General features: G+C 64.9%; 51 protein-coding genes (2 of these 51 cut by a window edge). 13 read left to right on the top strand and 38 right to left on the bottom strand.

Annotated elements, in window-relative coordinates:
- Positions 1 to 1,606: the 5' portion of an alpha-glucan family phosphorylase gene (gene glgP / locus IWX77_RS01365; RefSeq protein WP_196842702.1), read on the bottom strand. The gene continues 962 nt to the left of window position 1, outside the view; the window shows 1,606 of its 2,568 coding nt (coding positions 1-1,606); the start codon lies at positions 1,604 to 1,606; its stop codon lies beyond the left edge, outside the window.
- Positions 1,607 to 1,698: 92 nt separating this feature from the next.
- On the opposite strand from glgP, the gene IWX77_RS01360 reads away from it, so the two are divergent.
- A complete protein-coding gene (locus IWX77_RS01360) occupies positions 1,699 to 3,828 on the top strand; it encodes an alpha-1,4-glucan--maltose-1-phosphate maltosyltransferase (protein WP_196842701.1) in 2,130 nt (709 codons plus the stop codon).
- Complete coding sequence (gene glgB / locus IWX77_RS01355) at positions 3,825 to 6,185, top strand: 1,4-alpha-glucan branching protein GlgB (protein ID WP_196842700.1); 2,361 nt, start codon at positions 3,825 to 3,827, stop codon at positions 6,183 to 6,185. Before IWX77_RS01360 ends, glgB begins: the two co-directional genes overlap by 4 nt.
- Before the next feature lie 80 nt (positions 6,186 to 6,265).
- Here glgB and IWX77_RS01350 read toward each other — a convergent pair whose 3' ends face one another.
- Both IWX77_RS01350 and IWX77_RS01345 read right to left on the bottom strand, forming a co-directional pair.
- Positions 6,266 to 7,258: a tetratricopeptide repeat protein gene (locus IWX77_RS01350; RefSeq protein ID WP_196842699.1), complete on the bottom strand. Its 993-nt coding sequence runs from the start codon at positions 7,256 to 7,258 to the stop codon at positions 6,266 to 6,268.
- Entirely contained in the window at positions 7,255 to 9,105 is a 1,851-nt protein-coding gene (locus tag IWX77_RS01345; RefSeq protein WP_196842698.1) for a hypothetical protein, read from the bottom strand. Before IWX77_RS01345 ends, IWX77_RS01350 begins: the two co-directional genes overlap by 4 nt.
- Positions 9,106 to 9,348: 243 nt before the next feature.
- On the opposite strand from IWX77_RS01345, the gene IWX77_RS01340 reads away from it, so the two are divergent.
- Both IWX77_RS01340 and IWX77_RS01335 read left to right on the top strand, forming a co-directional pair.
- The gene (locus IWX77_RS01340) at positions 9,349 to 10,956 is read left to right on the top strand and encodes a hypothetical protein (protein ID WP_196842697.1); all 1,608 of its coding nucleotides are present in this window, start codon (positions 9,349 to 9,351) and stop codon (positions 10,954 to 10,956) included.
- Positions 10,957 to 10,979: 23 nt separating this feature from the next.
- Entirely contained in the window at positions 10,980 to 12,029 is a 1,050-nt protein-coding gene (locus tag IWX77_RS01335; protein ID WP_196842696.1) for an AI-2E family transporter, read from the top strand.
- A gap of 36 nt (positions 12,030 to 12,065) precedes the next feature.
- Here IWX77_RS01335 and IWX77_RS01330 read toward each other — a convergent pair whose 3' ends face one another.
- The 9 genes from IWX77_RS01330 to rpsB form a co-directional block, all read right to left on the bottom strand.
- Positions 12,066 to 12,794 carry an alpha/beta hydrolase gene (locus IWX77_RS01330; protein WP_196842771.1) on the bottom strand — a complete coding sequence of 243 codons (729 nt, stop codon included), beginning with the start codon at positions 12,792 to 12,794 and terminating at the stop codon, positions 12,066 to 12,068.
- A gap of 62 nt (positions 12,795 to 12,856) precedes the next feature.
- Entirely contained in the window at positions 12,857 to 13,162 is a 306-nt protein-coding gene (locus IWX77_RS01325; protein WP_196842695.1) for a hypothetical protein, read from the bottom strand.
- Between the two features lie 58 nt (positions 13,163 to 13,220).
- Positions 13,221 to 13,883: a lytic transglycosylase domain-containing protein gene (locus IWX77_RS01320; protein ID WP_196842694.1), complete on the bottom strand. Its 663-nt coding sequence runs from the start codon at positions 13,881 to 13,883 to the stop codon at positions 13,221 to 13,223.
- A 54-nt stretch (positions 13,884 to 13,937) separates the two neighbouring features.
- A complete protein-coding gene (locus IWX77_RS16895; RefSeq protein ID WP_297414321.1) occupies positions 13,938 to 14,666 on the bottom strand; it encodes a DivIVA domain-containing protein in 729 nt (242 codons plus the stop codon).
- A gap of 47 nt (positions 14,667 to 14,713) precedes the next feature.
- Positions 14,714 to 15,727: a phosphatidate cytidylyltransferase gene (locus tag IWX77_RS01310; RefSeq protein ID WP_196842693.1), complete on the bottom strand. Its 1,014-nt coding sequence runs from the start codon at positions 15,725 to 15,727 to the stop codon at positions 14,714 to 14,716.
- Between the two features lie 11 nt (positions 15,728 to 15,738).
- Positions 15,739 to 16,293, bottom strand: coding sequence for a ribosome recycling factor (gene frr, locus IWX77_RS01305; protein ID WP_092108831.1), 555 nt, complete (start codon positions 16,291 to 16,293; stop codon positions 15,739 to 15,741).
- A 30-nt stretch (positions 16,294 to 16,323) separates the two neighbouring features.
- Entirely contained in the window at positions 16,324 to 17,064 is a 741-nt protein-coding gene (gene pyrH / locus IWX77_RS01300) for a UMP kinase (protein WP_196842692.1), read from the bottom strand.
- Between the two features lie 148 nt (positions 17,065 to 17,212).
- Positions 17,213 to 18,040 carry a translation elongation factor Ts gene (tsf, locus tag IWX77_RS01295; RefSeq protein ID WP_196842691.1) on the bottom strand — a complete coding sequence of 276 codons (828 nt, stop codon included), beginning with the start codon at positions 18,038 to 18,040 and terminating at the stop codon, positions 17,213 to 17,215.
- 10 nt (positions 18,041 to 18,050) lie between these two features.
- Positions 18,051 to 19,001 carry a 30S ribosomal protein S2 gene (gene rpsB, locus IWX77_RS01290; RefSeq protein WP_196842690.1) on the bottom strand — a complete coding sequence of 317 codons (951 nt, stop codon included), beginning with the start codon at positions 18,999 to 19,001 and terminating at the stop codon, positions 18,051 to 18,053.
- Positions 19,002 to 19,419: 418 nt separating this feature from the next.
- Between rpsB and IWX77_RS01285 the strand changes: the two genes are divergently transcribed.
- A complete protein-coding gene (locus IWX77_RS01285; RefSeq protein ID WP_196842689.1) occupies positions 19,420 to 19,953 on the top strand; it encodes a M23 family metallopeptidase in 534 nt (177 codons plus the stop codon).
- Between the two features lie 109 nt (positions 19,954 to 20,062).
- Here IWX77_RS01285 and IWX77_RS01280 read toward each other — a convergent pair whose 3' ends face one another.
- The 3 genes from IWX77_RS01280 to IWX77_RS01270 all read right to left on the bottom strand — a co-directional run bounded on the left by IWX77_RS01280 (position 20,063) and on the right by IWX77_RS01270 (position 23,443).
- Positions 20,063 to 21,037 carry a tyrosine recombinase XerC gene (locus IWX77_RS01280; RefSeq protein WP_297414312.1) on the bottom strand — a complete coding sequence of 325 codons (975 nt, stop codon included), beginning with the start codon at positions 21,035 to 21,037 and terminating at the stop codon, positions 20,063 to 20,065.
- 24 nt (positions 21,038 to 21,061) lie between these two features.
- On the bottom strand, positions 21,062 to 21,970 hold the full coding sequence (locus IWX77_RS01275) for a phosphodiesterase (RefSeq protein WP_196842688.1): 909 nt from the start codon (positions 21,968 to 21,970) through the stop codon (positions 21,062 to 21,064).
- Between the two features lie 144 nt (positions 21,971 to 22,114).
- Positions 22,115 to 23,443 (bottom strand): YncE family protein, encoded by a 1,329-nt coding sequence (locus IWX77_RS01270; protein ID WP_196842687.1) that lies wholly within the window; start codon positions 23,441 to 23,443, stop codon positions 22,115 to 22,117.
- Between the two features lie 130 nt (positions 23,444 to 23,573).
- Here IWX77_RS01270 and IWX77_RS01265 point away from each other — a divergent pair, with 130 nt between their 5' ends.
- Positions 23,574 to 25,097, top strand: coding sequence for a pyridoxal phosphate-dependent decarboxylase family protein (locus IWX77_RS01265; RefSeq protein WP_196842686.1), 1,524 nt, complete (start codon positions 23,574 to 23,576; stop codon positions 25,095 to 25,097).
- A gap of 130 nt (positions 25,098 to 25,227) precedes the next feature.
- Here the strand turns inward: IWX77_RS01265 and dprA are convergent, their stop codons facing one another.
- The 4 genes from dprA to IWX77_RS01245 all read right to left on the bottom strand — a co-directional run bounded on the left by dprA (position 25,228) and on the right by IWX77_RS01245 (position 29,677).
- On the bottom strand, positions 25,228 to 26,550 hold the full coding sequence (dprA, locus tag IWX77_RS01260; protein ID WP_297414306.1) for a DNA-processing protein DprA: 1,323 nt from the start codon (positions 26,548 to 26,550) through the stop codon (positions 25,228 to 25,230).
- The gene (locus IWX77_RS01255) at positions 26,547 to 28,082 is read right to left on the bottom strand and encodes a YifB family Mg chelatase-like AAA ATPase (protein WP_196842685.1); all 1,536 of its coding nucleotides are present in this window, start codon (positions 28,080 to 28,082) and stop codon (positions 26,547 to 26,549) included. Before IWX77_RS01255 ends, dprA begins: the two co-directional genes overlap by 4 nt.
- The gene (locus IWX77_RS01250) at positions 28,082 to 28,438 is read right to left on the bottom strand and encodes a YraN family protein (protein WP_196842684.1); all 357 of its coding nucleotides are present in this window, start codon (positions 28,436 to 28,438) and stop codon (positions 28,082 to 28,084) included. Before IWX77_RS01250 ends, IWX77_RS01255 begins: the two co-directional genes overlap by 1 nt.
- Before the next feature lie 99 nt (positions 28,439 to 28,537).
- Entirely contained in the window at positions 28,538 to 29,677 is a 1,140-nt protein-coding gene (locus tag IWX77_RS01245) for an alcohol dehydrogenase catalytic domain-containing protein (RefSeq protein ID WP_196842683.1), read from the bottom strand.
- A 39-nt stretch (positions 29,678 to 29,716) separates the two neighbouring features.
- On the opposite strand from IWX77_RS01245, the gene IWX77_RS01240 reads away from it, so the two are divergent.
- The gene (locus tag IWX77_RS01240; protein ID WP_196842682.1) at positions 29,717 to 30,187 is read left to right on the top strand and encodes a nitroreductase family deazaflavin-dependent oxidoreductase; all 471 of its coding nucleotides are present in this window, start codon (positions 29,717 to 29,719) and stop codon (positions 30,185 to 30,187) included.
- 110 nt (positions 30,188 to 30,297) lie between these two features.
- Here IWX77_RS01240 and IWX77_RS01235 read toward each other — a convergent pair whose 3' ends face one another.
- From IWX77_RS01235 to IWX77_RS01175, 13 genes are all read right to left on the bottom strand, one after another.
- Positions 30,298 to 31,770 (bottom strand): glyceraldehyde-3-phosphate dehydrogenase, encoded by a 1,473-nt coding sequence (locus tag IWX77_RS01235; protein ID WP_196842681.1) that lies wholly within the window; start codon positions 31,768 to 31,770, stop codon positions 30,298 to 30,300.
- 61 nt (positions 31,771 to 31,831) lie between these two features.
- A complete protein-coding gene (locus IWX77_RS01230; protein ID WP_022886464.1) occupies positions 31,832 to 32,155 on the bottom strand; it encodes a DUF2469 family protein in 324 nt (107 codons plus the stop codon).
- Positions 32,156 to 32,167: 12 nt separating this feature from the next.
- A complete protein-coding gene (locus IWX77_RS01225; protein ID WP_196842680.1) occupies positions 32,168 to 32,812 on the bottom strand; it encodes a ribonuclease HII in 645 nt (214 codons plus the stop codon).
- Positions 32,812 to 33,594 carry a signal peptidase I gene (gene lepB, locus IWX77_RS01220; protein ID WP_196842679.1) on the bottom strand — a complete coding sequence of 261 codons (783 nt, stop codon included), beginning with the start codon at positions 33,592 to 33,594 and terminating at the stop codon, positions 32,812 to 32,814. The genes IWX77_RS01225 and lepB overlap by 1 nt, the downstream gene beginning before the upstream one ends.
- 81 nt (positions 33,595 to 33,675) lie before the next feature.
- Positions 33,676 to 34,017: a 50S ribosomal protein L19 gene (gene rplS, locus IWX77_RS01215; RefSeq protein ID WP_196842678.1), complete on the bottom strand. Its 342-nt coding sequence runs from the start codon at positions 34,015 to 34,017 to the stop codon at positions 33,676 to 33,678.
- Between the two features lie 522 nt (positions 34,018 to 34,539).
- A complete protein-coding gene (locus IWX77_RS16890) occupies positions 34,540 to 35,394 on the bottom strand; it encodes a cytochrome b/b6 domain-containing protein (protein ID WP_334353549.1) in 855 nt (284 codons plus the stop codon).
- A 695-nt stretch (positions 35,395 to 36,089) separates the two neighbouring features.
- Positions 36,090 to 37,076 (bottom strand): electron transfer flavoprotein subunit alpha/FixB family protein, encoded by a 987-nt coding sequence (locus IWX77_RS01205; RefSeq protein ID WP_196842676.1) that lies wholly within the window; start codon positions 37,074 to 37,076, stop codon positions 36,090 to 36,092.
- Between the two features lies 1 nt (position 37,077).
- The gene (locus IWX77_RS01200; protein WP_196842675.1) at positions 37,078 to 37,851 is read right to left on the bottom strand and encodes an electron transfer flavoprotein subunit beta/FixA family protein; all 774 of its coding nucleotides are present in this window, start codon (positions 37,849 to 37,851) and stop codon (positions 37,078 to 37,080) included.
- A gap of 95 nt (positions 37,852 to 37,946) precedes the next feature.
- Positions 37,947 to 38,378: a GlcG/HbpS family heme-binding protein gene (locus IWX77_RS01195; protein ID WP_196842674.1), complete on the bottom strand. Its 432-nt coding sequence runs from the start codon at positions 38,376 to 38,378 to the stop codon at positions 37,947 to 37,949.
- A complete protein-coding gene (locus tag IWX77_RS01190) occupies positions 38,378 to 39,772 on the bottom strand; it encodes an FAD-binding oxidoreductase (RefSeq protein ID WP_196842673.1) in 1,395 nt (464 codons plus the stop codon). Before IWX77_RS01190 ends, IWX77_RS01195 begins: the two co-directional genes overlap by 1 nt.
- Positions 39,773 to 40,091: 319 nt before the next feature.
- Positions 40,092 to 41,909: an L-lactate permease gene (locus tag IWX77_RS01185; protein WP_196842672.1), complete on the bottom strand. Its 1,818-nt coding sequence runs from the start codon at positions 41,907 to 41,909 to the stop codon at positions 40,092 to 40,094.
- Positions 41,910 to 42,535: 626 nt separating this feature from the next.
- Positions 42,536 to 44,734 (bottom strand): malate synthase G, encoded by a 2,199-nt coding sequence (locus tag IWX77_RS01180; RefSeq protein WP_297414283.1) that lies wholly within the window; start codon positions 44,732 to 44,734, stop codon positions 42,536 to 42,538.
- A 278-nt stretch (positions 44,735 to 45,012) separates the two neighbouring features.
- A complete protein-coding gene (locus tag IWX77_RS01175; protein ID WP_196842671.1) occupies positions 45,013 to 45,780 on the bottom strand; it encodes an IclR family transcriptional regulator in 768 nt (255 codons plus the stop codon).
- A gap of 172 nt (positions 45,781 to 45,952) precedes the next feature.
- Between IWX77_RS01175 and IWX77_RS01170 the strand changes: the two genes are divergently transcribed.
- The 5 genes from IWX77_RS01170 to IWX77_RS01150 all read left to right on the top strand — a co-directional run bounded on the left by IWX77_RS01170 (position 45,953) and on the right by IWX77_RS01150 (position 52,248).
- Positions 45,953 to 46,777 carry a hydroxypyruvate isomerase family protein gene (locus IWX77_RS01170; protein WP_196842670.1) on the top strand — a complete coding sequence of 275 codons (825 nt, stop codon included), beginning with the start codon at positions 45,953 to 45,955 and terminating at the stop codon, positions 46,775 to 46,777.
- Positions 46,774 to 47,652: a 2-hydroxy-3-oxopropionate reductase gene (locus tag IWX77_RS01165; protein ID WP_196842669.1), complete on the top strand. Its 879-nt coding sequence runs from the start codon at positions 46,774 to 46,776 to the stop codon at positions 47,650 to 47,652. The genes IWX77_RS01170 and IWX77_RS01165 overlap by 4 nt, the downstream gene beginning before the upstream one ends.
- A gap of 141 nt (positions 47,653 to 47,793) precedes the next feature.
- Complete coding sequence (gene gcl / locus IWX77_RS01160) at positions 47,794 to 49,575, top strand: glyoxylate carboligase (protein ID WP_196842668.1); 1,782 nt, start codon at positions 47,794 to 47,796, stop codon at positions 49,573 to 49,575.
- Positions 49,576 to 49,583: 8 nt separating this feature from the next.
- Entirely contained in the window at positions 49,584 to 50,783 is a 1,200-nt protein-coding gene (locus IWX77_RS01155) for a glycerate kinase (RefSeq protein WP_196842667.1), read from the top strand.
- A gap of 238 nt (positions 50,784 to 51,021) precedes the next feature.
- A complete protein-coding gene (locus IWX77_RS01150; protein WP_196842666.1) occupies positions 51,022 to 52,248 on the top strand; it encodes an IS110 family transposase in 1,227 nt (408 codons plus the stop codon).
- Positions 52,249 to 52,613: 365 nt separating this feature from the next.
- Here the strand turns inward: IWX77_RS01150 and IWX77_RS01145 are convergent, their stop codons facing one another.
- The 3 genes from IWX77_RS01145 to IWX77_RS01135 are packed head-to-tail and all read right to left on the bottom strand — an operon-like array spanning position 52,614 to position 54,893.
- Positions 52,614 to 53,174 carry an MFS transporter gene (locus IWX77_RS01145; protein ID WP_196842665.1) on the bottom strand — a complete coding sequence of 187 codons (561 nt, stop codon included), beginning with the start codon at positions 53,172 to 53,174 and terminating at the stop codon, positions 52,614 to 52,616.
- A gap of 9 nt (positions 53,175 to 53,183) precedes the next feature.
- Complete coding sequence (gene trmD / locus IWX77_RS01140; RefSeq protein ID WP_196842664.1) at positions 53,184 to 53,948, bottom strand: tRNA (guanosine(37)-N1)-methyltransferase TrmD; 765 nt, start codon at positions 53,946 to 53,948, stop codon at positions 53,184 to 53,186.
- A 9-nt stretch (positions 53,949 to 53,957) separates the two neighbouring features.
- On the bottom strand, positions 53,958 to 54,893 hold the full coding sequence (locus IWX77_RS01135) for a sirohydrochlorin chelatase (protein WP_327012043.1): 936 nt from the start codon (positions 54,891 to 54,893) through the stop codon (positions 53,958 to 53,960).
- A gap of 271 nt (positions 54,894 to 55,164) precedes the next feature.
- Between IWX77_RS01135 and cobA the strand changes: the two genes are divergently transcribed.
- Positions 55,165 to 56,064: a uroporphyrinogen-III C-methyltransferase gene (gene cobA / locus IWX77_RS01130; protein WP_196842663.1), complete on the top strand. Its 900-nt coding sequence runs from the start codon at positions 55,165 to 55,167 to the stop codon at positions 56,062 to 56,064.
- A 280-nt stretch (positions 56,065 to 56,344) separates the two neighbouring features.
- Here cobA and rimM read toward each other — a convergent pair whose 3' ends face one another.
- The 3 genes in view from rimM to rpsP are tightly spaced (at most 3 nt apart) and all read right to left on the bottom strand, a layout consistent with a single transcriptional unit that may run on beyond the window.
- The gene (gene rimM, locus IWX77_RS01125) at positions 56,345 to 56,974 is read right to left on the bottom strand and encodes a ribosome maturation factor RimM (protein WP_196842662.1); all 630 of its coding nucleotides are present in this window, start codon (positions 56,972 to 56,974) and stop codon (positions 56,345 to 56,347) included.
- Positions 56,931 to 57,167, bottom strand: a complete 237-nt coding sequence (locus IWX77_RS01120; protein ID WP_035879344.1) for an RNA-binding protein — start codon at positions 57,165 to 57,167, stop codon at positions 56,931 to 56,933. Before IWX77_RS01120 ends, rimM begins: the two co-directional genes overlap by 44 nt.
- Before the next feature lie 3 nt (positions 57,168 to 57,170).
- Positions 57,171 to 57,362: the 3' end of a 30S ribosomal protein S16 gene (gene rpsP, locus IWX77_RS01115; RefSeq protein ID WP_196842661.1), read on the bottom strand. The gene runs 213 nt beyond the window's last position; the window shows 192 of its 405 coding nt (coding positions 214-405); the start codon falls outside the window, past its right edge; the stop codon is at positions 57,171 to 57,173.

Below are 57,362 nucleotides of genomic sequence, written 5' to 3'. Positions count from 1 at the left end.
CGATCTGAATCGGATGCTCCGGGTGCAGCAGGAGAGCACGCAAACGTTCCGGGTCGTGCAGCATCAGGGTCAGGCGCTTGTAAGTGGGAACGCGGCGGGCGAACCCGATGGTCAGCACGTTCGGGTCGAACACCCGCCCGATCCAGGCGGGGGGCATGCCGCCCGGGTTTTGGTCGCGCCAGGCGTTGAGCAGACGGCGACGGGCATCCTCGACGAATTGCAGGCGCATCTGCCCGCGCACCGACCAGAGATCCTGGTCGGAGACATCGTTGGAGGCCCAGTTGGCCGTCGACGTGTCACTCGTGCCGAGCCTGCTGTGGGCGAGGCTCTTCAGCGCGGGGTCAGTCCAGCTCTGGGCGTGTACACCGTTCGTGATCGACGTGATCGGCACATCCGCTGAATCAAAACCCGGCCACAGGCCGTTGAACATGCGGCGACTGACCTCGCCGTGCAGGGTCGAGACGCCGTTGGCATGCTGGCCGAGGCGCAACCCCATGATGGCCATGTTGAACACGTCGGAGGAGCCGCCGGCGTAACTTTCCGCGCCGAGCGCGAGCAGGTCCTCCACGTCGACGCCGGGCAGCAGATCGGTGCCGAAGTACCGACGCACGAGCGACCGCTCGAAGCGATCGATGCCGGCGGCGACCGGGGTGTGCGTGGTGAAGACGGTTCCGGCGCGGGCCACCTGCAGGGCTTCCTGAAAACTCAGACCCTCGCCGATCAGGCTGGAGATGCGCTCGAGGCCGAGGAAGCCGGCGTGGCCCTCGTTGGTGTGGAACACCTCGGGTTCGGGCAGTCCGTGCAGCGAGCTCCACAGTCTCACGGCGCGGGCGCCGCCGATGCCCAGCAGCAGTTCCTGCAGCAGTCGGTGTTCGCCGCCGCCGCCGTAGAGGCGGTCGGTGACCAGCCGCAGGTCGTCGGCGTTTTCGGGAATGTCGGCGTCGAGCAGGAGCAGGCGCACCCGGCCCACCTTGGCCTGCCAAACCCGGGCATGCAGGGTGCGGTCATCGGGCAGCGCGAGGGAGACCTGAACTGCCGAACCGTCGGCCCGGCGCAGCACGGCGAGGGGCAGTCCGTCGGGGTCGAGCAGCGGGTAGCTTTCCATCTGCCAGCCGTCGGGCGAGATGGCCTGGCTGAAGTAGCCGGCGCGGTAGAACAACCCGACGCCGACGAGCGGCAGCCCGAGGTCGGAGGCGCTCTTGAGGTGGTCCCCGGCCAGAATGCCCAGGCCGCCGGAGTACTGCGGCAGGGCGGCGGCGATGCCGAATTCCGGTGAGAAGTACGCGATCGCGGCGGGTTTCTCGCCCTCCAGCCCCTGGTACCAGCGTGGCTGGTCAAGGTAGTCGCGCAGACCGTCGCGCGTGCTGTTCACCTCGGCAACATAGTCGTGGTCCTGCGCGAGCTCGTCGAGGCGACGCGAGTCAACGGCACCGAGCAGGGCGACCGGGTCGGTGCCGATCTCGCGCCACAGCTCGGGGGCGATGCGCTCGAATAGTTGTCTGGTCGGCTCATGCCACGACCAGCGGAGATTGCCAGCAAGCTCCTCGAGTGCCGCAAGCGGCTCGGGGAGAACGGCACGGACGGTAAATTTGCGGATGGCCTTCACGAAGTCCACCTTAGGGGTGTCACGTGTCCAACGCGTAACAACGGAATTTCACGTCGTGTGGGCGAGCCGCGCAGCAGACGGGCGCCATTGCCATGCTTTCACGCTACGGTCGTGGTGTGGCAAAGACAGCAGCTAAGAAGACGACCGTGCCGACAGCGCCGAGCAGCGCCGGGGCGGGCGTGTCCACGGGCGCCCCGGCGAGCAGAAGCGCCGCCGCATCCGTTGGTCGTATCCCCGTTTTCGATCTCTCTCCCCAACTGAGGGACAATCTTTGGCCGGCTCGAGCCTTCGTCGGCGAGGTCATCCCGTTCGGTGCGACCGCTTTTCGCGAGGGACACGATCTCATCGGCGTCGACCTGCAGCTCACCGCGCCGGACGGCAGCACATCGCGGCATCCGATGGTTCTGCAGGCCGACGGCACCGATCGGTACGGCACCGAGGCGCAGCTCGGCGCCCTGGGCACCTGGCAGTTTCGGGTACGCGCCTACGCCGACGATTTCGCCACCTGGGAACACAACGCCCTGATCAAGATTCCGGCCGGAATCGACGTGGAACTCATGTTCACCATCGGCGGTGCGCTTCTCGCCCACGCCGGAATTGACAAGGCGCGCCCACTCGCCGCTCGCCGCCTGTTTCAGGCCGCCGCGACGACGCTCGCCGACGCCGGCAAGCCAACAGCCGAGCGTTTACTGGCCGTTGGGGACGCCGCGCTGCGGCAGGCCATCGCGGCCCGCCCACTCGCCGGGCTGGAATCGCTCTCGGCCGAACGCACCATCATCGTCGAACGCACCCGGGCCGGGGTCGGCTCGTGGTACGAGTTCTTTCCGCGCTCGGAGGGCGCCGTGCGGCGCGCCGACGGCAGCTGGCAGAGCGGGACCTTCCGCACCGCGGCGAAACGTCTGCCCGCCGTGGCGGCCATGGGCTTCGACGTGCTCTATCTGCCGCCGATCCACCCGATCGGGCACGCCTTCCGCAAGGGCCCGAACAATTCGCTCGAGGTCGCCCCGGGTGACCCGGGTTCGCCGTGGGCGATTGGCTCGAAACACGGCGGTCACGACGCGATCCACCCCGACCTCGGCACGGTGACCGACTTCACGTTCTTTCTGAAAAAGGCCGCCTCTCTCGGCATTGAGATCGCCCTCGACTTCGCGCTGCAGGCTTCCCCCGACCATCCCTGGGTTCACGAGCACCCGGAATGGTTCACGACCCTGCCCGACGGCACCATCGCCTACGCCGAAAACCCGCCGAAAAAATACCAGGACATCTACCCGATCAACTTCGACAACGATCCTGTCGGCATTCGGCTGGAAGCGCTGCGTCTACTGCGCTACTGGATCAGCCTCGGCGTGCGCATCTTTCGGGTGGACAACCCGCACACCAAGCCACTCGACTTCTGGGAATGGCTCATCGCGGAGGTCAACCAGGCCGACCCCGACGTGGTCTTTCTCGCCGAAGCCTTCACCCGCCCGGCTGTGATGCAGGCGCTCGGCCAGGTCGGCTTTCAGCAGTCGTACACGTACTTCACCTGGCGTAACACGAAGACCGAGCTCGAGGAGTTCTTCGACGGTCTCGCCACCGACACGGCTGACTTTCTGCGCCCGAACCTGTTCGTGAACACCCCCGACATTCTCACCGAATACCTGCAATTCGGCGGCCCGGCGGCGTTCAAGATTCGGGCGGCGCTTGCTGCTACGGCGGCGCCGAGCTGGGGTGTCTACGCCGGTTTCGACCTGTTTGAGAACGTCGCCCGGCCGGGTGCCGAAGAGAGCATCGACAACGAGAAGTACGAGTACCGGCCGCGCGACTGGAGCAAGGCCGAAGAGCTGGGCAAGTCGCTCGCGCCGTACCTCACGCTGCTGAACCGCATTCGGGCCGAGCATCCGGCGCTGGGGCAACTGCGCAACCTCGACATCCACTCCAGTGACGACGATTCAATTCTCGTTTACAGCAAGTACCTCGACGCGGCGTTCACCGGCACGGGCCAAGCGGATGCCCTCATCATCGTTGCCAACGTCGACCCGCACTCGGTGCGCCAAACGGTTGTGCACCTCGATGTGACCCGGTTCGGCATTGTTGGCGGCGACAGCTTCGACGTGCACGACCTCGTGTCAGGCGCAACCTATACCTGGTCGGCCGATAACTTCGTGCGCCTTGACGCGTTCACCGAGCCGGTGCATATTCTGCACGTCACGCCCCACGATCCGGGCCAGGGCCGCGCATGAGTGGCGGCGAAGAGAAACACAAGAAAAAGAACTCGAGCAAGCCCACGAACAAGAAGGGTCAGGGAAAGAACATCGACGATCAGAAGGCTCAGTCCCCGAACAGACAGTCCCCCAAGACACAGTCCCCCAAGACACAGTCCGCCAAGACGAAGAAGCACGTGGCCGCCGCCGAGCCGGCCGCGATTGGCGACCACGTTCTGGCAGCCGTCGCCGCCGGCAGCCACTTCAACCCCCATGAGGTTCTCGGCCAGCACCTTGCCCACAAGGCCGGCGTTTCCGACCCGCTCGTCATCATCCGTGCGTTGCGACCGCTGGCCACCGAGGTGTTCGCTATTCTCGCCAGTGGCGCGCACGTCGAGCTCTCCCACCTCGCATACGGCATCTGGCAGGGCGAAAGCACCCTCGGCCTCTGCGATTACACGATCGAGGCGCGCTACCAGAACGCACCGGCCTGGATCTGTGATGACCCGTACCGGTTCGTCCCCACGCTCGGCGAACTGGACCTGCACCTGCTCGGCGAAGGACGCCACGAGCGGCTGTGGGACGTGCTGGGGGCGCACCACCGCCAGCACCAGGGTGTCACGGCGGCCTCGACCGGCACCTCCTTCGCGGTCTGGGCGCCGCACGCCCGTGCTGCCCGCGTGATCGGGGACTTCAACGGCTGGAACGGCGTCACCCACGCCATGCGAAACATGGGCAGCACCGGCGTCTGGGAGCTGTTCATTCCGGGCCTCGATCCCGGCACCAACTACAAGTTCCAGCTGCTCACGCAGTCCGGTGTCTGGGTGGAGAAGGCCGACCCACTCGCCCGGCTCGCTGAAGTACCGCCGCAGACCGCGTCGGTCGTCACCGAATCGCACTACGAGTGGGCGGATGCCGCGTGGCTGGCGAATCGCCGGGCCAACGATCCGCACAACCAGGCCATGAGCGTGTACGAGATGCACGTCGGGTCCTGGCGCCCCGGCCTCGGCTACCGTGACCTCGCCGAGGAGCTGGTCGGGTATCTGCAGGAGCTCAGCTTCACCCACGTGGAATTCATGCCCCTCGCAGAGCATCCGTTTGGCGGTTCCTGGGGCTACCAGGTGAGCGGATACTACGCCCCGACGAGCCGGTTCGGCTCCCCCGACGACCTGCGCTACCTAATTGACCGGCTGCACCAGGCCGGCATCGGCGTGATCATGGACTGGGTGCCCGGCCACTTTCCCAAGGACGACTTCGCTCTGGCCCGTTTCGACGGTCAGGCGCTCTACGAGCACCCCGACCCGCGTCGCGGCGAACAGATGGACTGGGGCACGTACATCTTCAACTTCGGTCAGATGCAGGTGCGCAACTTCCTCGTTGCGAATGCGCTGTACTGGCTCGAAGAATTTCACATCGATGCGCTGCGCGTCGACGCCGTCGCCTCCATGCTCTACCTCGACTACTCGCGCGAAGACGGCCAGTGGGAGCCAAACCAGTACGGCGGCAACGAGAACCTCGAGGCGATCAGCCTGCTGCAGGAGATCACCGCGACCGCGTACAAGCGCAATCCGGGCACGATCATGATCGCCGAGGAATCCACGAACTGGGGTGGGGTGACGGCGCCGACCAGCGGCGGCGGGCTCGGCTTCGGCTTCAAGTGGAACATGGGCTGGATGCACGACTCGCTCGAGTACATGCAGGTCGACCCCATGTACCGGTCATACCACCACAACGACATCACGTTCTCGTTCATCTACGCCTTCAGCGAGAACTTTCTTCTGCCGATCAGCCACGACGAGGTCGTGCACGGCAAGGGTGCGCTGGTGTCGAAAATGCCCGGCGATTCCTGGCAGCAGCTGGCCAACGTGCGCGCCTATCTCGCCTTCATGTGGGCCCACCCGGGCAAGCAACTTTTGTTCATGGGTAGCGAGTTCGGCCAGCGCTCGGAGTGGAGCGAGGAGCGCGGACTGGACTGGTGGATGCTCGACCAGCCGGCGCACCGCGGGCTGTTCAACCTGGTCGGCCAGCTGAACCGGGTCTATCGGGACAACGCGAGCCTGTGGAGCCGCGACAACGACCCGGGCGGCTTCGAACTGCTCGATGGCGGTGCCGTGAGCCAGAACGTCGTGTCCTTCTTGCGCTGGGATAACCACGGTGTTCCGGTCGCGTGCTTCTTCAACTTCGCCGGTCAGCCGCACACCGACTACCGGGTCGGCCTGCCGTTCGCCGGGCACTGGGACGAGATCCTCAACACGGATGCCACTGATTTCGGCGGGTCCGGCGTGGGAAACCTGGGCGCGGTCGAAGCATTCAACGAGCCGTGGGCCGGGCGACCAGCATCCGCCACCCTGACCCTGCCACCGCTGGCCGGACTCTGGTTGCGCCTGCGCGGCTAAAGACTGTTACCCCAACAGCGCACACGTGCCCGTTGACCTCAGTCATACGGGCGCGTGTGCGTTCTCGCGAGATCGGGAAACTAGTAGAGCAGGGCGGCCAGGCGCGAGCGAGTCGGGGCCACGCGGGGGTCGTCGGTGCCGATGACCTCGAACAGTTCAAGGATGCGCTCCCGGATCGTGTTGCGCCCTGCGGCGGGCTGTGCCGGAAAGAGACTCAATATGCGATCGAAGGCGTCTTCGATGTGGCCACCGGAGAGGTCCAGGTCGGCGACCAGGAGCTGCGCGTCGAGGTCGTCGGGAGCGGATGCCGCCCCGTTTCGAATCTGGTCGATGGTCTTGCCCTGCAACCGCGCGAGCAGGCTGACCTGGGCCAGACCGGCTACGGCCATCGTGTCGTTCGGGTTCTGGGCCAGCGCCGTGCGGTATTCACTCTGCGCGGTGTCGTAGTCGCCGGCTTCGATCGCCGTATAGGCCGCCAGGTGGTGAGGCGGCAGGGGTTCGTCGACCACGGCGGCCGGCTCGGCGTCGGCGTCGGAGTTGGATGCCTCGGCTGTACCGGTCACACCCTGCTGCGCGGCGAGCTCGAGCACGCGACCAAGCACCTCGATGATCTGCTCCTCGGCGAGCGGGCCGTTGAAGAGCTGCACCGGCTGACCGCTGATGACGGCGGCAACCGTGGGTACCGACTGGGCCTGGAACGCCTGCGCGAGCTGCGGGTTCGGGTCGATCTCGACGCGCGCCAGCACGAACCGACCGCCGAAGCCGGTGATTAGCTTCTCCAACGCTGCCATGAGTTGCGTGGAGGGATCGCTCCAGGATGCCCACAGTGCGACGATCACCGGAACCCGGGAGGACAGTTCGAGCAGCTCTCCGAAGTTGGCATCCGTGCCGTCCAGTACGACGCTCGGAACCGTGACGGCACCGGTCGGCGCAGCAGCTCCACCCACGGGGGCACCGGTCACGGGTGGACCGTTAGTGGCGACCGATGCTGCGCCGGACGGGGCCCGGTTCACGAGCGAGGAGAGATCGACTGCTCCGCGCAGGTTCGATCCGTAAGGGGGCATATTTGTCATGGAAGTTCCGCCGATGTGATGAGGCCCTGGGCGAAGCCCAGGAGCACGATTTTGTCGCTTGAACCGGCCGTGGGCACGTAGAACAGCAGCTGGTCCCGGTAGGTGTTTTGAAAGCCCTTGGCCGTGGTCGTGATGCCGGAGAGCGCCTTGGTCGCGAGGGCATCGGCCGCCGGCCCCACGGTGGCCCCGGCATCGACGGGCTTGACCGTTTCAGTCTCCGTCATGCTGACGGCCACGATGCTGCCGGAGTCGTTGGTAGCCAGGGCGACGGCCTCGTCACTGCCAGCGGCGGCGGCGAAGTCGATCGAGGCGGTCGACGGCAGCGCGGCGATCTTGGCGGCATTGAGGTCAGCGACCTGGATGCGGAAGTTGTCCCCGTCGCTCTCGAACAGGCCGTACGACGGGCTGGCTTCGCCCTTCACCAAAATATCGGCGTAGGCGGCAGCCAACTGGTTTGGCGGCATCAACAGCAGCTTGTTGTCCGGGGCGATGGCGGGAGCGCCGACAATGGCCGGGGCCACCTTCGGTACGTGCGCCGACTGCTCCAGGGCGAACAGGTAGTCCACCAGATAGTTGGCGCGAGGCGATTCCTGCTTCAGGATGACCGCCATCGTCGGAATGCTGGGATCGTTTTCGTCCTGAATGACGGTCATGACCACCCGCGGCCAGGAGTTGGTCTGCTGCGGCAGCGTGAACGTGAGCGGGGCGCCCGGCAGAGCAGAGAGCGGGGCAACGGCAGGGTCGACGGCGCGAATCTTGTAGTTGGCCAGGCGTTGTTCCAGGGCCGGCCCGGTAAATCGCGTCGCGATGGTCTCGGTATTGAGGTTGGTATCGGCATCCGCGCTGATCGCGGAGATTTCGCTCATGATCGTTTCCAACTGGGAGACGGTCACAGCGGGCGGCGGCAGCTCGGCGGCCGCTTCGACGGAACCGGTGGACTGGGGCGTCGGCGTCGCAGTGGCAGCGCCGGTGCCGGTGCTGGTGCTGGTGTTGGTCGGGCTGAAATCGGGCCAGAGATCGGCCGAACAGCCGCTCAGCGCAAGGCCGGAGACCAGGATCATGGGCACAATGGCCACCCGGCGGTTGATTCCCCGCCGCGAGGCGGTGATCTGACTGGCCTTGATGGCTTTCGGACGCGGGGCCCGCGGCAACCGGGGCATGCGTGGACCGCGCGGAAGATTGCGGCGCGGCCGACGAGAGCGACGCAGGTGAAGCAGCGCCAGCAGGTACAGCACAAGGCCGGCCAACAGCAGCAATGCCCCGCCGGCGAGCAGCGGTCCGGCCCAGGGGGTCGAATTATCCGAAGCCCAGGAAAGACGGATGCTGGCGGGCGCCGGTGCGACCCCGTCCGAAGCGACGAGCACCGAAATACCCTCGGGCAGGGTCAACGTGGTCGTCACAGAGTCCGTGCCGCTATATTCGTCGAGCCACAGGTCTGACCCGGCCGGATTCACGATCGTGGCGGAGGCAGCATCCGGTGTGGCTGTCTCGCCCGACGCTGCGTCGGCGGTGACGGGAACGGCGGCCTCGGTGACCGTGGAGGTGAGTTGACCGGTTTTCTTGCTGAGGGCAACGGTGGCGTACGCGTCGTCTCCGATCCAGGCGGCCACGTCATCGGACCGCCCGTACGTGAGAAAAATGAGTCCGTCTCCGCGCACGTTGATCGTCTGGCTTCCCGATGATGCCGACAGAGCGCTCGGATCGATCACGGTGTATTTCGTGTCTCCGGTGACGGTCGAGCTCAGGGACGTGAAAGCGGGCTCGAGCAGGATCGTGCGCTGTGCGATGCCAAGAACGATCATCACGGCAGCCAGAACGAAGGCCACGATGGCAAGAACAAAACGCACGTATCACCCTTCAGCATTTTTGCTGGTTGGTACTGTTCAGTCACTTTGGCTGACTCGCGTGCCTGAAGGTCCTCAGACACGGACCTCCTACTTTACTGCGTTCTCCTGAAAGCAGCCTAATAATGCCCGAGACGCCAGCAGCCTACTGGCGCGTAGGAGGCGGGGTGCCAGCACACTAAAATCGAGGTGTTCCCCGTCATGCATGATCCATCGAGGGCCGGGGCCCATCTGTAAGGAGTAAACGTGTCTGACGACGAAGCTGATTTCACCCAAGTATTTCGCGGCTATGACAAGGATGAGGTCACCAAGGCCATCCAGTCGCTGCGACGCGAACTTATTCAGGCCAACACCCAAAACGCTGAGTCCGGCCGCGAAGTCAAACGGCTGAACGGCCGCATCGACGATCTCAACGCGGAAATCGAAGAGGTCGGGAGCCCCACATTCTCCGGTCTCGGCACCAAATTGGAGAACACACTTCGCGTCGCCGAGGAGCAGTCCACCCGCGTCATCGCCCAGGCCGATATCGACGCTGAGAAGCTGCGCGCCGCGACCAACGACGAGGTACAGCTGCTGCGCCAGAGTGCGGTCGAGCAAGCCGAACGCACCCTGTCCGATTCCACCGTCAAGGCGCGTCGGGTGCTCGATGACGTGCGCGTCGAGGCGGACGACGTGCGCGCCCGCGCCCAGGACGAGCAGGCCCAGATCACCGAGGACGCGATTCGCGACGCGTCGCTGATTCGCGGCGCGGTCGCCACCGAGGCCGCAGAAGCGCGAGCCACGGTCAAGCGCGAGGTCGCTGCCATCCGCTCGGAGGCCGATCGCGAAGCCGCTGAAGTACGCGTTGTCGCCCAGCGGGAGGCCACCGAGGCCCGCGAAATCGCGGCTGGACTGACCCGCGAGACCGAGCTCACCCGTGCCGAAGTGGCCTTGGAACTCGATCAGCAGCGCGCCGACCTGCAGCGCGAGACCGAGCAGTCTCGCGTCGATCTCGCCGCCGAGACCGAGCAGGCCCGCGTCGATCTGGCCCGGGAGACCGAGCAAGCGCGGCTGACCGGCGCCCACGAGGCTGACCAGGCACGCACCGTGCTCGCCGCCGAGGTCGAACAGGGTCGAATCGATCTGGCCCGCGAGATCGAACAGGCTCACGCGGTGACTGAGATCGAACGCGAGCAGGCGCGGACTGACCTCGCTCGCGAGCTCGATCGCAAGCGCACCGGCCTGGCCCGTGAGGTCGAGCAGGCCCGTGCCGCCCTCGCCTTTGCGAACGAGCAGGCTGGCGCCGACCTGGCACGCGAAAACCAGCAGGCCCGAATCGACGCCGAGGCCGAGGCCGAGCAGGCTCGAATCGACCTGCAGAACCAGCTCACCGCCACACGCAAGAAGGGCGAGCACGAGGCGAGCCGCTTGGTCCGGGAGATCGACCAGGCCCGAGCCGACTTCGACGTCGAGCTGAAGGCGCGCCGCGACGAAGCCGAACAGGAACATCTTTCACGCCACCAGGAAGCCGTGGCCCAGACGCAGAAATTCCAGGTGGATGCCGCCAAGCAGCTCACCGAGACGACGGCGCGCACCGCAGAACTGCGTACCCTCAACGAGCAGCTTGATGCCGGAGCCCGTGACGAGGCCAAGGCCAACAAGGACCTCGCCGAAGAGACGTCCGCGCGCATTCTCCGCGACGCCCACACCAGCGCCACCGCCCTCGTCACCGACGCCACGACACGCTCCCGCGCCCTCGTGGCAGACGCCGAAGACCGGTTGTCGCAGATTAGGATTGAACGCGACGCCGTGGCCGGTTACTTCGAAAGCCTGCGCAGCGTTTTGACCCAGGCAGAACGGGTCGCAGCCGAGTAATTCCCTACTCCTGGAGTCGACACGTGAAAATTCTTAATGCCTTCCGGTTTGGACTCGTCGGAACCCTGGGCGTTGGGCTGGGCTTACTGATCATCACCTCGGTGATCACCCTGCAGACGATCATCATCTATGTCGGGGCCGCGCTGTTTATTGCGCTCGGCCTCGACCCGGCCGTGTCCTGGCTGGAGAAGAAGAAATTTCCGCGGTGGGCGGCGATTCTCACCGTGGTCACGGCCGTACTCGGAGTGCTCACGGCGGTCATTTTTGCGATCGTTCCGATCATTGTCGACCAGGTGTCCAAACTGTCCAAGCTCATTCCGGAACTCGTGCGGGCGGTGAACACCTCCACCTTTCTGAGCGACCTCCAGAAGCAGTTCCCCGGCCTCGATATCGCGGAGCTCACCAAGACGATCACCGACTTTCTCGGCGGAAACCTCACCAATATCACGGCGACTGTCGTTCAGTCGGGGCTGGCCTTTGTCAACGGCCTGTTCGGTGGCCTCATCATTCTCATTCTCACGCTCTACTTCACGGCCTCCCTGAACAACATGAAGCGCGCCACCTACCAGCTGGTTCCCGCGTCCAAGCGTGAGCGCTTTACCAGTATCAGCGAGCAGATCACCACGGCGGTCGGTCGGTACATTGTGGGTCAAGCCGCGCTGGCATCGTGCAACGGTGTGCTGAGCTTTATCTTTCTGTCGATCATCGGGGCGCCGTTTCCGGCGTTGCTCGCGTTCATCGCCTTCCTGCTGTCGTTGATTCCGCTCGTCGGTACGATTTCGGGCTCGGTCATCATCGTGCTGACCTGCCTGATCCCTGAGATCGGCAGTTCACCGCAAACAGCCCTCGCTGCGGCGATCTACTATCTCATCTACATGCAGGTCGAGGCCTACGTGCTCAGCCCGAACATCATGAACCGCGCCGTGTCCGTGCCGGGCGCGGTCGTCGTGATCGCCGCCCTGGCCGGCGGCAACCTGCTGGGTATTCTCGGCGCCCTGATCGCTATCCCGGTGGCCGCCTCGGTCATCATGATCGTCAAACAGGTCGTCATCCCCCGCCAGAACGAGCTCTAGCCGTCGATTGAGCGTTGCACGTGCCGCGACTCACGCTCAGGAAGCGACGGGCAGCGGCGTCGCCCACTCGGTCGGCAGCGGCAACGCGCCCGGGTTGACGGTGGCGACGATCTCGGTGAGCACCCGGCGGCTGAGGTTTTCGCCAACCCACAGGTGTTTGCCGCCCTCGACCGCGACGAGTCGCAGGTCGGGCACACTCGCGAACCGTAGACGGGCAGCATCCGGTCGCAGGTAGTCGTCGAACTCGGGGATCACGGCCACCAGGGCGCGTTCATTGCCCGCCCACGCCGCCAGTTCGTCGTTGGACGTGCTGTGCAGCGGTGGTGACAGCAGGATGGCCCCGCGGATTGGATGCTCCAGACCGTACTTGAGGGCGAGCTCGGTGCCGAACGACCAACCGACCAACCACGGGTTGGGCAGATGGCGCTCGGCGACAAAGGCCATCGCCGCGGCGACATCGGCGCGTTCGGTCAGCCCATGGCCGAAATCACCGTCGCTCGTGCCGCGCGGCGACGATGTGCCTCGAGTGTTGAATCGCAGCACGGCCAGATCGGCCAGGGCGGGCAGGCGGTTGGCCGCCTTGCGCAGTATGTGCGAGTCCATGAAGCCCCCGGCGGTGGGTAGCGGATGCAACGTCACGAGCGTCGCGATCGGCGCACGACCGACCGGGGTGGCCAGTTCGCCCACCAGAGTGAGTCCGTCGCTGGTCTGCAATTCGATGTGCTCGGTGATGGCGGGCAGTTCGATGCCGCCACGGATCTCGATCGGCGGGGTCACTGGTGCTCCTTCGGTTGCGGGGGTGTGCTCGCGGAGGCAGCTGTCCCGGGTCACTTGATCTTCCAACAGTGGGTATGCCAGTGCCGCCGGTTCGACAGGTCGGCGGCGTCGCCCAGCACCCCGTCGCCGCGCCAGGTGACGATATGCGCTGTTCCCGGCACGATGTCGAGGGTACAACCGGGGCACAGATAGGTTTTGACCGCCTGCTTGGCGGGAACCGGCTGCACGTGCCACAGGCCGTCACGCCGTACCTCGCTGCGCCGCCACCCCGCGAGCAGGTGATTCAGATCGACGGTCTCGTCGCCGCCGCCCTGCTGCTGGGCTCTGCGGCCTCGGGGTCGATTGCTGCGCGCCATGGTTCCAGTCTAAAGTGCCGGTCGGTGGACCAACACCCGGCTGAGAGCCAGCGCGTACCTAGTACCAACCGGAAGCCTGGGACTTCGCCCACGCGCCGCACGGTGTGCCGTAGCGGCCGGTGATATAGCCGAGGCCCCATTCAATCTGGGTTCCGGCGTTCGTCGCCCAGTCCTCGCCCGCGGTCGCCATTTTGGAGCCGGGGAGGGCCTGCGGAATTCCGTAGGCTCCGCTCGAACCGTTCTGGGCGTTGACGCGCCAACCCGACTCTTTCTGCCAGAGCGAGACCAGGCAGTTGTATTGGTCTTCGCCCCAACCGCGAGCAGCCACGGCGTCGTAGGCGTAGGCCTGTGCCGAGCCCGGATCGGGCACGGCAGCCGACGGTGCGATGAAGCTCTGGGTCTTCTTCGGGGCAGGGATGACAACGGGAACCGGTTTGGGCTTGTCGGTGACGGCATAGCCGTCTCGGGTGATGGTGTTGGTGTAGCTGCCGGCCACAAGCACAGCCTGAGCCGGGCCGCCATCGGTCGTGCTGCCGGCGATTTGAAAGTACGGTGACGCCGTGGCGCCCGAGTAGGGATCAACCACGGTGACAAGCACGAAAGCGAAAGCGGCAGAGAAGCCAAACAAAAAGTGCGCCGGCTTCACCCGACGTCGGGTGCGACGAACAAGCGGCCGGGCTGTGGCCGGGACGGTGTCGATTGCTTTCAAATGCCTACCCATTAGTAATCGACCCTAGCCCACAAATTTGATACCAGCCGCGTAACAGTGATCAAATCAACGGACCGCGAGCATGACATCGACGACGCTATCCAGAACGAGGTCGACCTGCGCTTCGCGGTATCCTCCCCGTTCCGGGCGAAAGACGGCCGTTCGCACGTCGTCGACGGTGAGCTCCCGACCGTCTTGAAAATACCTGACCAATTTGTTCGCGAGGCGGTCGACATCCACTCGCCTATAGCCGACCGCTAGCACGCTCGTGCGTGTGAAACGGTGCCCGGGCGCGCGGCTGAGTCGAGCGACGAGCACGGCGGCCGTGCCTTCGGCCTCAATCATCCACGCCTGCTCTCCCCCGGCCCGGGTCGCCTGATCGCGTTCCCGGGCCGCAAAGGCGTCTTCGAGTCGTTCCAACGCCGCATCGACGAGCTCGGGAGAGTAGCCGTCCTTGTGCATCGAAAAGGCGGTATGACGGATGCCTTCAGCCGTCAACGTTAAACCGGTGCGGGTCGCTTCCCCCTCGTCCTTGTGCGCGACTGAGGCGTGGATGGCCTCGGTGCCGTCGGCTGCACGTGGCGGCGCCCCGAGCGTTTCAGCGTCGATCTCGTCACCGGCGGCAATCCCATCGACCGACTCGACGGCACCGGTATCGCCGTCGATCTCGTCGTGGCGTGCATCGGGGTGGTCGGGCTGGTCGTACGCGCGGCGGGCCGCTGCCAGGAACGCTTCGACCTGGGTGACGTTATAGCCGAGCGACTTCTTGCCCACTCGGGGAAATATGGTGCTCATAGCCTCATTGTCTCGTACGGGTTTCGTGGGGAAAGAATCGAGCGGGCTCACGCAAACACCAAATACAGCGCGTAAGCGGCAGCGGCCGAGGGCAGAATCGAGTCGATTCGGTCGAGAAATCCGCCATGTCCGGGCAGCCACGAGCTCATATCTTTGATGCCGAGGTCACGTTTGATGAGAGATTCGGCCAGATCACCGAAGGTGGCCGTGAGCAGAATGACCGATCCGAAGACCAATCCGAACCACCACTCCTGATCGAGCATGAAAATCGACAGCAAAACGCCGGCGATAATGCAGATCAGTCCAGCTCCGATGAAGCCCTCCCACGTTTTCTTCGGGCTGATCGACGGGGCCATCGGGTGCTTGCCGAAGTTGAGTCCGCTGACGTATGCACCGGTATCAGCCGAGATCACCAGGATCAGAAAAGCGAGGGTCCACCACTGTCCGTGTGCCTGAGCCACGAGCAGCACGGCAAAGCTCGCGAGAAAGACGACGTAAACCTGAATCAGAATGCCGCCGCCCACGTCACCGACGATGGAACGAACCGAGGCGCGATGCGACGGAATCACGAGCAGGGCCAGGCGCCACAGGCCGACCAATACGATGCCGCCGAGCATGACCAGCCATTGGCCGGTCGCCCCGCCGTAGAAGGCGGCCGGAACGATCGCGACCGCGGAGATGATCACGGGGATGCGTGGCACGTTGCGCCCAGCATGCCGCAGGGCTTGGGCGAGCTCGAAGGCGCAGAATCCAACAATCACGACCGCAAAGATCATGAAGAGCTCTTTGATGATGATGAGGCTGACCAGCATGGAGCCGCCGAGCACGAGCCCGATCAGAATGGCCAGAATGAGGTTGCGCCCGGTGCGCGCTTCGATGCGCTCGTTTGTTGCATCGAGTTGGGCGCGCGTGGCCTGCACCTGGCGCTCGAAATCCGCCTTGGTGGTCTGCACCTGACGTTCAAAGTCAGCGCGCGTGGTTTTTACCTGCGCCCGGAACTCGGCACGACTGACACCGCGACCGCGTTTGGGCGGCTGGTCGTTCCCCGGTTTCTCGGTCATCTGATCGTTCCCTAGATCTCGAGGAGTTCGGCTTCCTTGCGCTTGAAGGCGTCGTCAATGCCGTCCACGTGGCTCTTGGTGATCAGCTCGAGCTCTTTCTCGGCACGACCGACCTCGTCGTCGCCGACCTCGCTCTTGAGCGCGTCGAGCTCATCCTTGGCCTTGCGGCGAATGTTGCGCACCGAGATGCGGGCATCCTCTGCCTTGGCCTTGACGATCTTCACGAATTCCTTACGGCGTTCCGTGGTGAGTTCAGGGAGGGTGGCCCGAATAGTAGTGCCGTCGTTGCCGACGTTGGCGCCCAGATTCGGGGTGTCGCGGATGGCGATCTCAATGTCGCGCAGCGCTGCCTTGTCGTAGGGACCGATGAGCATCGTGCGCGCTTCTTGGTTTTGCAGCGACGCCAGCTGTTCCAGAGGGGTCAACGTGCCGTAGTAGCTCACCAGAATTTTCGCGAACATTTGCGGGTTGGCGCGGCCCGTACGCACGGTGCCAAAATCGTCTTTGGCGGCTTCGAGGGCCCGGTTCATGCGCGCAGTGGCGTCGGAAAGAACATCCGCGATCACGGTGACTCCTTAATTGGTGGTGAAATAATTCTAGTTGGAGACGCGAGTGCCTAGATCGGTGCCGAGAATGGCAGCGGTGACATTGCCGTCGGGGACCATGCCAAACACCTGCATGGGCATGTGGTTGTCCATGCACAGGCTGAACGCGGTGGAGTCGACCACTTTAAGGCCGCGCTGCAGGGCTTCCAGGTAGGTGATGTGGTGAATCTTCTGAGCATCGGGGTTGGTGCGGGGGTCGTCGGAATAGACGCCGTCCACGCCGTTCTTGGCGACGAGCACCACGTCGGCGTCGATTTCGAGGGCGCGCTGCGCAGCGACCGTATCGGTCGAGAAGTAGGGCAGTCCGGCTCCGGCACCGAAGATGACGACGCGGCCCTTCTCGAGGTGACGTTCAGCTCGCCGAGGAATGTACTGCTCAGCGACCTGGGTCATCGAGATGGCTGACTGCACTCGGGTCTCGGCACCAGCCTGTTCGAGAAAGTCCTGCAGGGCGAGGGCGTTCATGACGGTGCCGAGCATGCCCATATAGTCGGCACGCCCGCGGTCCATGCCGCGCTGGGAGAGCTCGGCGCCCCGAAAGAAGTTTCCGCCGCCGACGACGATGGCCACTTCGACCTGCTTGGCGCCCTCGGCGATCTCCCGAGCCAGCGAGCTGACGACATCCGGATTCACACCGACGGCGCCGCCGCCGAAGGCCTCGCCGGACAGTTTGAGAAGCACCCGGCGTTTCTTGACGACCGCGGCGGGGTTCAGCGGGGTGGTGTGGGTCATGGACGTACTGGCCGTGTCAGTCATGTCGTGCGGGGCCTTCCGAGATGGGGTGCTACCAAACTACCAAGTGCGCGAGTGCACCCCACCCGGGGCACACACACAAACGGAGGCCGGATCGCTTTCGCAATCCGACCTCCGTCATTTTTTGTTAGGCGCCGACCTTGAACCGGGCAAAGCCCGACACGGTCAGTTTTGCGTCGTCGAGAACCTTCGCGACGGACAATTTGTTGTCCTTGGCGTAGTCCTGTTCGAGCAGTGCGACCTGCTTGAGGTAGGCCTTGACTCGTCCCTCAACGATCTTGGGCAGTGCCGCTTCCGGCTTTCCCTCATTCTTCGAGATCTCGGTGACGATCTTGCGCTCAGTCTCCACGAGATCAGCAGGAACATCGCTCGCCGCCAGGTACTCGGGGTTCGCGAATGAAATGTGCTGGGCCACGCTGCGAGCGGTCTCCAGGTCGACTCCGGAGAAGCCGAGAACAACGCCGACCTGCGGGGGCAGGTCCTTGCTGGTCTTGTGCAGATAGATCGAGAACAACTCGCCGGTGACGGCGGCAACACGGCGAAGTTCGAACTTCTCACCGATAATGGCGGCTTCGCCGTCGATGAGCTCCGCGACGGTCTGGGTTCCGGCCGGAGCGGCCAGTCCGGCCAGAACGGTGGTCGCGCCGGCGGCGGCGATCGCGTCGAGAACCTTGTCGGCCAGGACGACGAACTTGTCACCCTTCGCGACGAAGTCGGTCTCGCAGGCGAGCTCGATCATGTACGCAGTTGTGCCTATTTCCTTGGCAGCGACCAGTCCCTCAGAAGTGGAACGGTCAGCGCGCTTGGCGTTGCCCTTGGCACCCTTGAGACGAAGGATCTCGATGGCCTTGTCCATGTCGCCGTCAGCTTCAACGAGGGCATTCTTGGTGTCGACCATTCCCGTGCCGAGGTTCTCGCGAAGAGCCTTGACGTTTTCAAGTGTGAAGTTTGCCATACCGGGTTCCTTACTTGGTCTCGTCGGCAACAACGGCCGCGTCATCGGTGTCAGTAGGGGAGACGGCAGCCAGGACGGCGGCAACGTCGGTGTCGGCGACAGCGTCGGCGATGGTGGGCTCTGCAACGACGGCCTCGTCGGCGACGACAGTAGCGTCGGCAATCTTTTCGGTCTCGGCAGAGGACTGCGCCGGGGTGGTCTCGGCGTCGGATGCCTGCAGCAGTTCAGCTTCCCACGCGGCGAGGGGCTCAACTTCGGCCTCCGGCTTGGCGTGGCGCTGGATGAGGCCTTCGGCTGCGGCGTCCGCGATGATGCGGGTCAGCAGGCCAACGGATCGGATGGCGTCGTCGTTGCCCGGGATCGGGTACTGCACGTCGTCGGGGTCGCAGTTGGTGTCGAGGATGGCGATAACGGGGATGCCGAGCTTGCGAGCCTCGTCAATGGCGAGGTGCTCCTTATTGGTGTCCACAACCCACAGGGCAGACGGGGTCTTCGTGAGGTTACGGATTCCGCCGAGGCTCTTGTGCAGCTTGACGAGCTCGCGCTTCTTGATGAGCATTTCTTTCTTCGTGAAACCACTCTTGGCGGTGTCGTCGAAGTCGAGCTCTTCGAGTTCTTTCATGCGCGCCAGACGCTTGGAAACGGTCTGGAAGTTGGTGAGGAGGCCACCGAGCCAGCGCTGGTTGACGTAAGGCTGCCCCACGCGCTGCGCCTGCTCGGAGATGGATTCCTGAGCCTGCTTCTTCGTGCCGACGAAGAGGATGGTGCCGCCGTGGGCAACCGTCTCCTTGACGAAGTCATAGGCCTTGTCGACGAACCCGAGCGACTGCTGCAGGTCGATGATGTAGATACCGGACCGCTCGGTGAAGATGAAACGCTTCATCTTCGGGTTCCAACGGCGGGTCTGGTGCCCGAAGTGCACGCCGCTGTCAAGCAGCTGGCGGATGGTTACGACGGCCATGTGCCGTGCTCCTGTTCTGGTGCGTGCTCGAAAGCCACACCAATCGGTTTGTGCAATGATCGGTCGATCATCGCTCCTGGTGCCCGGCACACGTCCGCCCTGCGTCACGAAGTTTCTCGTGAGGCGGGACCGATTGGACATGGCGGCCAAATGGGCACGCGTAGTCAGCGCACGAAGCGCTGCTTGGAATAGCGTATCACCGCCGAGGCTGCTGGTGCGACCGGCTCGATCTCCGGTTGGCCGTCCGGTATATCCTCCGGCAGCCTCCTCCTGCAGCCTCCTCCTGCAGCCTTCTCCTGCAGCCTCCTCCTCCTGCACTCTTTTCCTGCACTCTCCTCCACAGGCCCGGCACCGTGGATATGAACACGGATCCGCTCGATCCCCCGCCGAGGCCGAGGCCGGGCGGCAAGGTGGGGTCATGCAGAACCTACGCGCGCTGGCGGCATGCGCTCTCATTATTGTGATTGTGGTTCTTGGTGCGGGATCGGCGTCGGGTGCCGCGCCGGCCGGGCCACCGCCCGGTGCCGCCCCGACCAGAGCGGATGACTGGCGTTGGCCGCTGTCGGAACCGCACGTGATGATCCGGGCGTTCGTAGCGCCGGAGTCACGCTATGCGAGCGGTCATCGCGGGATCGACCTGGCGGCCCTCGCGAACGACGAAGTTTTTGCTCCGCACGACGGCGTGGTGTCGTTCGCGGGGCACGTTGTTGATCGACCCGTGCTGTCAATCATGCAGCCGGGTGATGTGATCACGACGGTGGAGCCCGTAGACGCCCTCGTCACGATGGGAGATCGGGTACGCGCGGGACAGGTGATCGGCACCGTGGCAAGCGGCGGTCATTGCCCGCCCGGGTGCCTGCACCTCGGGGTGCGCCTGCACGGGTGGTATGTGTCGCCGCTGCTCTTTCTCGGGAATCTACCCCGAGCGGTCTTGCTACCGGCTGTGCCGTGAAGATGGCTGTGCTCTGATGCCGGTGGCTCTGCTCTGCCCTGCTCTGCTCTGCTCTGCTCTGCTCTGCTCTGCTCTGCTCTGCTCGGAACTGTGCCACCCTTGGGCCGGGTCAGGCGCGGGGGTGGGCGAGCCCATAGCTGCCTTTGAGGCGTTCCGCCGATACGTGAGTGTAGATCTGGGTGGTACCGAGGCTGACGTGGCCCAGCAGTTCTTGCACCGCGCGCAGGTCGGCCCCGCCATCGATCAGGTGGGTGGCAGCCGTGTGCCGTAGGGCGTGCGGTCCGGCCGGACCGGTGCCGGGAATCGCGGCAAGCAGGGTCGCGACGAGGCGGTAGACCCCCCGCACGCCGAGGCGCTGGCCCTGGCGACCGAGGAACACCGCGGTGGTGTTTCCTGCTGGAGTGGTCGCCGCTGTCAAGTTTGGTGCTGTCAAGTTTGGTGCTGTGGCTCTCGACGGTGCCGCTTGACCCGCGAGTGTCTGCCGGGCCTGGCGCAGGTAGTCAACGACAGCACGCTGCGCCGGAACCCCGAAGGGAACCACGCGTTCCTTCGCGCCCTTGCCGGTAACCCGCACGGTCAACCGGTCAAGGTCGACGTCGGTGAGATCGAGGCCGACAAGCTCGGAGACGCGTAGCGCCGAGGCGTAGAGCAGTTCCACGATGGCTCGATCCCGCAGCGCGAGCGCCTCTCCCCCAGCGGCGCGGACCGCCAGCAGGTCGAGCAGGTCGGTCATTTGGGTGTGGGTGATGACGCGCGGCAGGGTGCGTCCCGGCTTCGGCGAGCGCAGGCGCGCCGCCGGGTCGGTGCTGTCATCGTGGCTGCGCGCGAGCCAGGCGGTGAGGCTGCGCGCCGACGCCGACCGGCGGGCCAGGGTGGCCCGGGCCAGGCCGGCCTGGGTGGCGACCCACAGCCATTCCCGCAGGAGTTCCAGGCTCAGATCAGCGGATGTTGTGGCGCCGCGGTCGGCAGCAAACCCGGCCAACTGGTGCAGGTCGGTGCGGTAGGCCCGCACGGTGTGCGCCGAGAAGCCGCGCTCGGCGTTGAGGTAACGCAGAAACTCGTCGATGTCATCGCTCAGGTGCACGGGTTCAGTTTCTCTCGCTCGTCGTCATTGTTGTCGCGAAAAGGCCTGCCGGCGGTCCTCGGGAGAGAGGGCGGCCAGCTGATCGACGTAGTCGGCTGGAAACTGCGCGACGGCCGCGAACGCCCCGATCGGCAGCTGCGAGTGGGTGATCTGGTCGGCGTAGACGTGCACGAGGTTGAGCGTCTGGCCGCCGTTCACCCCGGTGAGTTCACGGTCGGGAGCGCTCAGATCCATCGTGTAGCAGGTGGCCGCCGCGACTGACACCGGGATGCCGGCGAACAGGCCCTGAGTGGAATAGTGCAGGTGCCCGCCGAGAATGGCCCGCACATCACTGCCCGCCAGAACGGCGGCCAGTCGCGGCTGGTCTTGCAGCTCAAGCACGCTCATCAACGGCAACGGGGTGGGAATCGGTGGGTGGTGCAGGGCCAGAATCGACCCGTGGCGGGCGGGGTGTCTGAGCGCGTCGGTCAGCCAGTGCAGTTGATCGTCGGTAACTTCGCCGTGGTGATAGCCGGGAACGCTCGTGTCGAGGACGATGATGCGCAGGCCGTCGAGGTCGTGCACCCGGTCGACGGGCGCATCGAGCACACCCGACTGTTCTTCGCGGAGGAGCACGGTACGAAACGATTCACGTTGGTCATGGTTGCCCATTACCCAGATGATCCGCGCCTCCCACTGGGCAGCGGCAGCCTCCACAATGCCGCGAATGCGGCGGTAGGCATCCGCTTCGCCGCGATCGGTCACGTCACCGGTGAGAATGAGGGCATCAGGGCGGATGCCCGAGCGGTGCAGATGCTCGAGGGCGCGGTGCACGGTGTGATCGGTATCGACGGCGCCGTAGAGGGCCAGGCCATCCGCGAGAAAATGCGTGTCACTCAGATGAACGAGAATCTTCTCAGCGGGTACGTACTGGCCCAGCTGCACGGCTGCCATGGTTCACCTCTCGTCGGGTCTTCAGACTACGTGCCCCCACCGACAGCGCGCTCAGGACACAGCCCCCACCACTACAGCCGCCGTCGACGTGGCCGTTTCCGCCGCTGTCTGCACCGACGAAGCGAAAGACCGCGAGAATCTGATTCAGAACACCGGGAGCACCGACACCGTGTTGTCGCCGGAATTAACGATGCCGACCTTTCTGCCGTCCGGCGTGACGGCAAGACTCGACGGGGCACGCCCGACCGGGATGCGGCTGAGCACCCGGTTCGTTGCGGTGCTGACCGTCACGATGGTGTTGTCGTCTCGGGACAGAACGTAGAGTTTGGACCCATCGGGGCTCACCTCGAGGTCGCCCGGTGCATTGATGGCGATGCTGGCCCGCACCCGGTTCGTCGCGATATCAATGACCTCGACGGCATTGGACGGCCCCGTGAAAAGGTCTCGTCCAAGGCTCGCATAGACCGTCTTGCCGTCGGGCGACGGCGCCGACGCGACCGGCGGATGCGAGGTGGTGAACCGATTGGTCAGCAGCCGATTGGTCGCGGTGTCGACGATGAGGATGGAGTAGTCGTCGCCATTGCTGACGTACACCTTCGTCTGGTCGGCACTCGGCGTCAGTTCACTCACCGAGGCGAAGGCGAAGATCGGCTCAGCGAGCGAGCGGCTGGCGATCGTGACCACGGTAATCTCCGTCAGCGTCGGGGAGTTGCCGATGTACAGGGATTTGCCGTCGGGGGTGGCCACGAGGTCTCCGCACGTGCCGGTCTTGAAGGAGTACGCGACGGTGTTCGAGGCGATGTTGACTGCGTACACCTTTAAATCGGTGCAGCTGCTCACGAACAGCTGCTTCTGGTTGGCCGACACCGCCAGCCCGATCGGGTTGCCGCCCACCGGAACGGTCGCGACAACTCTGCCCGTCGCTGCGCTGATGACCGATACCGTGCCCGCCCCGGAGTTGGCGACATAGGCCCAGCGGCCGTCGGCTGTCACCACCAGTTTGCGGGGACTGGCACCGACGGCAATGGTGGCCGGGGCGACGAGCCGGGTCGGAGCGCTCGCCTTCGAGACCGTCTGATATCCGGCCTTCGTGCCGGTAACGGTAACGGTGACGCGCTTTCCCACGTGTGTGTTCGAGGGAGTGAAAACGGATGCGGTCGCCCCGGGAACCGTCACACCACCCACCATCCAGCGGTAGGACAGCGCCACCGGGGCCGGTTTCCAGGTACCCGGCGAGGCAGTGAGTCGCCGGCCGGCCTGGGGTATACCGGCGATCGTCGGTACCGGGGTCGCAGTGAACTGGCTGGCGGCGCCTGCGCTCGCGGCGATCGGGCTGGCGGCGGCTTGGCTCAGGGCGCTCGCCGCGGGAGCCGCGAGCGCCGTCGGTGCGGAAACCAACACCGCCGCCGCGACCGTCAGAACTGTGAGTGCGAAGCCTGGGCCTCGTTGACGGATGGGTACCTGTGCGCTCATGACATCCACATCTCTGCAAAATAATGACAATCAAAAGGGGCGGGGCGGGTGGCGATGTTGGGGTCACAGTAACCCCGAACGCAACCGGCGACAAGGGGCAGACCTGACCGCGCGGGACTACCATGGCGGCATGTCTGCTCAGCCGGATGCCTACACCGCGGCTCTGGAGCGTGCAATGGTGCACGCCCAGACCTGGCTCGCGTCGTTACCTTCCCGCCCGGTCGGCCCCCGCGTCGACGCCGATACTCTGGCCGCCCTGTCGGCCGGCCCTCTTTCCTTCTCGCCCACCGCCGCGGCCGACGTCATCGATGAACTCGCCGCGTTCGCGGAGCCCGGGCTCATGGCGATGCCCTCCGGGCGGTTTTTCGGCTGGGTGATTGGCGGCACCCTGCCCGCCGCCCTCGCTGCGGACTGGTTGGTGAGCGCCTGGGATCAGAATGCCGCCATGCGCTTCGCAACTCCCACCACAGCGGTGCTGGAGGAAACTGCCGGGGGCTGGCTGCTCGACCTGCTCGGGCTGCCGCCGGATGCCGACGTGGGCTTCACGACCGGCGCGACCATGGCCAATTTCGTCGGCCTCGCCGCCGGCCGGCAGTGGGTGCTTGAGCAGGCCGGGTGGGACCTCGACCGGGACGGGCTGTCCGGCGCTCCCCGCGTGCAAGTCTTCGTCGGGGCGGAGCGCCACGAGGTCATCGATGTCGTCCTGCGCTATCTCGGCCTTGGTGCGCCGATCGTGGTGGCCGTCGATGACGATGGTCGGTTACGGCCCGACGCCCTGGCCGAGCTGATGGCCGCCGGCTCCGGCCCGGCCGTCGTCTGCCTGCAGGCCGGCAACGTGCATTCCGGGGCGTCGGACCCGATGGGCGCGGCGATCGACGTGGCGCGCCGGCACGGAGCGTGGGTGCACGTGGACGGAGCGTTCGGCCTGTGGGCGGCGGCCAGCCCGCGCTCCCGTGACCAGCTGGCTGGTCTGGACCGGGCTGATTCCTGGGCGACGGATGCGCACAAAACCCTCAACGTGCCCTACGACTGTGGGGTCGCGATCGTGTCCCGGCCCGCGGTGGTGCGACGGGTGTTCGGCCTACACGCGAGCTACCTCGTGGCAGCTGACGAAACTTCTGGAAACTCGGGCCCCGGTGACCCGTTCGAAAAGGTGCCCGAGCTGTCCCGCCGGGCCCGGGGTGTTCCGGTGTGGGCCGCGCTCCGATCGCTCGGCCGCGACGGCACCATCGCACTGGTCGACGGTCTCGCGGCGAATGCGCGGGCCCTGGCCGACGGCCTGCGGTCGCTGCCGGGCGCCCTGGTGCTGAACCAGGTCGTGTTCACGCAGGTATGCGTGAGTTTCGGCAGCGATGATCGCACCCGGCTGGTCACGCAGAAGCTGATTGCCGAGGGTTCGGCGTGGATGTCAGGGTCGCGCTGGCACGACCGGGATATTCTGCGCATCTCGGTGAGCAACTGGTCGACGGATGACGCAGACGTCGCGCTCTCCCTTGCTGCGGTGGCGCGGGCCTGTGCGGCCGCAGACGCCGATGCAGACGCCGACGCGGACACCGACACAGACGCCGACGCCGATGCAGACGCCGACCAACCGGCGGGCACGACCCCGCCCACCACCACCACTTCACACCGGGCGACAGACGATCGGAACTGACCCCGGGGTGTGGGCTCCGGGGTGTGGGCTCCGGGTGGGGGCTCCGGGTGTGGGCTCCGGGTATGGCCACCGGGACCATCGGTCAGCCGCGCAGCCTGGCTAACACATCCGGGGCATGCCAGCCGGGCTACTACAGCCGGCGCACCCAGCCAGACTCCCGCTCCTGGGCTGCCCCGTCGAGATCGAGACCGCCGAGTGCGCCGCGCACGGCTGCACTCGACATTCCGGCCCGCCGCGACAGGTCAGTGACCGTGCGCGGAGAACGACCGCTCAGTGCATCGAACACCCGCACCTGGTCGCTCGTGCGTGGTATCGGACCGGGCCCAGCATCGGTGTCGGGAAAATCCAGTGGCACCTGAATCGACCGCTCGCCGACGAGCTCGGCCATCTCGGTCGGGTTGGTCACGCAGACCGCGGCGAATTCGCGAATAAGACGGTGACAGCCGGCCGAGGTGGGGCTCGTGATCGGCCCCGGCACGGCGCCGAGCGGCCGGCCCAGGGCCGACGCGTGACCGGCCGTGTTGAGCGAGCCCGACCGCCAGCCGGCTTCGAGCACGACCGTCGCCGCACTCGCTGCGGCAATCAACCTGTTTCTCTGCAAAAAACGCCACTTAGTGGGTGCTGCCCCGCAGGGCAGCTCCGACACAACGGCCCCGGAGGCCGCGATGCGCGTGAGTAAGGAGTCGTGGCCGCTCGGGTAGAACCGGTCGACTCCGCCGGCGAGAAAGGCCACGGTGATGCCGTCGCTGGCGAGTGCGGCCCGGTGGGCCATGCCGTCGATACCATAGGCGGCACCGGACACGACGGCGAAACCGCGGTCCACCAGCCCGGCCGAAGCCTCCATGGCAATGTGTTCGCCATACCCGGTGGCTGCCCGGGCACCGACCAGCGCGATCGAGTTGGTCAGCGCGGCAAGGGCGCCGGGCACGCCGCGCCACCACAATGCGAGCGGCGCATGCCGCTCGAGGTCGTCGAGCGAGGGCGGCCAGAGAGCATCCGTCGCCAGGAGTAACCGGGTCTGCATGCGGGCCGCTTGCTGCAGCGAACGGATGACCTGGCCCGAGTTGAGCCGCGGCCGCCAGCGTTGCAGCCCCAGGTCGAGGGCCTGTTCCAGCTCGGCGCTGGTTTCGGCATCCGCTTCGGCGTTATCGGTGCTCGGACTGGCCGCAAAGACGACATCGGGCCCGCCCCGCTCGCCACCGAGCACATCGCGCACGAGCGCGCCGAGCCGCACCGGGCTCCACGACTCGAGAATGGCGGTCAGGGCCGCACCCGCGCCGAGGCTCGCCACGAGCAGGCCGGCCGTACCATCACCGGGTTCGGCGATGCCCGACCAGGCGGCGCGGGCGAACACCTCACCAGCGGTGGCCGGGTCGTCGTCGGCCGGTATCCCACCGCGCACGCCCGCGGCGAGCTCGCTCACCCGGGTCTCGTCGAGACCGAACAGCATCATGATGTCATTCCTTTGCGTAGGTAGAGGGCTTGGCCGACCTGGTCGGAGCCGGGACTGGTGAGGCCGTCGTAGTCGGCGAGGGTCCACGCGATGCGCAGCACCCGGTCGTAGCCGCGCATGGTGATTCCGCCACGTTCGAGCGCGCGATCGAGGCCCATAGTGGTGCTCGGCGCCAGTCGCACGGGTGCGCCGCGCAGCCACGGGCCCGGAACCTGGGAGTTCAGGGTCCAGGGCGTGCTGCCCAGCCGCTCGGCCGCCGCCGCACGGGCGGCGACCACCCGCTGCCGGGCGGTGACGCTCGTCATCCGCCGAGTGGTGGCGGCGAGGCGCAGCTGGGCGGAGGTGATGCGCTTGACGTTGAGCTGAATGTCGATGCGGTCCAGCAGCGGACCGGAGATGCGGGCGAGGTAGCGGCGGCGTGCGTTCGGCGGGCACGTGCAACTGAGATCGTCCGCCCCGTATTGCCCGCAGGGGCACGGATTGGCCGCCATCACCAGCTGAAACCGGGCCGGAAAATGAGCGACGGCGTTGGCGCGGTGGATACTGATCCAGCCGGATTCGAGAGGCTGACGCAGAGCATCGAGCACCGGGGAGGCGAATTCGGGGGCCTCGTCGAGAAACAGAACGCCGTGCGAGGCCTGCGACGCAGCCCCCGGCCGAATCTGTCCGCCCCCACCGCCGACCATGGCCGCGGCGGTCGCGGTGTGGTGTGGCGCTTCCCATGGCGGCCGGGTGATCAGGGCTCCGCCCAGTCCGAGTCCACTGAGCGAGCGGAGGGAGCTGACCTCGAGTGAGCTGGCCGGGTCGAGGTCGGGCAGCAGGCCGGGCAGCCGTGCGGCCAGCATCGTTTTGCCGGCGCCGGGCGGGCCGAGCAGAAACACGTGGTGCCCACCCGCCGCAGCGATCTGCAGGGCCAGAATGGCGTCGTCATTGCCGATCACGTCGGCCAGGTCGGGTTCGGCCGCCAGGCTCGTCGGCGGGGCCGCCACCATGATCGGGTCGACCGGTACGGGCGCGAGGCGGGCACCGTGCCAGATCGCCGCCTCGCGCAGTGACGCCACACCGATCACCCGAATATCGGGCACGAGTCGTGCTTCGGCCTCGTTGCCGATCGGTACCATCACCGTCGTGTGACCGAGGCGGGCGGCGGTCATGACCCCCGGTAGAATACCCGAGGTCGGCCGCAGCCGGCCGTCGAGAGCGAGCTCGCCGAAGTGCACAACCTTCCCGACCGATTCGGGCGAAACGGTGCTGTCGGCGGCGAGGCAGGCCAGTGCGATCGCAAGGTCGAAGCCGGCGCCGTGCTTGGGCAACGCCGCCGGCGACAGATTGATCGTGAGGCGGTGAATGGTGAGAGGGCATCCGCTGTTGGCGGCCGCGGCACGCACCCGCTGGGTCGCCTGCGCGAGGGCCGCATCGGGCAGGCCGATCAAAATCATGCCGGGCAGTTGCGCCGAGATGTCGGCCTCAACCTCGACGAGCGCGCCGGCCAGGCCGAGCAAGGCCACGGCGTGGGTGCGGGCGATGCCCATCAGAACACGCCCTGGAGGTGTTCGATGACCGGTTCGCGGCCGGCCGGGGCGATCACCGCGATGACGTCGAGCCGGATCTGGCGCGGCCACCGGTCGGCGTGCACACACCAGGCGGCGGCGAGGCGGCGCATCCGGGCGAGCTTTTTCATGGTGATCGCTTCAAACGGATGCCCAAAACTCAGGCCGCTGCGCGTCTTCACCTCGACGAAGACGACGGCCGCGCCCTTCTGCACGACGAGGTCGATCTCCCCCTCGGCGCACCGCCAGTTGCGGGTCAGAATCGTGTAACCGGCATTCTCCAGAAAGCGCGCGGCCTGCTCTTCGCCGAGCTTGCCGAGTTCGTCTTTGCGCGCCACGAGTGCCTCCGAACACCAGACTGCCCGCTCGCACAAGCGCTGGCCGGGCCGCCGCCGCATTGGTGGACAGCGGCGGGGCGCGAGCTCCTGTGGAGGAGGCTACTCGGCGTGCATCACGAACAGACGGCGCACGACGTCGCCGGCCACGAGCGCGTCGAGGCTCTCGTTGAGGTCGGCAAGCGGGCGGGTATCGGTGTGCAGCAGCTCGACCGGCAGCACGCCGTCGCGCCACAGCTGCAGGTAGCGGGGAATGTCGCGGCTCGGCACGGAGTCGCCCATGTAGGAGCCGAGCAGCCGCCGACCCAGTCCGGCGAACTGTAGCGCCGGCGTCGTGATGGCCTGGTCGGGGTGCGGCAGGCCGACCGAGACGAGGGCGCCGCCCCGGGTGAGCAGCGCCAGGCTCGCCTCCATCACCCGGGCGCTGCCGACGGCCTCAATGGCGAGGTCGACCCCGTCGCCCGCGTGCTCGAGCACGAGCTCGGCAGCCTGATCGGGCGAACCGGCGTGGTGGGCGCCGCAACGCAGGGCCAGCGCCCGCTTCTCCGGCAGCGGATCGATCGCGATGACGGTCGTGCCGGCGACCTGGGCGGCCGCCATGACGGCCATCAGGCCGACCGCGCCGAGCCCGAACACGATCACGGACTGGCCGGGCGTGAGTGCGCCGGTGTTGAGCACGGCTCCGATGCCGGTGAGGGCCGCGCAGCCGAACATGGCAGCGACGTCGAAGGGAACATCCTGGTCGATCGCGACGACCGATTCGCGGGCGACGACCGCGTACTGCGAGAATGCCGAGACCCCCAGATGATGGTTGATACGCTCCCCCGAATCGCTCGCCAGCACGGCCGGGCCGTGCAGCAGGTCACCGGTTCCGTTGGCCTCGGCGCCGCGGTGGCAGAGTGCGGGGCGCCCGGCCAGGCAGGCCCGGCAGTCGCCGCAGCTCGGCACGAAAACCAGCACGACTCGGTCGCCGACGGCGAGATCGTCGACGCCGCCACCGAGCGCGGTCACGGTGCCGGCGGCCTCGTGTCCGAGCGCCATCGGCAGGGGGCGAATGCGAGAGCCATCGATGACCGAGAGATCGGAGTGGCAGAGACTGGAGCGTTCGATGCGCACGAGCACCTCGCCGGCGCGCGGAGCCGGCACCGGAACCTGCTCGAGCGCCAGCGGGCGGCTGTCGGCATAGGGGCGCGAGGAGCCGGCATCGCGGAGAATCGTACTGAGCATCGTTGCTGGAGTCATTCTTCCAACCTAACGCCCCACACGACGTACGCTGGGCGTATGAACTCCGGTAAAACTCTGCGGCACCGGGTGACCGATCTCGGCATGCGCGCGATGAACGTCGTACACCGGATGCTGCTGACCGCGACCCGCGGACGCCTCGGCTGGACCATCGGCACCATGCAGGCCGTCGAGCTGCACACGATCGGCCGCAGTAGCGGGCAACGCCGGTCCACGATGCTCACGGCGCCCGTTCACGAGAACGGCCGGTATGTGCTCGTGGCGTCCAAGGGAGGTGACGACCGGCATCCGTTCTGGTACCTCAACCTCGTGGCGCAGCCCGACGTGCACCTGAGCATTCGCGGGGTGACGCGGCCGTATCGAGCCCGGTCTGCGTCATCCGCCGAAAAAGCGGAGCTGTGGCCGCGCATCGTCGCCGCCTACCCCGGATATGGCGCCTACCAGGGCAAAACCGAGCGCGAGATTCCGGTGGTCATCTGCGAGCCGCGCCCGGAGTCGGCACCGCGCTGACGTAGCGCACCAACACGTTCCGGGCCCGGGTTGGATCATGGGCCCGGGTTGGATCATGGGCCTGCGGTCCGAACATGGGGCCGGCGTGAGCGGACACCCGAGATTGACCGCTACGCGACCGGCGCGAGTTTTTCGGCGTGGATGGCAGGAAAGATCGGTGCGTGCACGCCGGACATCTCCTCGAGCACCCGAATGACCTGGCAGCTGTAACCGTATTCGTTGTCGTACCAGACGTAGAGCACGGCCTTCTGTTCGGTGACGATGGTGGCGAGGCCGTCGACGATGCCGGCGCGACGCGAGCCGAGAAAGTCGCTCGAGACCACCTCGGGCGAGTCGATGAAGTCAATCTGCCGGTGCAGCGAGGAATGCAACGACATGGTACGCAGATACGTGTTGAGCTCGTCCTTGTCGGTCGCACTGGCGAGGTTGAGGTTGAGAATGGCCATCGACACGTCGGGCGTGGGAACGCGGATCGCGTTGCCGGTGAGCTTGCCGGCCAGCTCGGGCAGGGCCTTGGCCACGGCTTTGGCCGCGCCGGTCTCGGTGATGACCATGTTGAGCGCGGCTGAGCGGCCTCGACGGTCGCCGGAGTGAAAGTTGTCGATGAGGTTCTGGTCGTTGGTGAACGAGTGCACCGTTTCGACGTGACCGTCGATGATGCCGTAGCGATCGTTGATGGCTTTGAGCACCGGGGTGATCGCGTTCGTGGTGCAGGATGCCGCGGTGATGATGCGGTCGCTGGCGAGAATGTCGGTGTGGTTGATGCCGTGCACGATGTTCTTCAGTGCGCCCTTGCCCGGCGCCGTCAACAGTACCCGGGCAACACCGGGGCACTCCAGGTGCTGAGACAGACCTTCTTCGTCGCGCCACTTACCCGTGTTATCGACGACGATGGCGTCGTGGATGCCGTACTGCGTGTAATCGACGCTGGCCGGGTCACCGGAATAGATCACCTGAATGAGCGTGCCGTTGGCGAGGATGGTGTTGTTGTCCTCGTCGATGGTGATCGTACCCTCGAACGGGCCGTGCACCGAGTCGCGACGCAACAGGCTGGCACGCTTCATGAGGTCGTTGGCGGAACCGCGGCGCACGACAATCGCACGCAGGCGCAGGCCCTGGCCGCCGCCGGCGTGCTCGATCAGGATGCGTGCGAGCAGCCGGCCGATGCGACCGAAACCGTACAGCACGACGTCGGTGCTCGTGCGACCGTCGAGCCCGCGCTGGCCGACGACGTCGGCGAGTTCGGCGCGCAGGTATTCCTCGAGGGTGACCCGGTCGTCCTGCTCGCGAAAGCCGAGGGCCAGGCGGGCCAGGTCGATCGATGCGGCACCAAGGTTGAGCCCGTCGAGGGCCTGCAGAATCGGGAGGGTCTCCTCGAGCGGAAGTTCGACATCCGCTATGTGGCGCGCAAATCGGTGCGCCTTGAGCAGGCCGACGACCGATTTGTTGACCAGACCGCGACCGTAGACGCTCGTCACGACGGTGTTGTCGCGGTAGAGGCGCCCGATCAGGGGAATCATCGCCTCGGCGAGAGCCTCGCGGTTGCTCCACGTTGCACGGGCACGATCAGCGTCCTGGATCACAGGGTTGCCTTCCTAAACCTTCGTCGGTTGGTCCGGCCACCCGAGGCCCCGGAGTCATTCCTTATTCGTCGAGCGCAAGTTCCTTGGGAAGTTCGAAGTCTTTCGACGCGAGTTCTTCCACGTTGACGTCTTTGAACGTCAGTACACGGACCGATTTCACGAATCGGTCGGAGCGGTAGACATCCCAGACCCAGACGTCCTTCATGGTCAGTTCGAAGTAGAAATCGTGTTCCGTGTCACGGCGCACCAGTTCGACCTCGTTCGCGAGGTAGAAGCGTCGTTCGGTTTCTACGACGTACTGGAACTGGCCAACCACGTCTCGATATTCCCGGTACAGGGCCAACTCGACCTCGCGGTCGTAGTCCTCGAATTCGTCTTCTTCCATGGTGATCTCATCTTACGCTGAGATCTTGAGCCAGGATTTGCGATGTAAAGGGCTCGGCCCGAGCAGGTCGATCGCGCTCATGTGCGCGGCGCTGCCGTAGCCCTTGTTCGACGCCCAGCCATAGCCGGGCGCTTCCTCGTGTGCGGCGATCATGAGGCGGTCACGGTGCACCTTCGCAATGACGGATGCCGCCGCCACCGACCCGCAATCCCGGTCGGCTTTGATGCGGGTCACGACGTTCAGCGGGGTGGCCAGCGCCTTGTTCAGCCAGTCGTCGCTGCCGTCCAGCAGCACGATGCTGCCGGCGACATCGACGCCCTGCTCGTACAGCCCGGATAGCGCCCGCTTGCCGGCGAGCCCGAGGCAGGCGATGATGCCGAGCTCATCGACTTCCGCGGCCGAGGCAAGCCCGACGGCCGAGTGGGTCGCCCAGGACACGGCGAGCGGTGCGAGTAGTTCCCGGCGTGGTTCACTGAGCATTTTCGAGTCGCGCAATCCCGCCGGCATGGTCAGGACGGATGCGTTCACCGCGGCGAATCCCACGGCCACCGGCCCGGCGAGGGCACCGCGGCCCACCTCGTCACAGCCGATCACGAAGCTGGCACCGGTGCGGAGCAGATCGAGCTCCACCTCGAGGGTGGGGTCGCAGACCGCCACTATTCGGCGCCCTTGTCGGCTTGTTCCACCTCGCGGAACACGTTGGGGTAGTCATCGAGCCAGGCCCAGTGCGCCAGCGGCCAGCTTACGACGAGCGCACGCCCGACGACGTTCTCGATGGGAACGTAGCCCTTGCCGACGGTTTCACCATTGAAGCGGGAATCCTTGGAGTTGTAGCGGTTGTCACCCATCATCCAGAGCGACTCGGCCGGGATGGTCACGTCAAAGTCGATGCCGGAGACCTTCGTCTCGCCAGCCGGCAAGAGCACGTAGGCGGATTCGTCGAGCGGAATATCGTTGACACTCATCTGGCCGAGAACGTTACAGCAGACGACGTGGTCGCCGGGCAGCCCGATGACACGTTTGATGAGGTGGTCGTTGCTGTCGGGCGCGGACAGGCCCACAACCGAAAGAAGCCAGTCGGCTCCGGCAACGATCGGGTTTTGCACGATGTCAGCCTGCGGAAGCAGCCATCCGCCGGGATCTTTGAACACAATGACGTCGCCGCGGGTGATCGGGATCAGCTCGGGCTCGAGCTGGTTCACGATAATGCGGTCGTCGATCTGCAGGGTGTTCTCCATGGACCCGGAGGGGATGTAGAACGACCGGATCAGGAACGTCTTGATCAGGAACGAGATGAGGAGTGCGACCACAAAAATGATCAGAAGGTCACGACTGAACAGCAGGACGCTGCGCTTTTTGCTGGGCGCCTTCCTGCTGCGGGAATTCTTCGACTCTGACACCCGACGATCGGACCTGGAGGCGAGCACGTCATCTGTCATTTAACCGCCTGAGCTCCTCATCAGTTTAGGTGATGAGGAGCTCAGGGAAGAATCCGGTTAGATCTTTGGTTGGCGCGAAAGTTAGCGCTTTTCCTTGATCTTGGCCTTCTTGCCACGCAGTTCGCGCAGGTAGTACAGCTTCGCTCGACGAACATCGCCGCGGGTCACGATCTCGATGTGGTCGATGACCGGGGAGTGCACCGGGAAGGTACGCTCGACGCCGATCTGAAAGCTGACCTTGCGAACGCAGAACGTTTCGCGCACGCCTTCGCCGGAGCGGCCGATGACGACTCCCTGAAAGACCTGGATACGAGCGCGGGTTCCCTCAATGATGTTGACGTGAACCTTGACGGTGTCGCCGGCCCGGAAGTCAGGAAGACCCTGCTTCAGCGATGGGGCGTCTACCGCGTCGAGAATGTGCATATTGTATCGCTCTCTGTACCCGCCACAGGTCGACTACGCTTGGTGCTTCGCTAACGAAGCAATCAGTATGAGGATGTGCGCCGCGAAGTGCAGGCTCCCCTGTGGCAGAGTCCTGCAGCGGCACAATCCCATATTCTGCCATGAAATCGACGCCGTCGCAAAGTCGGGCCAGCCTCCACCTGAGAGGTCGGCGTTGCCATGTTCAGAAGCATCGAGAACTTTGACCTTCTGAACGCCGATGCGCGTCTTTGCGGTAGAGAGGGCCATACTGCGGGCCGCGTCACTGTTCGCAGAGCCAGCCGCCAGGTAGCGACACTAATACGTCAGGATCGTCGGAAGAAACGGCTCCCCCGCCAATGCAAACCAGCACGCCGAACCAGTCGGCCACATGGGCCCCGCTCTCCACTCGACGTCCCAAACCGACGTTGACCATCCTCACGGCCCTGTATGACACCAATCTAAACCACCACCCCGACACCGGCCGCAGGTGCGACTGAGTGCACCAGACTAATCAGGAGCCCTCTAGCGGCCGACGCGACCGAACAAGGATGCGATGGGGGCGATGACGAGTGGTCGTGCGGCGAAAATGCTGCCGGCAATGACGAGGAGCGAGGCGGCGAAAATCCAGAATCCCGTCCAGTTCACGACGTCCTGTCCGGCGTACATGTGATTCAGGTTCCGCAGCGCACCGGTGGCGAGGACCAGGGTGACATGGAAGATGATGAAGACCACGAAGTAGAGCATCACCGGGAAGTGGATCGCGCGTGCCATCTCGATCGTGTAGACCCTGTTCAGCCGCGGAGTGTTTTTTGGCCACAGTCCCGACATTCGAACACCCGTCGCGGCCGCTAGGGGTGCGGCGAGGAATACTGTAGCGAAGTAGGTCAGCTGTTGCAGACTGTTGTAGTTGACCCAGCCGTTCTCAGTGGGCCAGTCAAGCGACACGTACTGCAGCCCGGCTGAGAGTGCGTTTGGGAACACCTCCCAGCTGGTCGGCACGATCCGTACCCATTGCCCGGTGGCGAGAAGCAGCACCACGAAGATGGCGCCGTTGAGCAGCCACAGCAGGTCAAGGGACTGGTGGAACCAGATCGTCAGGCTTATCTTTCGCTCCGGGTTCCATTTGGGCGTCCAGAAGACTGTCGGTCGCGTCTCAGTGCGGATCCGGAAGCCCGAGCGGATGACGAGCACCAGCAGGAACACGTTGAAGAAGTGCGCCCAGCTCAGCCACCACGGGATGCCCACGGGCGCCCACTCGGGCAGATGATATTCACCTGGATAGTCGGTGAGGAAGCTCTGCAGGGGATCAGTGGTGAGCAGCCACCGCACGATCAGCACGGCTAACGCTCCGAGCCCAAGGAGGCTGCCTCCTCCCATGACTGCGATGCCCGCCCACTGTGGGAGAGTGCGGCCGCGGAAGCGGCGCCGCTCGCGACGTGGTTCCCGGGGTGGGAGACGGTACGAGCGACTAGGCGGCCCCGGTTTCGCGTTCGTTTCGGGCGCGACGATCGGCTCTGCTGCCGTGATGGTGGGTGCCGGTTCGTCGGCCACCGGTGCGGGGGTGATCGTGGGAACGGCTCGACGCGGTGGCCAGGGATCCCCTCCGGGAGTCCTGGCCAGCCCGCGACGCTGCAGCACTACATCAGCGTCGTCGTGATCAGGCCGAGGCGATACAGGTGGTCGGGCAGAAGCAACCGTACTACTCGTCACGATGCTGTTCTCGACTGCTGGCACTGTCGAGGCAACGGTCGTGGCAACGGTCGTGGGCGGCTCGGCCTCCTCCACACAGGAGGTGTCAGCGCCGGTTGCTATGGGCATTGGCGCGTACTGGTCGGGCCACGGATCGCCACCGGCGACTCGTGGCAGTCCGCGGCGAACGCGACGGACTGCACCCCAGGCTGAATCCGCCCCCGAAGGGACAGCTTCGGTCGCGGCCGAGGCTCCGATAGCGGAGACCTGTGCGGTATCGAGCGGAGCGTGGTCTGCGCGGAGGGGTGGCCATGGTTGCCCGCCACTGACTCGGGGCAGCCCTCGGCGTTGGAGGCGCGCTGTCTGGGGGGAAGCCACGGTCCTTAGTCCTTTGTCGCGATCAGGGCGGAAACCAGCTGCGGCACAACGGTGAAGAGGTCACCAACCACGCCGAAGTCGGCGATCTCGAAGATCAGCGCTTCAGGATCCTTGTTGATCGCGACGATCGTTTTCGCGGTCTGCATTCCGGCACGGTGTTGAATCGCGCCCGATATCCCCAGCGCGATGTAAAGCTGCGGCGAGACGGATACGCCGGTCTGACCGACCTGATACGAATGCGGCACGTACCCGGAATCGACGGCAACTCGGGAGGCTCCCACGGCAGCCCCGAGGACATCGGCAAGTTGTTCGACCAGGGCGAAATCCTCGGCGGAACCCACACCGCGGCCCCCGGCAACCACGCGGGTTGCGCCACGAAGTGATGGGCGAGACGATTTCGCCGGCTCCGGGGCGAAAGACACGATCGTCGCCGCTCGGCGGCCGGTTCCGACGTACTCGAGAGATTCGATTATCGGGTTCGCTGCAGCGGCGCGGTCCTCGACTCCGCCTTCCCTGATCGTGACCACCGGTGTGCCGAACGTGACCGCTGAGTCCACGTCGTAGGCTCCGCCGTAGACAGAATGGTGGACGATGATCCCCTCGTCGTCACAGTCGACACCGACGGCGTCCACCGCAAGCGCGTTCTGGGTGCGGACTGCAAAACGGCCGGCGACATCGCGACCCTCGATCGAGTTGGAGATCAGAACCGCGGACGGGTTCACGCGTTCGTACGCTAAGACAAGTCCGTCGACAATGTGAGCGGCCAACACCGAGTCCACCTCAGGTGTTTCGGCAACCAAGACTCGCTGGGCGCCCTGCACACCGGCTGCCATTGCGGCATCCTGGCCGTGCCCGGGGCGAGTGATGATGACCGCGACCGGGGTGCCGATTCGTGCGGCGGCACCCAGCAGTTCGGCCGCGCTGGTGGCGAGTTCACCCGTGGACGATACGTCGAGAAGGACGAGAATAGGGTCAATAGTAAGCTCAGTCATTTCACACCAACCGGTTCTGGACGAGGTACTCCGCGAGCTGCTGGCCCGCGTTGCCTTCGTCGACGATCTTGAGGCCCGCGCTTCGGGCGGGCCTCGCCGAGACGGCGACTACTATCGATCGGGGAAGATCGGCATCCGAGTCGATATTGAGGTCCGCGAGGTCGACGGTGACGATCGATTTCTTCTTCGACGCCATGATGCCCTTGAAGCCCGGGAAACGAGCGTCGGGATGCCTCTCGGTGATTGAAACGATGGCCGGCAATGAGGCGGTAAGGGTGATCGTTCCGCCGCTAGTCTCTCGTTCTCCGCCAATATCCGTCTCAGAAATCTCAAGGCTATTCAGAGCTGTGGCGTGGGCAATGCCGAGGCGCTCTGCGAGCATGGCAGGAATCACTCCAGCGTTGCCGTCCGTGGATACATCGCCTGCGATGATGAGATCGAAGCCGATGCGTTCGGCCGCTTTCGCGAGGGCCTCCGCCGTGAGCGTCAAATCGGCACCGCGCAATGCGTCATCAAGTACGTGGAACCCGCTGGTGGCTCCCATGGCGAGGGCCTTTCGGAGGGAAGTCGGAACGGCTTGTGGCCCAATCGTCAGGACCGTGACTTCGGTGTCGGGGTGGGACTCGGCGTAGGAGACGGCGACTTCGACCGCGCGCTCGCCGATCTCGTCGAGAACACGGTCATTGGCCTCGCGATCAGCGAGCCCGGTCTCCAGGTTCAGCCGGCGTTCCGCATAGGTGTCGGGCACCTCTTTCACCAGAACTACGATCTTCATTCTGGACCCTCCCATCTCTTGCTACCTTGAAGTGTCGTGGGGGCCAGCGCGTGTGTGCGTGCTGCTGGCAATAGCGGCGGGGGTACCGCCGGCAACTACGCGTCTACCGGAACAGGGTCAGCGCCGAGCGCCTTGAGGACGGCGGCCGCGATTTGGGCGTCTTGGTGCGGTGCGCCTCCTGCGACGCCGAGACCGCCGGTGTGCAGCCCGTCGAAGCCGAGGGGCACTCCCCCGGCGACGTTCGTCAGCAGGCCGCCGCTGCCGTGCTCGAGCGCGACCGCAAGTTCGGGAGGCAGGAGCGCACTCGGGCGGCGCGTCGAGCCGCCGGTGTTCGCCTTGCGCCGGCTGGTCTCAACACTGTGCGGGGTCGTGCCGTCAGCGCGCCCGTAAGCCACCAGGGCAAGGCTCGGATCGACGACGGTCGCAGAGACACGTACGCCCACCTTGGCACCTTCCTCAATCGCGAGAGCGACTGCGCGTGCAGCCGTCTCGTAGGCGATCGTCGGGATCTCGAGGTGGTGCGTCATTAGCGTGCCTCGCGGTGTTCGAAGACGGCTCCCGGGTTGAGGATGCCTTGAGGGTCTAGCGCCTTCTTGATTCGGTGGTTGAGTTCGAGGACATCCTCACCGAGGTATTCGGCCAGCCAGGGGAGCTTCAGCCGACCGACGCCGTGTTCGCCGGTGATCGTGCCGCCCAGCTGGATAGCGAGATCCATCACTTCGCCGTAGGCGATGTGTGCGCGCTGCCGTTGCAAGTCGTCCGTCGGGTCCAGCAGGAGCAACGGGTGCGTGTTGCCATCGCCGGCGTGTGCGATGACGGCGATGGTGACGTCACGGTTCTTGCTGATCTGTTCGATTCCGCTGACGAGGTCGCCGAGGCGCGGTAGCGGTACGCCGACGTCTTCCAGGAGCAGTGCACCGAGCTTCTCCACGGCCGGGATCGCCATGCGCCTGGCCACGATGAACGCTTCGCCCTCATCAGGGTCGTCGGTGGAGTAGCACTCGGTTGCGCCGTGCTGGTTGCAGATGTCCTCAATGAGGCCAATCTCCACGGCGGCGTGTCCGGCAGGCTCGTCAGACTGAGCGATGAGCATCGCGGCCGCGTCCCGGTCGAGTCCCATCCGAGTGGTGTCCTCGACGGCGTTGATCGTGACGCGGTCCATAAATTCGAGCATCGAGGGACGCATCGAGCGCGTGATCGCGAGAACGGCGTCGGTCGCACTGCCCAGGGTCGGGAACGTGGCGACTAGAGTGGTCGGCTGTCTCTGCTCCGGGATGAGCCGCAACAGAACCTCCGTGATTACCCCGAGCGTGCCCTCGCTCCCGACGAAAAGCTTCGTCAGAGAGAGTCCGGCGACATCCTTCAGTCGCGCCCCGCCAAGCCGGACAGCCCGGCCGTCGCCGAGGACGACGGTCATTCCGAGTACATAGTCGGTGGTGACCCCGTACTTTACACAGCACAGGCCTCCGGCGTTCGTAGCGACGTTTCCGCCAATCGAGCAGATCTCGTACGAGGACGGGTCCGGCGGATACCACAGCCCGTGAGCTGCCGCAGCGGCTTTCACCTCAGCGTTGAACGCCCCTGGCCCGGCCACGGCCGTGCGTGTAACCGGATCAATCTCAATGCTCTTCATGCGATCTAGAGAGAGGACGATTCCTCCCTGGACAGCGGTGCTCCCTCCGGAGAGACCCGAGCCGGCACCGCGCGGGACGACAGGCGTTCCCGTTTCAGCGGCGTACCGCACCACGGTCTGCACTTCTTCGGTCGAAGTGACACGGACGACAGCGAGAGGGATACCAGCATTGGGATCATTGGCTCGATCCCAACGATACGCATCCATGCTGGCCGGGTCGGTAATAACACTTCCTGGTGGTAGCGAGCTCACGAGGTCGTCGAGGGTTTGCGCGTCATTGCGAATCATCTGGAGCGGTCCTTTCTTGACCGGGAATAAAAGCAATCTACCATCAGTCAGCATTAAAATGAAAGTATTTTTCCAGATTGTGGAATAAATGTGTCGCAGGCGTTCCCAGGCGGCCGGTCGAGGCGTTCGACAACAGATCCAAGTGGGGGCGTTCTAGCCCACCGGACCCTCAGCACGCGGCACGTGCGAGCTGAACCTGACCCCTAACACCGTCACGCTCTACGCGCGCTCTCGAACTACTCGGCATAGATCTGCCGGCGCTGACCTGGCGACACTAGAAGGGGCGGCAGCGGCGCATCCACTGTCGCCCCCTTGTGCGTCAGGGCCGTTCTGCGGTGACGCTAGACGCGCTGGGTTCTGGTGAGAGAACCGCCGCCTTCTGGCGCAGCATCCAGCGCACAATGAGGGCCAAGGCGATCACGAGCACTGCGAGCATGATCGTGCCGAGGTTGAATCCGAGGCCGTAGATGAATATGAGCGACAGCGACCCGGCAGCCACGCAGTAATAGAGGGTGACGAGGAACGTCTTGCGTAACAGATCTCCCTCGCGCCCCAGCAGGCCAACCGTCGCAGAAGCTGCGACGATGTTGTGAATGGCGATCGGGTTGCCGCCGGCACCACCCACCGCCTGCGCGGCAACGACCTGCTCCGGGCTGACTCCAATGGCATTGCCCGTGGAGAACTGGAACTGCGAGAACGTGAGGTTCGACACCGTGTTGGAACCGGCCACGAATGCGCCGAGTGCGCCAATGAAAGGCGCAATGAAAGGCCACGCACTTCCGGAGATGGCCGCCGCTCCCTCGGCCAGCGTCACAGGCATGCTTGAGAGACCCGAAGCGTTGAGGTCGGGTCCCGATTGGATCAGCACACGCACCAGAGGTACCGCAAAGAGTAACGCCACGGCGGTTCCCGCAAGCTGTCTGCCGGAAACCTTCCATGTCTCGCGAATCTGTTTGCCACTCATTCGATGGAGTGGGTAGGCGAAGAGCGCCGCCAGGATCAACAGAAACGCTGGAGAGTAGAAGGGCTGCACTGCCGTGGAAATGTCGGTGCCCAGGATGTTGTTGAACGGAATCGCGACGCCGGTGAGAATCTCTTTCACCGGAGCGATAACCCGGCTGCCGACAAGCAGCACGGCCATGAGAACGTAGGGAGCCCATGCGCTCACGATGCTCATCCGTTTCTCGGTTCCGTCGGACGCCGCTTTCGCGGGTTCCATCGTCCCCATCCACCGCGGGCTCCAACTGGCGCGTGGGCCAAAGTCGAAGATCCTCTTGGGCATGAGAAACCCACGGCTCGAGGTGAACATCACGAGTATCAACCCGAAAAGGCCACCAAACAGCGAAGGGAATTCCGGCCCGAGAAACCGGGCTACGAGAACGGACGGCACGGTCATCGCGAGCGAGGCGTAGATCGCAAACGGCCAGATCGCCAACCCGTCTCGGAATTTGCGCTCTGGTCCGAAGAATCCCGTGAGCATGCAGACCAGAATGAGCGGAATGAGTATCCCCACAATCGCATGCATAAATGCCACCTGGAATCCAATCGACGCCACGAACTCGGGCATCGTGACACCGAGTACGGATATACGTTCCGCTACCGCCGGGTCACCGCCGAGACCACCGCCGACTCCCACAATGATGGGCGTTCCCACCGCACCGAAGCTCACCGGTGTGCTTTGAATTATGAGGCCCACCATGACGGCGGCCATTGCAGGAAACCCCAGGGCGAGCAGCAACGGCGCAATGACGGCTGCCGGCGTGCCGAAGCCCGAGGCACCCTCAATGAAACTACCGAAGAGCCAGCCGATGATGATCGCCTGGATCCGACGGTCCGGTGAGATGTTGTTGAAGCCCGCCCGAATGGTAGCCATCGCCCCTCCGACCGTGAGTGTCGAGAGCAGCAGGAGTGCCCCGAAGACGATGTAGAGCAGGGTCGCGGCAGTGATGACACCCTCAAGGGAAGCAGCGGCAACTCCCCGAATGTCCATTTTCCAGACTGTGAGGGCCACGATTACGGCGATGACATAGCCCAACGGCATGGCATATTTGGCGGGCCAGCGAAATCCAGCGAGCAGTACACCCACCACCAGAATTGGTGCCAGCGCTAGAAGGCTGAGCACAGCAAGATTGTCCACGATTAGGTCCTCTCTGACCAAGTTTCGTATGATGGAATTTTATTTCTGTCTTGTGGACGCAATTCTAAACGCGGTCGACGCTCACGGTCAATGGATGTGGCATCTTTAGGCTCAGGTCACGCTGCAGCTCACATCATCGCCTGGCGCATCACGACGCCTGGTGCGAAATGGTGCGGTCACTGCCACTGTCCCAAGACAGTCCACGACGACCTCAGCGTGGCATGGGACGACGACTGCTTCGGCCTCGAGAGCGTCGAGAGCGGCACCGACCGCGCAGCGCAATCAGCGGGTGGCTGGAGTCGCCGTAAACTTTCCCCGACGAACCACGGCGTCGACACACGGCGTCGACCCAACGGACTCCAACCTCAGCCACATTGGCCGAGTCCGCGGCCGTAGCCGAATGACTTGCGCCCGGCTGAAAGTGGTGCCCGACGCTCATCGTGCGGGCTGGCTTCGATGAAAGAAAGCAGGACGTCGGCAGAGCGGAAGAGGTTCACGTCAGCATTCGAGAGAGCTGGAACGCGTCAACACGGCCACCGATCGACGCATTGACCGTCACCTCGCCGGCACGGCACGCCTGTGCCTACACCCGATTCCTCAGTCTCCGTTCCTGCGCGCCGTCTCGCTTACGCCTGCTGAGCCTTCTTGGCACGCCGGATCCGGTGCAGGATGGGCTCGGTGTAGCCGCTCGGCGAGGACGCCCCCTCGATGATGAGCTGCCGGGCCGCCTGAAAGGCGAGGCCCGGACCGGCCGGACCGATTAGGGTTTCATAGAAGGGGACGTCCGCGTTTTGCCTATCGACAACGGCCGCGAGCCGCACGAGGCTCGCGTCCACCTCCGACTCGGTGATGACGTCGTGGGCTAGCCAATTCGCCAGGAGTTGACTGGAGATGCGCAGTGTCGCTCGGTCTTCCATGAGCCCAACACCATGGATGTCCGGGACCTTGGAACACCCGACTCCCTGGTCGACCCATCGGACGACATAGCCGAGGATCGACTGAACGTTGTTGTCGAGCTCAGTCAGGCGTTCGTCACCGGGTTTCTGTTCGGCGAGCGGGATAACGAGGATCGGGTCGAGCGCCTGGCGCACCCGCTTGCCGACTTCCCGCTGACGTTCGGCCACGTCAACTTCGTGATAGTGGATAGCGTGCAGCGTGGCGGCCGTCGGAGACGGCACCCACGCTGTGGTCGCACCGGACCGGGGATGCACGACCTTCTGCTCAAGCATGTCGTGCATGAGATCGGGCATAGCCCACATGCCCTTACCGATCTGGGCCCGCCCGGGGAATCCCGCCGAGAGTCCAGCGTCCACGTTCGCGTTCTCGTATGCGGCCATGAAGGGCTGAGAGCGCATCGCCCCCTTGGCGACCACTGCGCCTGCGTGCATGGACGTGTGGATCTCGTCGCCGGTGCGATCAAGGAATCCGGTGTTGATGAAGACGATTCGATCGGACGCTGCGTCGATGCAGGCGCGCAAATTGACCGTGGTGCGCCGCTCTTCGTCCATGATGCCCACCTTCAGCGTGCGTGATGGCAGGCCGAGGAGCTGCTCAACCCGCCCAAAGAGATCGACGGTGAACGCGACTTCATCGGGACCGTGCATTTTTGGTTTGACGATGTACATCGAGCCGGCACGCGAGTTGCCGCCGCGGGCTTCTCCGGCAAGATCGGGGAACGAACCGAGTGTGGTTACCACCGCATCAAGGATGCCTTCGAACACCTCGTCGCCGGCGGCATCGCGCACCGTGTCGGTGGTCATCAGGTGGCCGACGGTGCGCACCAAAAGAAGAGCCCTACCGTGCAACGTCACGGCGCCACCGTCCGGCGCGGTATAAACCCGGTCGCCGTTCATCGTTCGCATGAATGTGCCGCCGCTCTTGCTGACGGTTTCGCTAAGCGTGCCACGCATGAGCTCCCGCCAGTTTCGGTATCCGAGAACCTTATCTTCGGCATCGACCGCGGCGACCGAGTCCTCGAGATCCATGATTGTCGTCACTGCGGACTCGAGCACAATGTCTTGAATCCCGGCAGGGTCGGTGCTGCCGATCGCCCCGTCCCGGTCGATGATCACGTCGAGATGCAGGCCGTGGTGACGGAAGAGGACCGATGCCGGCGCTGAAGAATCCCCGGTGTAGCCGATGAGTGCTGACAGCTCCGCGAGAGCAGTGCGCGAGCCGTCCATCAAGGTGACTACGAGGGTACCGTCGCCGATACGATACTCCACGGCGTCGCCGTGTGAGCCTGCTTGGAGCGGGACGGCTTGGTCGAGCAGGGCGCGCCCACGGGCGATTACCTGCTGACCGCGCGCGTGGTTATAAGTGCTCCCGCGGGCGGTTTCGCCGTCTATGGCGATCGCGTCGGTCCCGTAGAGCGCGTCGTAGAGCGAACCCCACCGCGCATTGGCAGCGTTAACGGCGAACCGCGCGTTGAGAAGTGGTACGACGAGTTGCGGACCTGCCTGTGAGGCGATTTCCACATCGACGTTCGAGGTGGTGATGCTGAAATCAGACGGTTCGTCGACAAGGTACCCAATTTCCGTCAGGAACGCCCGATATGAGGCGGGATCCGGCTGACCAGGGTTGGTCTGGTGGAAGGCATCGAGCCGGGCCTGCAACTCCTCCCTCCGACGCAGAAGTTCGCGGTTTCTCGGTGTGAGGTCACGGATCAGCACACTGAGCCCCTGCCAGAAGGCGTCGGCTCGAATGCCGGTCCCCTCGAGGGCCTCGTTCTCGACGAATTCAACGAACGCGGTCGCGATGTCCAGATCCGCTCGACGAACCCGCCCACTCAAATCGGTCGTCTGCGTTGACAGGGGTGTGCTCACTGGTGGACTCCTTGGCGTCGTGGGTCACAACCCCGGCGGCAACGCCGTCGGGGTGAACCCGTGGGTAAGAAAACCGTGGGATTGCTCGCCGCGGCAGTCGCAGCCAAAACACCCGACCGATTCATCCGGGCGGTACTCCGTGGCCGACTGCGTCCAGAGCCAGTATCTCAGCAAACAGAGAATTTTGAAACCGAAATTCCACATAACGGAATAGCTAGGGTCCGCGGCGCGTCACAATCTCGTGATTTCTTTCGTCCCGTCGCGGGCCGAGGGCGCTGTCAGGAGCCTCTATAGGCATTCTCGACGTCGGAAGCGATCAACTCAGCGGTGTGTGTGAGGATGGGGATGGCACGCTCGGCGAAATGCTCATCGACGCGGGTGAGCGGGCCTGAGACCGAAATCGCGGTCAGGCTCGGCATTCCGGGTACCGCTACCGCGAAGCATCGCACGCCGAGTTCCTGCTCGTTGTCGTCGATGGAGTAGCCGCGCGTTCGAATTCGGGAAAGGTCCTCAAGCAGGCGGTCGATGTCGGCGATGCTGTGCATGGTCGGCGTTGGCATTCCTGCACGAGCGACGATCCCTCGCACCTGCGCGTCGTCCAACTGAGCCAGTATTGCTTTGCCGACGCCCGAAGCGTGCGTATGGACTCGGCGGCCCACTTCGGTGAACATGCGCATGGAGTGCGCGGACGGCACCTGGGCAACGTAGGTGGCCATGTCGCCGTCCAAGATCGCCATGTTCGCCGTCTCACCGAGTTGCTCGACCACACTCGCCAGGTGCGGTCGCGCCCACGCGCCAAGTTGTCGGCTAGCGACCTCCCCCATTCGGATGAGTCGCGGCCCAAGTCCATAGCGCCGGTTCGGGAGCTGGCGCACGTAGCCCAGAGGCATCAGGGTGCGCAGGAGCCGGTGGATGGTGGGCAGCGGCAGTTCGGCAGCCTCAGCGAGCTGCGAGAGGGACACCTCTTCACGTGCGCTCGTGATCAGCTCCAACAGCTCGAACACTCGCTCGACCGACTGCACACGACCGCTCGCCTTTTCCGCCATGCCTAAACTCCGATTCTCTACTTGTGACATATTCTATCCGCATTGCGGAAGCAATGCGCGGACAGAGGTTGACGCCTTGAGTGCTCTTCACTTAGAATTTCCACCAGGCAAGAAGTAACTTCCACGATTCGGAATCTTCCAATAGTGAAAGTCGCTGACGAAGGGATGTCCAATGTCATACACGGTGAACTGCTCTACGCTCCTCACGGAGTTCCCCCTGCTCGAGCGCCCCGCGCGCGCGCAGCAGGCGGGATTCCCAGCGGTGGAGTTCTGGTGGCCATTCAGCACCGCTGTGCCGGATGACGCCGACATCGCTCGATTCGAGAGCGCGATCACTGACGCGGGGGTGCAGCTCACCGGTCTCAACTTCTTCGCCGGAGACATGCCCGGCGGCGACCGCGGGCTTGTCTCCTGGCCCGCGCGCTCATCCGAGTTCCGCGACAACATCGACGTGGTCGTCGCGATCGGTGAGAAGCTCGGTTGCCGCTCCTTCAATGCCCTCTACGGCAACCGTATCGCCGAGGAGGCGCCGGAGGCTCAAGACGAGACCGCCGTCGAGAACCTCTCGATCGCCGCAGCGGCCGTCGCCCGGATCGGCGGAACAGTGCTGCTGGAGCCGGTCAGTGGCGCCCCCAATTACCCCCTGCTGACCGCCGATGACGCGCTCCGGGTGATCGGTCGGGTCGCAGCGGCCTCCGCCGCGGAGAACGTAAAGCTGCTGGCCGACTTCTACCACCTCGCCGTCAACGGCGACGACGTTGCCGCGGTCATCGAAGAGCACGCCGCGGAGTTCGGCCACATCCAGATCGCCGACAACCCCGGTCGCGGTGCTCCCGGTACCGGCGAACTCCACCTCGACGCATGGATCGCTCGCAGCCGCGAACTTGGCTACGAGGGGTTCATCGGCCTGGAGTACAAACAGTTGACGGATACCGCCTTCGACTGGATCCCGCGCGCAGCGCGCACCCCTCTAACGCGAGAAAAGGAAGAGCAATGAGCAACGTCTCTGTCATCGGGCTCGGCATCATGGGCCTGCCCATGGCCATCAACCTCGTCAAGGCTGGACACACCGTCACGGGTTTCAACCGCAGCCCAGCACGCCTTGACGCCCTCATCACGGCCGGCGGACACGGCGCAACGAGTGTCGCCGAGGCAGCCCGGGGCGCAGATGTCGTCATCACTATGGTGCCCGACTCCCCCGACGTCGAAGGCGTCGTCAGCGGTTCGGACGGCGTCTTCGCCACCGCAGCCCCCGGCACGCTCTGGATCGACGCCAGCACCATCCGTCCCGACGTCGCGAAGCGGCTCGCCGAGAACGCTGCGACTGCCGGGTTGCGGCCGCTCGATGCGCCCGTCTCCGGCGGTGAGCAGGGAGCCATCGACGGGGTGCTGTCGATCATGGTCGGCGGAGATTCCGCCGACTTCGATGCCGCCCAGGATGTCCTCGGCGCGGTCGGGAAGACCATCGTCCACGTCGGACCATCAGGCTCCGGACAAACAGTCAAGGCAGCCAATCAGCTCATCGTCGCCGCCAACATCGAGGTTCTCGCCGAAGCGATCGCCTTCCTCGAAGCACACGGGGTCGACCTCGACGCCGCGCTGACCGTCCTCGGCGGAGGCCTGGCGGGGTCCAAGGTTCTTGAGCAGAAGGGCACGAAGATGGTCAAGCGCGACTTCGAGCCTGGTTTCCGCCTCGCCCTTCATCACAAGGACCTGGGCATCGTTACGGCCGCTTCCCGCGAAGCGGGCGTCATCATCCCCCTCGGTGCCGTCGTCGCACAGCTGGTCGCCGCCACCGTCAACCAGGGCGATGGCGCACTCGACCACTCGGGACTGTTCAAGCAGGTCCTCCATCTCTCCGGCCGCAGCTAGCCGCGCGCCGGCACCCTCTACGAGAACGAACCGAAAAAGCACGCTCTCGCCACTTGACAAAAACATAGGGGCACCCTCCCCTAATCGACGGCATCCGGCCCTGATGGAAACCGCAGAATCTCTTCGAAGGAGTACCACCTCATGACTAAAATGCGCACTGTAGACGCCGCCGTTCTGATCCTGGAAAAGGAAAGGGCCACCGAGGCATTCGGCCTTCCAGGTGCGGCCATCAACCCGTTCTACTCAGCGATGAAAGCCCACGGCGGTATCCGCCACACGCTCGCCCGCCACATGGAGGGCGCTTCCCACATGGCCGACGGGTTCTCCCGAGCGGTCGCAGGCAATATCGGCATCTGCATCGGTACATCCGGCCCCGCCGGCACCGACATGATCACCGGCCTCTACGCCGCCTGGGCCGACTCCATTCCAATCCTGTGCATCACCGGGCAAGCCCCCGTCGCGAAGCTGCACAAGGAGGACTTCCAGGCTGTGGACATCGAGTCCATCGCCAAGCCCGTCACCAAGCTCGCCATGACTGTCCGCGAACCCGGCCAGATCCCCGGCGCTTTCCAAAAGGCGTTCCAGCTCATGCGCTCGGGACGACCCGGACCAGTGCTCCTTGATCTTCCAATCGACGTGCAGCTTGCCCAGATCGAATTCGACATCGACGCCTACGAGCCCCTGCCCGTCGAAAAGCCCAGGGCCAACCGCACCCAGCTGCAGAAGGCCCTCAACCTCCTCACGGCCTCCGAACGGCCTCTCATCATCGCCGGTGGCGGCGTCATCAACGCGAACGCGTCCGCGCAGCTGGTCGAACTCGCCGAGACCCTCGGCGTTCCAGTCGTGCCTACCCTCATGGGCTGGGGAGCGATTCCCGACGACCACCCGCTCATGGCGGGACTGGTCGGCCTGCAGACATCCCACCGCTACGGGAACGCGAGCCTGCTGGCATCGGACTTCGTCATCGGGATCGGCAACAGGTGGGCGAACCGCCACACGGGAGGTCTGGACACCTACACTGCCGGTCGCACCTTCGTGCACATCGACATCGAACCGACCCAGATCGGACGTGTGTTCGCGCCTCATCTCGGGATCACCTCCGATGCCGGTGCGGCGCTGGACGGGCTGCTCGAGCTCGCCCGGGAACGCAGCACTGCCGGCAACCTGCCGAACTACTCCGACTGGGCAGCGGAGTGCGCCGAGCGCACCGCGACGCTTCACCGCAAGACCCATTTCGACAATATGCCGATTAAGCCCCAGCGGGTATACGAAGAGATGAACAAGGCATTTGACAAGGACACTGTCTACGTGAGCACCATCGGGCTGTCGCAGATTGCCGCCGCCCAATTTTTGCATGTCTTTGGTCCTCGCAAGTGGATCAACGCGGCCCAGGCCGGACCCCTCGGGTGGACCCTCCCCGCAGCCCTCGGCGTAGTCCGCGCCAACCCCAACGGCACCGTCGTCGCGATCTCCGGCGACTACGACTTTCAGTTCATGATCGAAGAACTCGCCGTCGGTGCCCAGTTCAATCTGCCTTACATCCATGTCGTTGTGAACAACTCTTACCTGGGACTCATCCGCCAGGCGCAACGCGGCTTCGACATGGATCACCACGTCTCCCTCGCTTTTGAGAACATAAACTCCCCCGAAACCAACGGATACGGCGTTGATCACATTGCCGTCGCCGAGGGACTCGGTTGCAAGGCCATCCGTGTGCAAGACCCGAACCTGCTCGGACAGGCTTTTGAAGCGGCCCACGCGCTGATGGAGGAGCACCGGGTGCCGATTGTGGTCGAAGTGATTCTGGAACGCATCACCAATATCTCCATGGCCGCCGCCGAGATCGACTCGGTCAACGAATTTGAAGAGCTCGCCGTGACCGAAGAAGACGCGCCGACCGCGAACCTCAGGGTTCGGGTTTAGACGTCATCATGCGCGTCGTCATCGCCCCCGACAAGTTCAAGGGTTCGCTCTCCGCGCCTGAGGTCGCACAGCATCTGGCTGTGGGACTTCGAACTTCTGCCGCAAGTCTCGGCTACCCGATCGACGTACTCTCTATTCCCGTGGCCGACGGTGGTGAAGGCACCGTCGATGCCGCCGTCGGCGCAGGCTTTCAACGTCGCACCGCGACTGTCACCGGGCCGACCGGACGATTGATTCAGGCAGCATTCGCCGTACGCGGTTCGGAAGCCGTCATCGAAATGGCCGCCGCCTCCGGACTCGGCGTCCTCCCGGACGGCATCCCGGCCCCGCTCAGCGCAACCAGCCGAGGAACCGGCGAACTCATCCGCGCCGCGCTGGACGCTGGATGCCGGCACATCGTCCTGGCCATCGGCGGCAGCGCAAGCACCGACGGCGGATCCGGGGTGCTCCGCGGACTCGGAGCCCGCTTCCTCGACTCGCGGTTCCTCCACGCCGACGGGGCCGAGATCCCGGGCGGTGGCGGCTTTCTCGCCGGATTGGATCGCATCGACCTGTCAGGCCTGGATGACCGTCTGCGGGAGACGAGCATCGTGCTCGCCACAGATGTCGACAATCCGCTCCTCGGCGCGCGCGGCGCCGCCGCAGTCTTCGGCCCGCAAAAGGGTGCCTCCCCCGCCGACATTCTTGACCTCGAAGCTGGGCTCGCGCACTTCGTCACGGTTCTCGGCGAGATCTTCGGCGCGCAGGCCAAGGACGCCGCGAACGCGGCTGGTGCGGGCGCCGCGGGCGGAGTGGGCTACGCGGCCCTCACGGTGCTTGGTGCCACTCGACGCCCAGGCATCGACATCGTCCTGGAGTTCACCGAGCTGAACAGGCGCCTAGCTGGAGCGGATTTGGTGATCACGGGCGAAGGTAGCCTCGACCATCAAAGCCTCGCAGGCAAGACCCCTGTCGGCGTCGCGCGGGCCGCCACCCGAGCAGGAATCCCGGTCATAGCTGTGTGCGGTCGAACCACTCTGGAGCCCCGCGAAGTGCACCTGGCTGGATTTCAGCGAATCTACCCGCTCACTGCCCTGGAGCCGGATCTCGCGGTCAGCATGACCCAGGCGGGGCGACTGCTGGAACAACTCGGCCGACAGATTGGTCGCCACTTCGCACCGAATGGTCCACCAGCCCAGAATTCCGTCCCAGCCCTCGTTGGCGAATGACCCCGTTACCTTGTTCATGTCCCCGGATGGTGTGATTATCGGGGATGTTGGCCCGTCGGGTCCGGCCTGATTATTGCCCCCAGTCGTTGATGATCCGGGGGGGTGTTGTCACCGGATTTGACTGGTGTCAGGTGATCGCTAATAGGGGCCGTACTGAAACCCAGGCCATTCGTAACGTGGATGTGAGACTCGATACCGCGGCGCTGACCAACATAACGGTTCAGAGACGGGAGTAATCATGATTGAGCACTACGACTCCGTGGACGTGTTCGTCGGCGTCGACGTGGGGAAAGGAGAGCATCACGCGGTCGCCTACGACCGCGCTGGGAAAGTGCTCTTCGACAAGGCCCTGCCCAACGACAAGGCCCTGCCCAACGACGCGGCCAAACTTCGCGAGGTCATCGGAAAGCTAAAAAAGCACGGTCAAGTCCTCTTCGTCGTCGATCAACCCGCCACGATCGGTGCCCTGCCCGTCGCGGTCGCTCAAGCGGAGAACGTCCTCGTCGGGTATCTGCCGGGCTTGGCCATGCGCCGCATCGCGGACCTCCACCCGGGCGAGGCGAAGACGGATGCCCGTGATGCGGCCATCATCGCCCAAGCCGCCCACACTCTTCCCCACGCGTTGCGGTCCATTCAACTGGCCGATGAACAGGTCGCGGAACTGTCAATGCTGTGCGGTTTCGACGACGACGTCCTCGGACAGATTGTCGCGACCAGCAACCGAATCCGCGGCCTCCTCACCCAGATCCACCCAGCATTGGAGCGGGTCCTGGGCCCGCACCTCGACCACCCCGCAGTGCTGGACCTGCTGCAGAAACACCCGTCGCCAGCATCGATGAAAGCCGCCGGCACGGTCCGACTTGGGAACCGACTGATCAAGCGGGCGCCGCGCATGGGGCGTCGCCTCGCCGCCCAGATCACGCAGGCCCTCGGCGAGCAAACCGTCGTCGCCGTGGGCACGAACGCGGCCAACACGGTGCTTCCCCGCCTCGCCGAACAACTCTCCGCCCTGCGCCGACAGCGTGACGAGATCGCGGTCGAAGTGGAGAGACTCATCGATGCCCACCCTCTTCAGCCCGTCCTGATCAGCATGCCCGGAGTCGGGGCCAGGACCGCCGCCAGACTCCTCACCGAAGTCTCCGGGAAGGAGTTCGCCAACGCCGGACACCTCGCCTCCGACGCCGGCCTCGCCCCCGTGACCCGCCGTTCCGGCTCGTCGATCCGCGGCGAACACAGCTCCCGACGAGGCAACAAAGCCCTCAAACGAGCGCTGTTCCTCTCCGCCCTCGCTGCCCTCCACGATCAAGCATCACGGACCTACTACGACCGGAAGATCGCCGAGGGCAAGCATCACAACCAGGCCCTGCTCGCCCTCGCCAGGCCACGCTGCAACGTCCTCTACGCCATGCTGCGCGACGGCACCCTCTACGAAAACGAACCCAAAAAGCACGCCCTCGCCGCTTGACAAAAACATAGGGGCACCCCCAGCTCGAACAGGATCACGTCGGGTTGCGCAGGGTTCCTGATGCCGCGCCATAACGTTAGAGACCCGCGTGCTAAGAACTGTCTCCGGAACTACTGCCACGTTGCGCCCGGCCGCACAGGAGGGCTTCGCGACGGTGGGCAGCTCGGGCGTGCACGGTTTTTGACCTTCTTGGTTTACGAGGACCGACTCGTCGGCCGGGCCATTAAGCAAGCTGGCGTGCTCGTGGACACCTTCACCGACACCTGCAGAACGATCCTGCCAGGTTCAATGCGCTCATCGGCGGCGTCATCGCGATCAGCCGATGACGGCTTTGGCTCCGCCCTTCTGTTTGCGCCGTCAGCGGCCTAGGAGCGGTCGCGTTTTTCTTCGATGACGATAATCTCGGGGGTGCCGTTTCGGCCCGAGTTCGGTGCTGGCCGTGTCTGCTGCGGCCGTGTCTGCTGGTGCGGTGTTTGATGGGGCAGCGGATGCTGCGGGCCGGCTGGCGCAGACTGGCCGCGAGCGGTCTGCTCCACTAGGTCGACCATTTCGCGCATCCGACGCCGGGCGGCATCGAACAGCTCCCAGATGGCAAACCAGAACACGAATAGCCCGCCAATGATAACGAGTACGCTAAGCCAGCCGGCGGCATCCGTTGAAAAAGGAATGGCAATGATGAGCGCGTGCCAGAATGCGAGGACGCCAACGTCGGTATATGAAACCGACCGGGTGGCGCGCACCTCTTTGCGGGCATAAATAACCAGTGCCACCAGAAGCAGACCGAGGCCGATGAGTACGGCGCCGAAGAAAATGCCCAGCACCGCCCAGCCGCCCGATCCGAAGATCGAGGACCCGACGAGGAGCCAGAGCGGCAGGACTCCGGCGGCAATGAATTGCCAGTGGTAGAAGGCGCGGCGGATGATCACGCGGTTAGTTTATCGACGGGGGCTGGTACTGGCCTTGGCGTTCGCTGGAGGCTGAAGCTCTGGTGTCAGAAGGTCGGGGCGCACCCGTTCGGTGCGTTCGATCTGCTGCTGGCGGCGCCAGGCGCTGATGGCGCCGTGGTTTCCGCTCAGCAACACCGGCGGCACGTCGAGGCCGCGCCAGCTGGCCGGCTTGGTATAGCTCGGGTATTCGAGCAGGCCGTCTTCGTGGGATTCCTCGACAAGGCTCTCGGGGTTGCCGACAACTCCGGGAATGAGCCGGCCGATCGCCTCGATCATGGCCATAACGGCGACCTCTCCCCCGTTGAGTACGTAGTCGCCGAGGCTGACCAGGCGCACCCGGCTGCGGGATTCGTAGTGGTCGACGACGCGTTGATCGATGCCCTCGTAGCGGCCGCACCCGAAGACGAGGTGCTGCTCGAGCGACAGTTCGCGTGCCATCGCTTGATTGAACTGGTCGCCGGCCGGCGAAGGAAAAAGGAGGATGGGACCGTCGTCGTGCGTGCCAGCGTTCTTCACAGTCACGGCGTCGCCGAGGATGGCGTCGAGGGCGTCACCCCACGGTTCGGGCTTCATCACCATGCCGGCGCCACCGCCGTAGGGAGTGTCATCAACCGAGTGGTGACGATCGTGGGTGTGGTCGCGCAGGTTGTGCACGCCCAACTCGATCAATCCGCTCTGGCGGGCTTTGCCCAGCAGCGACAGATCGAGCACATCGAAGAATTCGGGAAAAATAGTGACGATATCGATGCGCATGGTCAAATTCTAGAAGAGTCCGGCGTGCTCTTTCGCCTCGTGGTAGCGGTCAATGACCAAATCGACCAGCGGAACGGGGGCCGGTTCGCCCGGCAGCAGCAGCGGGGCGGTGACCCGTTCGGCGCCCGCGCTCTGGGCGCGGGTGAGGTCGAAGAAGAAGCCGGGCGCCATGAGATAGGTGCTCACGGTGACCTGCTGGCTGCGGATTCGAGCGGCAGTGACAGCACACGCCAGCCGTGGCGTGGCTGCGGAGAGAAAGCCAACGGTGACGCGAACGCCCAGTCGACGTTCGAGCTGGGCGCCGACCGTACGGCAGTCGTTGACTGCGCGCGCATCGCTGGAACCGGCGGCAGAGAGCACGACTTCCTGGCCGGGCAACTTTTGGTCGAACCCGGCGGCACGCAGTCGATGTTCGAGAACGTCGATGAGCCGGTCATCGGGTCCGAGCGCTGGGGAGACAGCCGTCACACGGGAATGTGCGCGGGTCTCCCGTTGCAGGTCGACATGCACGTGGTACCCGGCAGAGAGCAGCAGCGGCACCACGACCGCGGCGCAGCCGGAGTGTATCCCGTCGAGGCTCGACACGACATCCGGCTGTTGCACATCGACAAAACCGCCGGTTACGCTCAAATCGGGACGGGCGAACGCGACCGCCTCAACGAGAGTGGCGATGGCCGCCCGACCGTCAGGCGAATTGGTACCGTGCGAGATCGCCACGAGGGCAGCGGTTCGCACGGGGGCGGGATCGTCAGGAGCATGGTTGCGTTCGGCAGGGTCGTGGTCAGCAGGGTCGTGGTCGGCAGGGTTGCGTTCGGCAGAACCATGGTCAGCAGGGTCGTGGTCGGGAATTTCGTAGTGGGCAGGGTCGTGGTGGGCAGGGCCGTCGCGGCGGTACCGACCCGGCGAGCGCGCCAAAAGCGTGAGACTGCCGTTACCTTCACTCACAATGACTCCGCCCTGCCGTTAGCTTGACCTTGACTGTGTCGCCAGCTTCACCTGAGCTGGCTTCCGTGTAGTCTGCCTCGTTTACGGCGGCGCAGCATCCGTTGCCGACACACTCCGTCACACGCAAATGTCAGGCCTGCAGCAGGGTTGTTACGATGCATGACCTTTTCATACCGACGCCGGGAGCAAATCGTGTCTCCTCGATTACTGTTCTACGAAGTGGTATCGCCATCGTTGCAGAGTCGTCGTTTCGTGCCTAAGGAGTGTGCAGATGCCAGCCCCAAACCGTGTCGCAGCCGGGTCCGCTAAAGCCGGGTCAGCCACCGTAGCGTCCGCTGTGGCCGGGTCGGCCACAGCCGGGTCGGCAGCAGCCGGGTCCGACGCGGGCGTTCCACGCACGGCCGGGTCGGTCACCCTTGTCGGCGGCGGTCCTGGCGCCGTCGAGCTGATGACCGTGGCGGCCGTAGCCGCGCTTAAACGAGCGGATGTCGTGTTGTTCGACCGCCTCGCACCAAACAAGGACCTCGCCTCACTGGCACCGTTCGCCACCCTTATTGATGTAGGCAAACGCGCCGGCAGCCATCCGGTTTCGCAGTCCGGAATTGAAGACCTCTTGGTCGAGCACGCCCTCGCCGGTCAGCGCGTGGTGCGATTGAAGGGAGGCGACCCCTACATCTTCGGCCGGGGTAGCGAAGAAGTGCTCGCCTGCCACCGCAGCGGCGTTGCCGTCACCGTCATTTCAGGGGTGACGAGTGCGATCGCCGTGCCTGCGGAGGCGGGGATTCCGCTCACCCATCGCGGTATGAGCCACTCTTTCACCGTGATCAGTGGCCATGCACCCCTCACCGAAAATGAGTTAGCAGGCCTAACCCTGCTCGAAAGCACCATCGTCGTGCTCATGGGCGTCGGAACGCTGCCGACCCTAACCCAGGGGCTGTTACGCCATGGTGTGCCCGCGGATTTGCCCGTGGCCATCATCGAACGCGGGTTCAGCGCAGCCCAACGCACGACCGTCAGCACGCTGTCGGCCGTTCTCGTCGATGCCGCCGTGGCCGGTGTAGCCAGTCCTGCCGTGCTGGTGATCGGCAAGGTCGTGCGTCTCGCGTTCAGCGGCGATGCCGCCGCGGAAGATCTGGTGGCCCGAGCAGCCGAATATACCGTGGCCGCCTGATCCTGAAGATTGCACTACGACGACTCTCAACTCGCGCGCAGGGCTCGCGCCCGTGCGCAGGGCTCGCGCCCGTGCGCCGCGGTTACGCGCATATATACGGATTGCGCGCGCGGACCACGCGCATCTGTGCGTGCCTTGAAAGTGTGCTGGGGTTGCGCCAGTGCGCGGGAGTTCAAGCCCAGCCACACCTCCCCCGCATCCGGGTACGCGCGAGTTGCGCCAGTGCGCGGGAGTTCCGCCTACCGCGCAGTGGCGCATGTCCCGCGAAACGTGGATCCGGTTAGGTTGCCGGGTCGGCCTCGGCGGGGTCCTCGGGCAGCTCTTCGAGCAGGCCGGGCGGCGGTGTGATTGTGACCACGCCGTTCTTCACGTCGACGTTCGGCACGATCGCCTTCACGAACGGGATCATGACGTCGCCGGTCGGCGTTTTCACGATCAACAGGTCTTGGGCAGGCATGTGCTCAAGGCGACCGATGGTGCCGATGCGCACACCGTCACGGACGACGGCGAGGCCGACCAGCTGGTGGTCGTACCAGGCGTCTTCTTCATCCGACTGCTCTTCAACGTCCGCGTCGATCCAGAGGATCGCCTTGGCGAGCGTTTCTGCCGTGGAGCGGTCGGGAACATCCTTGAAAAAACCGACCGCGTGCTGGTTGTACCAGCGCAGCTCGACGAGTTCAATCGTCTTGCCGTGCCAGGCCGAGCCGGTCGGAACCTGCAGTGTGAACACGGCGCCCGGGACGAAACGTCGTCCCGGGTCATCCGTGAACAGTTCGAGCTTGATTGCTCCCTTGAGGCCGTGCGCCTTCGTCAGGCGCCCCACCCGTAACTGCTGGGTGCGGTCCTTCGCGCTGTCGTGCACTGATCTAAAAATCGGTGTCGACGACGTCGACGCGAACGCGTCGACCATCGGCCAGAGCTGCAACGAGGGTGCGCAGGGCCTTGGCGGTGCGACCAGCGCGACCAATGACCCGGCCGAGATCCTCGGGGTTCACACGAACCTCGAGCACCTCGCCTCGTGGCGAATTCTTTTCTGCAACGTGCACGTCGTCCGGGTGATCAACGATCCCCTTGACGAGGTGTTCGAGCGCGGGAGCAAGCAACAGTTACGCCTCTTCGGTTGCGGGGGCCGCAACCTCTTCGACCTTGGCGACCGGCTTCTCGGCCTTGGGCTTGAGAACCGGCTTCTTCTTCTCGTCAGCGACGAAAGCAGCCTTCGGTTCCTTCACCTTGACGGTGCTCCTGGCGTTTTTGTCTCCCTTGAAGATGCCCCAGTCGCCCGTGAGCTTGAGGAGTGC

Source organism: Cryobacterium sp. CAN_C2 (assembly GCF_015751745.1).
In the GTDB taxonomy this organism is placed as follows: domain Bacteria; phylum Actinomycetota; class Actinomycetes; order Actinomycetales; family Microbacteriaceae; genus Cryobacterium.
The sequence above is the reverse complement of the archived record's forward strand: the minus strand, read 5'-3'. Positions and strand labels throughout refer to the sequence as shown.

Excerpts from the sequence above, each read along its gene's own strand:
- IWX77_RS01360 (WP_196842701.1), top strand. The coding sequence starts at position 1,699 with ATGCTTTCACGCTACGGTCGTGGTGTGGCAAAGACAGCAGCTAAGAAG.
- glgB (WP_196842700.1), top strand. The coding sequence starts at position 3,825 with ATGAGTGGCGGCGAAGAGAAACACAAGAAAAAGAACTCGAGCAAGCCC.
- IWX77_RS01350 (WP_196842699.1), bottom strand. The coding sequence starts at position 7,258 with ATGACAAATATGCCCCCTTACGGATCGAACCTGCGCGGAGCAGTCGAT.
- IWX77_RS01325 (WP_196842695.1), bottom strand. The coding sequence starts at position 13,162 with ATGGCGCGCAGCAATCGACCCCGAGGCCGCAGAGCCCAGCAGCAGGGC.
- IWX77_RS01320 (WP_196842694.1), bottom strand. The coding sequence starts at position 13,883 with ATGGGTAGGCATTTGAAAGCAATCGACACCGTCCCGGCCACAGCCCGG.
- IWX77_RS16895 (WP_297414321.1), bottom strand. The coding sequence starts at position 14,666 with ATGAGCACCATATTTCCCCGAGTGGGCAAGAAGTCGCTCGGCTATAAC.
- IWX77_RS01310 (WP_196842693.1), bottom strand. The coding sequence starts at position 15,727 with ATGACCGAGAAACCGGGGAACGACCAGCCGCCCAAACGCGGTCGCGGT.
- pyrH (WP_196842692.1), bottom strand. The coding sequence starts at position 17,064 with ATGACCCACACCACCCCGCTGAACCCCGCCGCGGTCGTCAAGAAACGC.
- tsf (WP_196842691.1), bottom strand. The coding sequence starts at position 18,040 with ATGGCAAACTTCACACTTGAAAACGTCAAGGCTCTTCGCGAGAACCTC.
- rpsB (WP_196842690.1), bottom strand. The coding sequence starts at position 19,001 with ATGGCCGTCGTAACCATCCGCCAGCTGCTTGACAGCGGCGTGCACTTC.
- IWX77_RS01285 (WP_196842689.1), top strand. The coding sequence starts at position 19,420 with ATGCAGAACCTACGCGCGCTGGCGGCATGCGCTCTCATTATTGTGATT.
- IWX77_RS01275 (WP_196842688.1), bottom strand. The coding sequence starts at position 21,970 with ATGGCAGCCGTGCAGCTGGGCCAGTACGTACCCGCTGAGAAGATTCTC.
- IWX77_RS01270 (WP_196842687.1), bottom strand. The coding sequence starts at position 23,443 with ATGAGCGCACAGGTACCCATCCGTCAACGAGGCCCAGGCTTCGCACTC.
- IWX77_RS01265 (WP_196842686.1), top strand. The coding sequence starts at position 23,574 with ATGTCTGCTCAGCCGGATGCCTACACCGCGGCTCTGGAGCGTGCAATG.
- dprA (WP_297414306.1), bottom strand. The coding sequence starts at position 26,550 with ATGATGCTGTTCGGTCTCGACGAGACCCGGGTGAGCGAGCTCGCCGCG.
- IWX77_RS01255 (WP_196842685.1), bottom strand. The coding sequence starts at position 28,082 with ATGGGCATCGCCCGCACCCACGCCGTGGCCTTGCTCGGCCTGGCCGGC.
- IWX77_RS01245 (WP_196842683.1), bottom strand. The coding sequence starts at position 29,677 with ATGACTCCAGCAACGATGCTCAGTACGATTCTCCGCGATGCCGGCTCC.
- IWX77_RS01240 (WP_196842682.1), top strand. The coding sequence starts at position 29,717 with ATGAACTCCGGTAAAACTCTGCGGCACCGGGTGACCGATCTCGGCATG.
- IWX77_RS01230 (WP_022886464.1), bottom strand. The coding sequence starts at position 32,155 with ATGGAAGAAGACGAATTCGAGGACTACGACCGCGAGGTCGAGTTGGCC.
- lepB (WP_196842679.1), bottom strand. The coding sequence starts at position 33,594 with ATGACAGATGACGTGCTCGCCTCCAGGTCCGATCGTCGGGTGTCAGAG.
- rplS (WP_196842678.1), bottom strand. The coding sequence starts at position 34,017 with ATGCACATTCTCGACGCGGTAGACGCCCCATCGCTGAAGCAGGGTCTT.
- IWX77_RS16890 (WP_334353549.1), bottom strand. The coding sequence starts at position 35,394 with ATGGGAGGAGGCAGCCTCCTTGGGCTCGGAGCGTTAGCCGTGCTGATC.
- IWX77_RS01205 (WP_196842676.1), bottom strand. The coding sequence starts at position 37,076 with ATGACTGAGCTTACTATTGACCCTATTCTCGTCCTTCTCGACGTATCG.
- IWX77_RS01200 (WP_196842675.1), bottom strand. The coding sequence starts at position 37,851 with ATGAAGATCGTAGTTCTGGTGAAAGAGGTGCCCGACACCTATGCGGAA.
- IWX77_RS01195 (WP_196842674.1), bottom strand. The coding sequence starts at position 38,378 with ATGACGCACCACCTCGAGATCCCGACGATCGCCTACGAGACGGCTGCA.
- IWX77_RS01190 (WP_196842673.1), bottom strand. The coding sequence starts at position 39,772 with ATGATTCGCAATGACGCGCAAACCCTCGACGACCTCGTGAGCTCGCTA.
- IWX77_RS01175 (WP_196842671.1), bottom strand. The coding sequence starts at position 45,780 with ATGGCGGAAAAGGCGAGCGGTCGTGTGCAGTCGGTCGAGCGAGTGTTC.
- IWX77_RS01170 (WP_196842670.1), top strand. The coding sequence starts at position 45,953 with ATGTCATACACGGTGAACTGCTCTACGCTCCTCACGGAGTTCCCCCTG.
- IWX77_RS01165 (WP_196842669.1), top strand. The coding sequence starts at position 46,774 with ATGAGCAACGTCTCTGTCATCGGGCTCGGCATCATGGGCCTGCCCATG.
- gcl (WP_196842668.1), top strand. The coding sequence starts at position 47,794 with ATGACTAAAATGCGCACTGTAGACGCCGCCGTTCTGATCCTGGAAAAG.
- IWX77_RS01155 (WP_196842667.1), top strand. The coding sequence starts at position 49,584 with ATGCGCGTCGTCATCGCCCCCGACAAGTTCAAGGGTTCGCTCTCCGCG.
- IWX77_RS01150 (WP_196842666.1), top strand. The coding sequence starts at position 51,022 with ATGATTGAGCACTACGACTCCGTGGACGTGTTCGTCGGCGTCGACGTG.
- trmD (WP_196842664.1), bottom strand. The coding sequence starts at position 53,948 with ATGCGCATCGATATCGTCACTATTTTTCCCGAATTCTTCGATGTGCTC.
- cobA (WP_196842663.1), top strand. The coding sequence starts at position 55,165 with ATGCCAGCCCCAAACCGTGTCGCAGCCGGGTCCGCTAAAGCCGGGTCA.
- rimM (WP_196842662.1), bottom strand. The coding sequence starts at position 56,974 with ATGGTCGACGCGTTCGCGTCGACGTCGTCGACACCGATTTTTAGATCA.